Here is a 55,335-nt window from a genome sequence, read left to right on the forward strand (position 1 = left end):
CGCGACCGGCGCCGACTGCGCCGAGGCCGTGCCTGCGACAGCGGCGAGGATGGCGGCGAAGCAGATCGCGGCGTGCTTCATGGCCGGCTCCTATGGCAGCGCAAGGCGCTGGGTCTGGCCGTCCACGCGGAACACGGCGGCGCGCGCCTCGATCGCCAGCAGATGCCACGCGCCTACGGCATCGCCTTCGCGCAGCAGCCACACGTCCAGCACCGACGAGGCCTTGGGCGCCGCCACCGACAGGAAGCGCTCGCCGCCGCGCAGTTCCACGCCCACGACGTTGAACGGCGGTTCGGGCACCTTGGGATTGGCCGGCTCGGCGGTGCGCCGGGGTGCCGCGGCAGGCGCGGCGGTTCGCTTCATGCGCGCTTCGAGGTCGCCCATGCGCGCCTGCAGCGCCTGCAAGTCGCCGGTATGGGCGTCTGCGGCCTGGGCCTGCTCGACCTGCGTCAGGCGCTCGTCCAGCGCCTTGCGCGCGGCCTCGAAGTCGGGCTGGGTGACAGGCTTGGGCTGGTTCTTCGAGGCCGCCGCCTGCTGTTCGAGTTCGGCGACGCGCGTGTTGAGCGCCTGCACGTGCGCATCCTGGGCGCTGGCCTGGCTCTGCTCGCTCAGGCGCGACAGGCCCACGCTGTTGACCACCGCGAGGATGCTCACGAGCAGCAGCCACGCGGCCGCTGCGATGTTCAACCAGCGCGCGCGGCCGGCGTTCTCGTCGGGAAGCTGCGGGATGGTCATGGCTGGGCCTCCTGGGGCACGTGGGGTTCGGCGGCGGGCGCGCTCGATGCGGCAGCCGCAGGAATGGGGCTGGCGCTCGGCGCACGCGCAGTCGTCAGGCGCGCGAAGCACACCGCGCGCGCCGCGTCATCGACTGACAGATCCCAGGCCGGACCGGCCAGCGCCAGCAAGGCATCGCGCAGCGGCAGTGGCCCGAGCCGCAGGTGCGCCGCCGGCAGCGGCAGCGTGAACAGCGAAGCGGCGTCCGGCGCATCGCAAAGGCGGTAGCCGGTGCGCAGCAGCACGTGCCGCAGGGCATCGCCGACGCTCGCGTCCAAGGTCGGCGGAATCGAAATCTCGATCACCTGCCGCAGCAGGTCGCGCTGCGCCGGTTCCGGCACCATCTCAACCAGCGTGTAGCGCCCATAACGGGCCACCGGGATCAGGCTCGGCTCGGGCTCCGGGGCGATGGTCCTGACCAACACCGCAGGCTCGGGAATCGAGTCAGGGGCAGTCGGGGTGCTCGCCGTGCCCGTGGCGGCGCAGCCGGTGATGAGCACGCAGCCAACCAGCAAGGCAGGCGCAGTCAGGCGATGAACGACGCAGGTGAGTGGTTGCATGGGGCAGTTCCCTGGAACACGGAGCCCTCACCATCGCCGCCGCAGGGCGTTGGGGCAGCAAACAAAGGGAACTGGCATGCGCCCGACTTCATGGCCTGCCGTCGATGCGCAGAACAAAAAAGAAGCCGGCGCCCCGAAGGGCAGCCGGCGTGGGTGGGTGGGATCAGGCCGCGACGAGTTGCCGGGCCAGTGCCACCTCGACGGAATCACCGTCCTGGTTCAGCACATCCAGTCCCGACTCGGGCACGTCTCCCGACGTGCTCTGCGAGACCATGATCTTTCGCGCCATCAGCCCCAGGCAGGTCATCTGCGAGGAAGCCGCATAGCCGAGGTAGATCACGCGAACCGGCAGCTTCTGGCCGATGCGCCATGAGCGCCGGGCCGCCTGCTGCAGGCTGTAGACGTTGTAGCCCGACTGCATGAACACGATCGTCGGAAACTCCAACAGGTCGAGACCCGTCTTGACCAGCTCCGGGTTCGTGACGAGCACGTCGATGCCACGGTCCAACTGCTCGGCGATCCAGTCTTCGCGACGGCTGGCGTCTACGCTCGCGCGCAACACCGCCACCTTGAAGCCCTCCTGCTCCAGCAGCACCTTCAAACGCGACGTGGTGTCGCGCGTTCCGGTGTAGACCGAGTAGACCAGCGTCTTGCGACCCGCAGCCTTCTCCTGCTTGCAGATCTCGATCAGCTCGCGCTCCTTGGGCATCACCTCCAGCTCGTTGAACTGAGCCGGAACGAAGGCCAAGGTCTGGCGCGTGCGAGGGTGCACCACCGTCTCCGACCGGAAGCAGCAATCCGGCCAGGCCAGCAGCACGTTGAGGACCACGCCGAGCAGCGTCGTGTCGCGCTTGGCCAGCGCCTGTTTCAGCGCCGAGGTCAGACGAAACGACAGATCGCGATAGGCCGCGGCTTGCGCCGTGTCCATCGCCACCTCGCGGAACTCCTCGTCGTAGGACGGCAGCACATTGCCGCCGATGTCCTTGAGCTTGAGAAATACCGTGAACGGCAGGACGCAACGTAGCACGCCCTTCGGGCCGAAGCCCGGCGCCTTGACCGTGCGCACCGATACCTTGGTGCCCTTGGCCGTCTTGTGCGCCGTGCCCGTGCTCTCGGAATAGATGTCCTTGAGAATCCCGTGATCGCGCATGAACGCCATCGCGGCCGAGGTCATGCTGCCGCTCTTGGTCGGGCGGTAGCCGTCTTCGATCATTCGCCCCGGCAGGGCTCGGAACAGCAGGTGGAACAGGTCGTCGCCGTAGCCACCCATCAGCGTGCCGGTAAGCAGCAAGGTCTTGCGCGCCTTCGCAGCGAGCACGCCCATGGCCTGGCCCTGGGCGCTACCGCCGTTCTTGTACTCGTGCGCCTCGTCGGCGATGAGCAGGTCGAACGTGCCTTGCGGCAAATACCTCTTGATGAACTCGGACGGCTGGTAGCCACCCTCACCGAAGCCGAACTCCATGTTCGCCATCGCCCGCTCCATGCGGTGCGCTTGGGCGTCCGAGAAGACCAGCTCGCCGTTGGCATCCATGAGGTTGATGAACTCGTGGATGTTGTCGCCCAGCATCGAGGCCAGGAAGCCGTCGCCGAACTTCTTCATCAGCTTCTGCGCGGTGACTTCCCCGATGGTCGGGATGCGCTGCAAGGCTTTGAAGACGGCCGTGGACTGGTCGCTGGCGGACAGGCTGCGCGGTCGCATCAGCGTCCACAGCGGTGCGGCGCAATGGCTGCACCGGCGGCGGTAGTCCTCAGCTTCGAGTTCGACCGGGTTGATTGGCTCGCCGTCGAGGTTGGTGATGACCTGGCCGCAATCCGGGCATGCGCCGACTTCGCCGTGCTTCGTGTGCCGCACGTTGAAGACGGGCTTCCAGTGGAAACCCATGCGCATCCGCACGCGCCCGAGCACGTAGAACTCCTGGCCGCGCACCGGCACGCCCAACTGCTCGCGCAGCTTGATGAGCTTGACCAGCGTGTCTGGGCCGTTGAGCACCCAGACCTTCGCGCCGGCCACGGTTTCCTGGATTTCCCGGCGCCACTTGTAGACCAGGTGAGGCGGTGAGAGGACCAGCGTGCGGCGGTAGCCTTCGGCGTGCAGCACGGCCGCCGTGGCAATGCCAACGGTGGTCTTGCCGCAGCCCATTTCGCCATTGACGATCGCGGCGCGTTCGCCGCGGTCGGCCAGCAGCTCGGTGACGGCATGCACCACCTCGGCCTGCGCGCCGAACAGCTTGCGCTTGAGACTGGCCAGCACGAGCTGGCGATGCGGCCGGGCCTGGCTGGTGTAGACGGGAGGGTTGGCGCGGTTGAGCGAGTCCAGCAGTTCGTCGCCGAATTCGGCAACGAAATCCTGAAGGCTCATCGCCAGGGGAGAAGCAGCCGCTTCGAGCAGGTCGCCCTGGACGGGAGTGCCATCGGCGGCGGGAACAATGTTGGTATCGAGGGACATGGTGATGCTCCATAGGAATGAGGCATGCACCTCCCCTGCGGGGCGATGGCATGCCCCGGGTTGGGAAGAGAAGAGCGGCGCGCGGCCGCGGTGGATGAAGATCAGTATTCGCTGGGCAACAGCAGCGTGGTCACGCTGCGATCCCACTCGGTGATGATCCAGAGCTTCAGGTCAGGCGCGACCTGGTAGGACGAGAAAAGCCGATCCTCGCCGGAGCGCAACGCGGCGTCGTTCTGACGCCGGTCGCTGTCGTCGAGGTCGCCCCAATCGCCGCTGAGATGGCGGGACAGATACGGTGCCGGGTTGAGCCGGCCTTGCTGGACCAGCGCATCGATGCCGCGGGTCATGACCAGGTGTCCGGGGGCAAAGCGTGCTTGCGACGCCAGGTTGAGAACTGCGAGTGCCATGGTGTTTCTCCTTCGGATGAAAGAGGGGCCACGGCACCCGGCGGGGTGACATGGCCCCGTTGGGTGGATGAGTTGGTGGATGAAGCGACGGCGAATCGTCAGGGAACAGCGATCAGCGGATGGTCAGCACCTCGCCACACGTCGACGAGCCCGGCGTCATGTCCCAGGCGCGGATGACCGGCACGAACTTGTCGGTCAGGATGCGCGTCTCGGCCACGGTGCCGTCGTCGCGCTCGGTGTACTCCGTCTGCAAGGTCTTCTCCTTGTGGGTGTCGCCCTTGACGACGAGCACGCGGCCCGTCTTGGACTTCACCACGCCGGAAATCGCACCCGCGGCGAGCGCTAAGGCGAGATGCCAATGCGATAACCCTCGCGCCGGGGGCCGCAGCGACTGCTGCGCGGCGCCAAGGTGCGTGTCGAGCGTCGGCCAGAGTCCTTGCAGCCGGCCGACTTCATCGGCGAACTGCTCGGGCTCCATCGTCACGCGGTAGAAGTGCTCCGGCTCGGCCGTGGCAGGCACCGTGTACGGCAGGAACGGCCATTCGACCGGCAGCTCTTCCGCTTCGGCGTCGCCGAGACCTATCTGCAGCAGCAGTGCGCGCGTGGCCTTGACCGAATCCGACACCTGGTCGCGCTGGCGAACCTTGCGACCGAAGATCACGACCTGCCTGAACTGCGTGTCCACCGCGCGGTAGATGCGCAGCTCGGCGAAGTGCCGGGTCAGCCATCCGACCAGTTCGGCGTCGAGCACGTAGTGCGGCACGATGTAGATCAGCACGCCGCCGTACTGCAGCAGCGGCAGCGCCTTCTGGTAGAACAGCTTTTCCAGCCGCGCGCGGCCCTGGCCCTGGTAGCCGACGTTGCCGTTGGTGTCCTTGGACAGGTCGCCATACGGCGGGTTGAGCCACAGCAGGCCAAAGCTCTGCCGGCTGATCAGCGTGTCCATCAGGTCGCCGTGGATGCAGCGATCGACCAGTTGCCGGGCGTGGCGTGCGCGCTCCGCCTCGTACTCGACGGCGAAGGCCTGGACCCGTTCGCGCCCGAGGGCGTGCGCGGCTTCGGCGATCGCCACGCCTTCGCCGGCGCAGGGATCGAGGATGCACAGCGGACCGGCCGAGGGAGCAGCGGGCGCCAGCGCGGCGAGTGCTCTTTCGAGCGTGGGTTCATCCGTGGGGAAGTACCCGTTCTTGACGAAGTTGCGGGCGAGCCGCGGGAACATGAGGGCCATGGGAATCTCCTGGCATTGAAGATGAAAGGATGCGGACATGCGCGCGTGCATGTCCGGTGAAGGAACCTCAAGCCACCGCTTCGAGCGGTCGTGCCGAGGGGATGCGGCTGGCCGGCGTGCCGGCGACGAGCGCGCCGCTGCGGATCAGGCCGCCCAGCACCTGGGTCAGCGCCGGCACGTCGATGGCGAGCCGATGGCCTTCCAGAGGCCCGAGGGCGAACGGCAGGCGCGTCAGCATCGACTTCGCCTGCAGCAGTTCCAGCACGCTGTCGCGCCAGGGATCGAGAAGCGGCAGCGGGCAGGTGTCCCGCACCAGCGTCCACAGCCGGTCGAGCCGGTACTTGGAATCGCGAGGCAAGAGCGCCAGTGCGCTGGCGTTGGCCTTGTCGGGTTTGACGCAGCGCCGATCGAACAGCCAGATGTTGGTCAGCGAGCCGAACAGCGTGCGCCGGTAGGCGCGTGCGCTGCGCTTCTCCAGGTTCTCGACGTTGCCGACGAAGACCGGGATGCTCGCGCCTTGCTCGGTGATGATGTGGAACTGATCCAGTCCCTGCTCGTCCCGGCCCAGGGTGAGACGGGCCAGGAATTCCTGGACGGCGGTGTCGCGCGCCCAGAGGGAGATGAAGACCAGGTTGCCGTTCTCGTCACCGACGACGCCATCGGCCATCAGGTCGGGGCATTCGTCGATGCGATAGAGCGTCTTGGGGGAAGAATGTGCAGGCATGGTGATGTCCTCGAAGTGAGCGGAGACAGCACCACCCGCGAGGGCAGTCACTGCCCCAGGGGGATGGAAGAAGACGCGGTGAACGTCGTTGTGAAGAATCAGACCGTGCGTCGCAACGCACCGTAGCCTTGAAGGTCTGGGCTACCTGGGCATGTTGTCGGCTACGCCGACGGACACGAGTCATAGCCTGCGCCAAGCTGCGTACACCGCGTGAGCGAAAAACCGACCCGGCGCCCAACCCTGTTTGCGCTGGCGCATCGCCCGCGGCGCCGGAAGGACGGCCGCAAAAGAAAAGGCTCAGTTCGCGTTGAATGGTGACAGGCTCGCCCAGTGAGCCTGTTGAGTTCGAGACTGCGTCGGTGGTGACAGAAGAGTCACCGGGAGACGCAAATGAAGGCGGACGAATTGAAGCGGCTGCGCGATGCGCTGGGGCGGCTGACAGCCAACCAGCGCAAGCTGGTGCTCCATGAGCTTGCACACGCCCAGGCCATCGACGAAGTTGCCGACTGCATCGAGAAGCGGTTGGCCGCGCGACCGATGTGCCCGGCTTGCAACGGCGAGCACGTGGTGCGCAATGGCTTTGCCAATGGGTTGCAGCGATACAAGTGCCGCGACTGCCGTATCACCTTCAATGCGCTGACCGGCACACCGCTGGCGCGGTTGCGCTACCGCGACAAGTGGCTCGACCAAGCCAAGGTGCTCGACGAAGGACTGAGCGTTCGCAAAGCGGCCACCCGACTCGGCGTGCACAGCACGACCGCCTTTCGTTGGCGCCATCGCTGGCTGGCCTGCCCTCGCGAGGCCAAGGCAGTGCACATGGCCGGTGTTGTCGAGGCTGACGAGACGTACCAACTGCTCTCGTACAAGGGCCAGCCAGCACGGCTGGCCCGACAAACGCAACGGGCACCTCGCCGGCGCGGCGGCAAAGCTGCCAAGCGCGGGGTGTCGTCCGAACAAGTGCCCATACTGGTGATGCGCAACCGCTCCGGCGAAACCAGCGACTTCGTGCTGCCCAACACCGGCAAGGCTGCGCTCAAGGCGGTGCTGCCACAGGCACTGGCCGACGACTCTGTGCTGTGCTCGGACGGCAGCAATCACCTTCACCAGGCCGCCGTGGAACTGGCGATTGAGCACCAAGCCATCAACATGTCTGCCGGCGAGCGCATCCGCGGGCCGTGGCATGTCCAGAACGTCAACGCGTATCACAGTCGCCTGAAGACCTGGCTGCGGCGCTTCAACGGCATTTCCACGCACTACCTGCCGAACTACCTCGGCTGGTTCCGGGCGCTCGACCGCAACGCGCGACTCAGGGTCGATGCGGTTTCCCTGCTCGCACTGGCCATCGGCCCCGGGCCATCCGCACTCAACGCGAACTGAGCCAAAGAAAACCGCCCCGGGGACACCGAGGCGGCAAAGATGACTGCTTGGCTCAGGGAGGAAAAGCCAAGGAGGTATGCAGTCGAATCTCGATTTTCGAGGCAGCGGCGAATTGGCGCATTAGGGTTACACCGAACCAAATGGAACGCGGTGCGCTGGCAGCACAGCACCAGCCAAAAAAAAAGCGGACCATGCCGTGAGGCACGATCCGCTTGTGGGTCAGGCTTTGAGCTGGCGTAGGCCGTCCGCCAGCAGCCACAGCGCCCGGTTGAGCCGGACGTTCTGGTCGATGCCCTGGACGGCTCGCGTGCGCTGCCGGCGCCCGTTGGCAGCACGGCCGCTCAGGCCGCCCTTGACCAGGTTCTCCTGGACTCTGTTGAAGACAGTCCACAGGTCGGCGCGGTTGTCGTCGTAACGACGGGGCCGCAGGATCTGGGTCTCCGTGATGGGCAAGGCCTTGCCCGAATCGTCGTACTTCAAGGTCAGCGCCGACTTGGCGAAGACCTCGGCCTCGCCGTTGTCCAGCGTGATGCCCTGCATGGCGTCGCGCGAGTCCTGCACGCGCTCGAAGCCGTGCAGCACCTCGTAGGCGCCTTCGATCACGTGATCGGTGACGTTGCCCTTGTGGGGCACCCGCACGTCGGCGAAGGTGTCGCCGCACACCAGGCCGTTGTGGCAGACGAATCTGAACAGGCCCGCGAGCATCTGGTAGCTGCTGCTGCCGTCGTGCGAGTTGAGCAGGATGATCTCGTTCGCCTCGGCGCCGTTGATCTGGCTGGCGTGGCGAAGGCGCAGCATGTGCTTGGTGTAGTCGCGGCGGTCCTCGTGCCGCACGCGGGTCTGGCACACCATGAACGGCTGGAAGCCTTCCTTGCGCAGTTCAGTCAGCACAGCCGCCGTGGGGATGTAGCTGTACCGTTCGGAGCGGCTTTCGTGCGGGGTGTCCGCGAAGATGGACGGGGCCACGGTGCGAATCTGATCATCCGACAGCGGATAGTCGGCGCGCAGCACCGGGGAGCGAGAAGCGAAGCGGGAAGCGAGTTGCATGATGATCTCCTTGCGGAATGAAGCAATCGGCATCCAGCGGCCGAGGCCGGATGCGCGGATTGCGTGGGACGAAGAAAAGCCCTGCTGAACAGGGCCTGATGGAAGGGATGAAGAAGCGCGTCGCTGGGAAGCGGCCTATGGGTTCTGAACCGGCTCCCAGCCTCGGCTATGCGGGTTGAAGCAAAGCGCTTCCTGGCCTTTAAGGATCGGCGTGAAGCCTTCGAGGAAGATGTAGCGCAAGTACAGGGCGCGGTAGGTCAGTGCCTGCCACGCCTGTTCTTCGCTCAGGCCGTTGGCGATGAAGTGCTCGCGCAGCTCGTCGTCGTCGGAAACCTCGTTGTTGGCCAACTGTTCTTCGACGAAGCGAAGCAGCTCGGGCCGCATGGACGACAGGATGGTGTCCATGTGCGCCTCACTCAGTGGCTGCATCGCCGGCCACACTGCTCGCCGGATGCTGCTGATGGAAGGCATGCACCCTTGCGCGCCAAGTGGCGCAGCGCTGCGGCGCCATGTCGAGATAGCGCAGCGGGCACGAGTAGTAGTACGGGTGCTCGGCCTCGACCAGGGACTTGTAGCCCCATTCGCGGCCCTCGCTTTCCAGCAGATGGCAGCCAATCAAGGTGGCCGACTCTCCGGGTGCGAGACCCAGGACACCGGCCTGCTTGGCGGTGACGCGCACCACCGTCCACAGCACGTTGCCGACCAGCGTGTGATCGATGACCTCATTGCGCGACCGCTCGGTTTCCTCAGTTGCGGTCAGCTCGCGGATCAATTGATCGCGCGTCAATCGAACGAATGTCCAGCCCATGGAATGACTCCTGTGAGAAAGGGCCGGAGTCCTCCCGCCGGGGAAGGAACCCCGGCGGGTTGGTGGAAAGCCGCAGGCACGCGGCGTGAAGTGGCGATGGGATCAGACCCTGGCGAGATGCCAGTCCTGGGACAGCGGAGCGAACTCGTAGCCCAGGTCGCCGAGACGGTCGCGCTGTTGACGCAGCACGCGCCGATCCACGGTGGCATCGAGCTTGACGACATCGCCCAGCGGCCAGAGCACACCGAACAGTGCCGCGTCGCCGTCTTCGTCCGCCTGGACCGGAGCCTCGGCAGACGCAGCAGCCGGTTCGCTGCCGAACGGCGTGGTATCGACCAGCGGGTCGCGCGAGCTGCGCGCCTTCTTCCGGCCGGCCGCCTTGGGGGCGGTCGTCGGCGTCGGCGTGGCGGTCTGCGCTTCCTCGTCGATCGGATCGACTTCCTGCGGACTCAGCCGGCGGGCGTCGTCACGGCTCAGGGCGTCGATGTTGGACAAGGTCATCCCGCCCAGGAGGGCGCGGATCTCGATGACCATGCGACCGTTGGCGGTGTACGTGGACGGGCGAATCTCCGCGATGGCGAAATCGCCCTCGTACTTGCCTTCGGCGTACTGGTCGAGTTCGGCGTTCTTCACGACGAACTCGCCGATGGAGGTCGCAAGGCGCCCGACGTTGAAGTCGCCGTTGCGGCCGTGGATGGTCTTGATGGCCAATTGGCCGGGAATGGTGATCATGAAGAACTCCTGCGGACGAAGCTGCGATCACGCACACGGCTGTCATGGTGACGGTCGCATGCGCACGCGAGTGGGAGAAGACAAGGCCCTGGGCTCAATTCAGAGTCAGGGCCTTGCGGATCAGAACGACTCGGCAACTTCCAATGCGGGCGCATCGGCAGTGGCTTCATCGGCAGCTTCAGCGGCGGGCCTGGCGGGCTCGGACGCAGCGGCTTGCGGCTCGGCGGACGTCGCGGGGACATCCGTGGCGCGCACGTCGCGTTCGTCGCGGTCGTCGGCGTCGGTCGGCTTGGGCTCGGCCTTGTAGACGAGCTTGCCGTCGACCTTGATCCAACTGACGAACAGCAGGCGGGCCTTGAGGCTCACCCCCTGCTCGCCGGCACGCTTGCCCTTGGAGTAGGTAAAGGTGTCGGTCCACAGGTCGCCCAGGCGGAAGCCGATCATCACCTTCTTCTCGGCATCAACCGCTTGGATGCAGCGGCGCACCAGGTGCTGCGCTTCGGAGCCCGAGACGCGCGTGTCGAAACGCACGTAGGCCACATCATCGCTGGGGCCGTTGAGCGCCGCGATGTCGCAGGCCAGGAACGCATCGCCTTTCTTGGGCTTCACTTCGCGGATGCGATTGAGATACCCGAGTCCGGTGATGTGCAGGTCGAAGAAGGACCTTTCGGTGGAAGTGGTCATGGTGAATCTCCTGAGAACAAAGAGGCGGAGACACACCCGACCCAAGGCGGGGAAGGTGTGGAACCCCCGCGTGGGTTGAAGGAACAGCTTGGGTGGCATCACCATCGGGAGAACCGATGGCCGTTCGCGCTGGGATGCCGGAGCGAACTGGGTGATCAACGCGGTCGGAACCGCATCGCAGTCTTGAAGATCGAGACTGCCTGGGCATGCTGCTGACGGGTGTCAGCGGAACATGGTGATAAGCGTGGCGCCTGGCACGCGCCCGCGCGAGCGGCAATCGGTATCCGAGACGCCCCGCATTGACGGCGTCCTCGGGAAAAAGTGAAGCCCCTTCATGAGGGGCTGGGAAGCAGGACGGTCAGTGGCCGGCCGGCGCAGCGGGCATGGGCTGCATCGACAGGTGCGTGGCCGTGGCCGACACTTCGAGGTCGTCCTCGCTGTGCAGGATGCGGCTGAACACCCGTTCCCGCAGGTCGAAGAACTCGCCGAAGTCGTCGCCGCCGAATTCGGCGCGCGCCAGTTCCCACCAGTCGTCGAACACATCGACATCAGGGTTGCAGCCCACGGCATAGGCGATGGTCTTGCGCCGCCCATCGGGCCGGCTCTCGCCGCGCTCGGCCATGAAATACACGCCCTGGTCCTTGACCAGGACGACGCGGCACTGGTTGGCCGCCGCCTCGGCAAGCACGGGCCGAAGCTCGGTGCCTTTGAATCGAACAGTCATGGAAGTGGTCTCCAATCGAGGTATGGGAGGAAAGGCTTCCCGCCGCGGGGACGGGAAGCCGCTTAGGAACGCAGGGGCTCAGTGCTGGACCAGCTTGCGGCCGGACAGGCGCTGCACGCGGATGAGGCGCCAGCTCCCGTCGTCGATCAGCCGCTCCAGGGCCTGGCCCAGCTCGTCGAACGACACTTCATCGACCCGCTCGACCAGATTGCTGTTGCGGTGCAGCTCCACCGCGTAGAGGTCGAGGCCGCGCTCGTAGAGCACGGTGACGCGCCCCTGGAACTTCGCTGAGGCGACGGTGAAGCCGATGGCCGGCGGCGTGGCGATGATGTTGCGGGGGCTCGGATCGACCACCGTGAAGTCCCGCGCGCCGGCATCCACCAGCAGGTGCGTGATGCGGCGAAAGCCATCGGGCGCGGGCAACTGCTCCAGTTGGTGGATCAGCTCCTGCAGCTCGGGGCACTGCGGCTCGGGGATCGGCAACTTGGCCGGCGCGGAACCCAGGATGAGCCGCTTCACCGTGTACGGCTGGCCGTCGGCGGTGAACTCGGTGCTCTCCTCGGGCGTGTCCGCGCGCATGCCGTCGAAGCGGCGCCGCGCATACGGTTCGACCTGCACCTTGGCGCCTTCGTCGGGCACATCGGTGACGAGCGCCTTGTCGAGCACCGCGAACTCGGCCCGGCCCGTCTTGACGACGATGGCCTCGTCGGTGGTGGCGATAACCTTGCCCTCGAAAGGCTTGGGATCAACGTGGAAGCCCAGCGTCGAAACCTTGGGCTGGCCGTCGAAGATGTTGAACTTGAAGCTGCGGACGTTGGAAGGCACGTGGCCGCGAACCAGCGTCGGCATCTGTGCGCGGATGGCTTGGGTATCCATTAGGAGGCTCCTTGTGGCAATCCAAGGAACTTCCGCCCGCAAGGGAGGCATGTCCCTTGGGGGTGAGGTGGATGGACGCGCATGCGCCCGTGGAAGGAAAAGCAACCAGCGCGGCGAACCGTGCCGCAGCCTCGAAGGTCTCGACTGCCTGGGCATGCTTGCCGGCAACGCCAGCGAACATGCGAGCAGCGTGCGTCGGGTGTGGGCCAGCGTCGTGGGGGAATCGGCACTGCGCCGCCACCGGCTTCGTCCAGAAATGAAACGAGCCCCGCGTGGGGGCTCGAAAGGTGGTGTCAGTCGTCGTAGATCGGCAGGCCGTCCAGCACCTGCGCATCGGCATCGAAGACCAGCATGCGCACGTCGGCGAGCGCGGCCAGGTGCAGCACCTGCACCAGGGATTCCGGCATGCCCTTCTTGCGGTGCTCCTGCATCAGCCGCTTGGCCGTGGTGCCTTCGACCGCGCGCAGGTTCTCGTCGGTCCAGGGCGTGGCGATCAGCTTCAACCCGATGGCCGGGCTGTACGGGATGCGGAAGGCGACGAACAGGAACAGCGTCGGCGTGGCGATGTCCGCCAGCTCGGAGAGGAAGCGATGCGCGTCGGCGTCGAGGTGCGCGCTGCTGATCTCCCAGCACCGGCTGTAGTAGCCCGTTTCATAGCGCAGGCGCCGCACGACTTCCCGCGCCGCTTCTTCGGAGTAGGTGTCGCCCACGTGCAGCGGCTTGCCGTCTTCCTCGGCCATCACGGCATAGACAACGTTGCGGGCGAGCCCGTGGCTGCGGCATTGCGCTTGCAGTTCATCGGGGACCGCTTGGTCCTCGGTGATCAGCACGAAGTCGTCCGAGAAGATGCAGGCCCGCCGTTCGACCTGGCTGTCCGGCAGATTCGACTGCGAGGGATGCAGGGGCAGGTAGGTCAGCGGGCAGTCGTCGTCGTAGGAGATGGCAAGCAGCCGCTGGACGGACAGGCCGTCGTAGCCGCGGACAAAGGGATTGTTGTTCGAGTAGGACATGGGATTTCTCCAGCAGAGGATGGCCGAGGCAATCCCCTGCTGGGGATTGAACCCCAGCGGGTGGATGAAGTGGCAGCCGGTCAGCCGGCAGCGGTAGAGGACGGGTCGCCCAGCACCTTCAACAGGTCGATCAGGCCGCCATTCGCAAGCTGGTACAGGCTGTTGTAGTCGTCGCCTGCTCCAGGCGATCAAGCCGCGCATCCAAGTCAAGGATGCTTTGGTGTACGTTGCGGGCGATGCTCAGCGCGGAAGGTTTTTCGGCCGGCTTGCGTGCATCGAGCACCGAAAGGACTTCAGCGGGCGATGGGTAACGGCAGTTAGGGCCGTACTCGACCGGAAAAACCTCGCGCCCGGTCAATCCGGTGTTCGGAGTTCCGCTGCTGACATGCAGCACATACTCGTCTTGCACATCGTTGCCGGCGTAGTCGAATACCACCATGCGCGGCTTGCGCACGTCGGCCGGCCAACCTTCCAGGATGACCGCATCGATGTCGTCGTCGGTCACGAGCAGACCGATGGAAAAGTCAGGGGACATGATTCACTCCTATGAAGAAAGGAGGGACATGGCCCCGCATAGGGACGCATGTCCCTCGTGGGGTGGGAGAAAAGGAAGAACGTTGGCGGGCCGAAGCAGCTCACCAGCCGTTGTAGTTCAGCGTCAGGTCGGCGATGACCTTGCGCCGTTCCAGGTCGAGGCCGCCCAGGTCGGACAGACCCTCGAAGCCGCAACGCTTGAGCATCGCACCGCCCTCACGGGCGTTGTAGAAGCTCACCATCGCGGACAGGAACATCCGCTGGCCGCTGCTCAGGACGCCGAGGGCGTCGTTGAGCATCATCAGCTTTGGCCGCAGATCCCACTTGGTGGTGGCACGCCGCAGGCCTTCGCGGGTTCCGTCGCCGAACCATTCGGCTCCGGCGATGTGGACGCCGCGCTTCCATGCCTCGAAGAAGGCTTGGGGTGCGGCAGCGAAGTGCTGGTGTTCCAGCTCAATCTGATCAAGTACCTCTTGAGGCAGGGCACGGTTCATGACTTGGCTCCTGGTGGTTGGACATCACGGGTTGAGTCGCTGCTGCCAGCGGCCCGTTTGCAGGGCGTGCTCGGCGGCGTGGTGCGAGCGGAAGTAGCTGACCGACTCGCGCGAGACCGGGCCGTCCACATCGGCGGTGCCGATGTAGTGGCCGGCCGCGCTGCACAGCACCTGCAGGGGCAGGCGCTTGCCGACGTAGGCCAGAGCCTGGTAGCCGATGGATTCGGCGCGGGCCTGTTCAGCACTCAAAGGTGCCGATGCGAACGCAAGGGACATGGGTTTCTCCTGGTAGTTGAAGACCGGGAGCACCACGCCCTTTCGGGAGCGGGACACTTCCCGAAGGGTTGAACATGAAAAGCACCCGCGTCGTGATGACACGCGTCCGCGGTGGTCGGTGCGAAGCGGACTGGATCGGTCAACGTGGCGAACCGCGTTGCAGCCTTGAAGACCTGGGCTGCCAGGGCATGCTGCTGACGACCGTCAGCGACACATGCAGGAAGGATGGAAGCCCCGAAGCGCACCGTCGCCGATCAAACGGAACTGCGCGTCGTCCGATTTGGCCCGAGCACTGCCGGCAGGAGCGGTGCACGATCCGTCCGCCCACGACAAAGGCGCCGAAGCCCCGAGGGACTTCGGCTGGAGAGGAATCAATCCACCTGTGGGCTGCAAGCAGGCCAGGCCGTCGTCAAAGCCATTCGCTGCGTCAGCAATCTCACCCGGCCCGTTTCGTGGCTGGGGCCGGCATCCTCTGGCGTGTATCCACACACAAAGGGAACCCGTTGTTCCGCCGGCGGGCACCGGCACCGAATACCGTCGACCGCGAGCGGTCTCCTGACACCTCGCAGCATTGCAAGCCAAGGCGTCAGGAGACCGCTCACGGATGGCGGAAGCACCTCGATCAACGGAACCGCGACGAGCGCGATTCGATGGAGCAATGACCTTCTCGCCCTGCAAGCCGTGATCGGTCCGTGCAGGACGCGCACACCGTTGCAGAAGGGAACGCGCGCTGGGGAGTCCCGCGGGGCGCGGGAGGTTTGCCCCGCCGTCGGCAGCAGCCGGCGTGGCAGAGGGAGACGTGGGCGTCAGCTCGCCTTGGGACGCCGATGCCGCGGGCTGGACGCGCCGCGCTTGCCTGCCGCGGCGTCTTCGATCGGCTGCGTGCCCTTGCAGTCCGGATAGCGGCTGCAAGACCAAAACGCGCCGCTCTTGCCGCTGCGCTGGCGCATCGGGGCGCCGCATTGCGGGCAGCTCGGTGCAGGCGGCAGCTTGAGATCGAGTGTGGCGCTGCGGTACTGCTGCACGAGCTGGGCGACCCAGCTCGATTGCTTGGCGATGAAGGTGTCCAGCGTCATCTGACCGGCCTCGATCATGTCCAGCGCCTGCTCCCACACCGCCGTCGTGCCCGGATCGGCGATGGCCGCCGGCACCGCGTCGATCAGCGTGAATGCCGCATCCGACGCGCGGATGGCACGGCCCTTCTTCAAGAGATAACCGCGGGCCAGCAACCCGCTGATGATGTTGGCACGTGTGGCCTCGGTGCCGATGCCCGTGGTGTCCTTGAGCTTCTGCTTCAGGCGCGGGTCGGTCACTAGCTTGGCGACGCCTTTCATGGCTTTGACCAGTTCGCCTTGCGTGTAGGGCTTGGGCGGCAGCGTCTTCAACGCCTTCAGTTCGACCTGGCCGACCTGGCAGGAGGCCCCGGCGCGCAACGCCGGCAGCACCTGGCCGCGCTGCGCGTCCTCGCCGTCCGTGTCGTCGGGCTCCGGCGCCGCCAGCACCTGGCGCCATCCGGCCACCGCGATCTGCTTGCCGACCGCGACCAGCGACTGCCCGCCGCACGTAAGCTGCGCCACCGTCCGGTCGAACTCGTGATGCGGCAGGAACTGCGCGAGGTAGTGCGCGCGGACCAATCGGTAGACGGCCAGCTCCTTGTCGCTCATCGCCGAGAGGTTGGCCGGTTCCAGCGTCGGAATGATGCCGTGGTGCGCCGTGATCTTGCCGTCGTTCCAGGCCCGCGAACGCTGTTGGCGATCCAGGCGGTCGATCAGCGGTCGCAGGCTGGGATCGGTCTTGACCAGGCTGTCGAGGACGGCCGGCACATCTGCCAGCATGCTCTCGGGCAGGTAGCCTGAATCCGAGCGCGGATACGTGGTCGCCTTGTGCGTCTCGTACAGCGCCTGGGCAATGTCCAGCGTTTCCTGCACGTCGAGGCCCAACTGCTTGGAGCACACCTCCTGCAAGGTGCCGAGGTCGAACGGCAGCGGCGGGCCTTCGCGCACGCGCTCGGTCTCCACCGACAGCACCTGGGCGGCGCCGGCCGCGCGCAGTTGTGCGGTTGCCTGCTGCGCCACCGGCTGCTGCAGGCAGCGGCCGGCGTCGTCGGCGCTGCCCTGCGGCGGCATCCAGCTTGCGACGAAGGACTGGCCCGCATGCGAAAGCGCGACCTCGATGGCCCAGAACGGCACCGAGACGAAGCGTGCGATCTCGCGATCACGGTCCACGACCAGCTTGAGCGTGGGCGTCTGCACACGCCCGACCGACAGCACGCCGTTGTAGCCGGCCTGGCGCCCGAGCAACGTGAACAGGCGGCTTAGGTTCATCCCGATCAGCCAGTCGGCACGCGATCGGGCGAGCGCGGAGAAGTACAGCGGCAGCGTCTCGACGGACGGCTTGAGCGCCGCCAGGGCCTTGCGGATCGACGCATCGTTGAGCGCGGACAGCCACAACCGCTGGATTGGGCCGCGGTAGCCGCACAGCTCGATGATTTCGCGGGCGATCATCTCGCCTTCGCGGTCGGCGTCAGTCGCGATCACCAGCTCGCCCGCCTTGGCGACGAGCTGCTGCACGACCTTGAACTGCGCCGCGGTCGCCGCCTTGGGTTCGACACGCCAGCGCTCGGGAAGAATGGGCAGTTGCTCGATGGCCCAGCGCTTGTACTGCTCGCCATAGCCTTCGGGCGCAACCGCTTCGACCAGATGACCGATGCACCAGGTCACGACGACACCCGCACCGCTGTAGCAGCCGTTGCCGCGTTGGCCCGCGCCCAGTACACGGGCGATGTCCTTGCCCTGGGACGGCTTCTCGCACAGGAACACGCGCATGAAGCCTCCTTGGAAGTGTGCGGTTCATCGGATGGCCCCCAGCTTGGCCGGGCCAGCGGATGACGGCAGCAAGGAAGCCGATCGGCATAGACACCGCTTTGTGAACGGCGGGCGATGCGTTGCCGCAGCAGGTACGACCTGACCGCAAAGGCTGGCGCAGCGGGAGCGTCGTTTCGGGAGGGCGGCTGGAACTCGGTGGAACACCCTGGCGCTATCCCCTGGGGATAGCTGGTGCATGGCGGGCGTCTGACGGTTGCTACAGCCGCCCCCTGCGGGGGAATCAGCCCTTGGCCTTGGTTTCCTTCGGCGCCTTCGTCCCCTTGGTTTCCTTCGGCGGCGGTACTGCCGCCTCGGGTTCCAGCGTCCTGGCGCTGAGGGTCACAGCCTGGAGGCGGTACGGCAGAATGCCAATGCGCCGGGCCTCGATCTTGAAGGTGGTGCGCTCGTTGTCGTCGGCGTCTTCCCACTCGTCCTTCACGGTGCGGCCTTCCACCAGCACCCGCATGCCCTTCTGGTACAGCGTCTGCCAGTGGTCGGCGTCGCGGTGCCACAGCTCCACGGGTGCCCAGAACCCGCCGCGGTCCTCGTACTCGCCGTCCTTCTTCGGGATCGGGTTGTCGAAGTAGACGTTCAGGCGCAGTAGCCGGCGCGGCTCGTCGTTGCCGTTGGGGAATTCGCGATAGTCCGGCGCGGAACCGATGTTGCCCTCGCCGACGAAGTGCGTGCTCATGGTGACTCCTTGGGGGTGGTGGATGGAACGGACGCGGCATGCCCGTGGACACGCCGCAGGTAAGCCGCTTCGGCCTGCGCGGCCTTGCTGGCGCACTCCTGGGCCTGGCGGCCCAGCGTGTGAAGGAGGCTGATCTGCATGTTCAGCGCGATGCGCTGCAACTCCATCGCGTACAGGTCATCGATCAGCGAGGCCGGCGTTGCCGGGCGGTCGAGCAGCGACTCCCACAGCGCCACGCCCATCGAGGAACGATCGTGGTTGCGCCAGCGCAGGAAGGTCGTGCCTGCGCCAGTGGTCTGCTGGGCCAGTTGCACATCGAGCAGCGAGAAGGGATAGGCCCGCGCCTGTTGCAGCACACGCCGCTGCGCCAAGCCGATCACGTCATCGCGCAGCGCCGTGCACTGGCTGGCCCAGGCCTCCAGACTCCCCTTACCCTTAAAAGGCTGTAAAAGGCCTTTTAGGTAGCCCGCGTGTTCCAGGCGCTGGAAGTCCGCCTGTTCCAGCGGCAGGAAGCGCGCCGGTTGGCCGGTCGAAGGCGATGCCGTCATGCCTTGGCGCCTTCGCCGTCCAGATCGTCGTCCGCCACGTCGGCTGCGCCAGCGACGGGCGCGGCCTCAGCGGTTGCACCAGGCTTGCCCGCCCGCCGCGCGATCGGTGGCGCAAAGCGCGAGCGGCGCGTGCCTTCGAGCACGTCCTGCGGCAGCTCGCCGAACTTCTCCAGCGCTGCCCGCGCCACCGCGTTCTTCGAGGCGAAGTCGTCGCGAGTCGCGCCGGCGTAGCGGTACTGCTGTGCCAGGGAGAACAGGCTGCGCAGCGCGTGCGCGCCGTCGTTGAGCCAGCGTTCCAACGTGCCGCGGTCGATTAGCGCAGTGTGGTGGGCGAGGATCAGCTTGCGTGCCAGGTCGTCGTAGTCGGCCAGCAGGTACACCGCCATGAAGCCGAGCTGCGCATTGACGAACAGCGGCAGCTTCACGGGCTGCACGTTCATGTTTTCGCCCAGCGACAGTGCGGGTGGCACGTCGGCCAGCGCCTGGTCCACCTGCTCGCGCAGCGCCTGCAAGCTCGCCTTGGTCTGCGTCAGCTTGTCCTCGATGCGCAGCATCCACCAGTCCGAGTAAGGATCGTCCTGTTCGGCCCCGCGCTTCATCTTGTTCATCACGCTGATGTAGCCGTTGAGGCCGATGATCCCGGGCCGGCCCTCAGCGGGCGCTCGGCCATGCCAGATGCGTGAAGCGTGGTGGGTGTGCAGCGTCAGTGACATCGCGCTGCGCAGCGATCCGAGATTCAATTGCAGGGGCTGCTGGGATTCGTTGGACATGGTGACGACTCGCGGTAAGGGAACGAGTCGCCAGCATCGGCATCGCCCGGAAGGGCGTCAGTCAACAAACCGCAACCGCGCCGCTCCTGGTTTTCCAGTCGCTGGAAGGTGATCTGTGTCTGCTATCCCCTGGGGATAGATGCCTGGCAGGAGAGGACCGAGCCTGCAGGCAGACCTGGACAATGGCCATTGGTTGCCCCTGGTTTGGGGCTGCCGCACGCAAGAAGGGGGTCAAACGATGAAGGATGAGACCGCCGTTCAACTGCTGGTGAACGAGGAACGCGGGCACGGCGACAAGCTCGTGAAACTGCTGAAGCAGGCGGAGCGCCTGGAATGCTTGGTGGCCTTTGCGAAGGCATCGGCCCTGAACGGGCTGCTGAAGTCACTGCGCAAGGCGCTTGAGCGCGGACTGGAAGCCCGATTTGCAATCGGCCTCGACTTCTATCTGACCGAGCCCGTCGTGCTCCGAAAGCTGCTGGAGCTGACCAAAGAACACGCGCTCAAGCTGTACCTCAGTGATTCCAGCGAGACATTCCATCCGAAGATCTACGCCTTTCAGCACAGCAAGGGATGCTCGGTGATCGTCGGATCGGCCAATTTCACACAAGGAGGCCTCTACGCCAACTATGAGGCATCAGCCTTGGTCGAGGGCACGAGCGACACGCTGATGGCCTCGGTCACTCAGCATTTCGACGCTCTGATCGATGACGAAATCATCGTCCCGGCGACCAGGGACCGCATTGACGCCTATGAACGGGAGTACGTCATCCACGACATCTTCCGAAAGGTGGCCAAGAAGCGTGCGCAGAAGGCAAGCAGCGCGATTGGCCCGAACTTCACGACGTTGGCCGGCATTCTGGAGTTGATGAAAAGCGACGATTCAGAACATGGCTTCACGGAACAGAAAGCCCTACGAAAGGGCAACCTTCGCCAGGCAAGGCGGATGTTGGAGGAATGGGCCGTCGCGCGTGGGAATACGAGTCAAGGGTTCCTGGCCCGATTTGAAACGTTGATCGGCCTGCTGCATTCGGGTGGCTTGCATCGCGGCAAGAACCGAATCGCGGAGCATCCAGGTCAGTTCGTCGCAGCGGTAAGAGACATCGTGGGCCAAGGCACTCTCCCACCTGGAGACGCCTTCGCAGTTCTTCATGCGCACTTCGAGCACATCCCGCGAGCAGGCATCAACCTACTGACCGAGGTGCTGCACGCACTTGACAACAAGCGGTTCGCGGTGATGAACCAAAACGCGGTGTCGGGGCTGGCATTGGCCGGGATCAGGGCATATCCCCTACATCCAAACAAGCAAAACGTCGGTCCCGACGACTACGCAAGGTATTGCCAGCATGCCGAGGAGGTGCGACAGGCGCTGGGCCTGGCCGACTTCACGGAATTGGATGCACTGTTCAACTACGCCTATTGGGGTGAATCCTCGGGAGAGGTGGAAGCAGATTGACGGGACGGACTTGCGGAAGAGGGGCTGTCCCAACTATCCCCTGGGGATAGCCCAGACGGTCAAGGGCGGCGGAGGTTGGATCGAATCTGTGCCAGGTAGGCGCGCGCCACCTCGGGATCGGCGGGACGGGACTCGGCAGCAGGTGTGGCGTGTGCCGGCGCAGGTGTTCGAGCGACTTGTGGCGCTGCGCCGTTGTCACCTGCCCAGGCCTTGAACTCCCCGCGGATCGCCTTCTGGATGATGCCGAACAGATAGCCGGCCGGGTTGCGCACCGCGCTGTTGCGGCAACGCGCATCCCATTCGTCCAGCACCGCCTGCCGAAGGGGCTCGTCCACCTGCTGCAAAGCCACGAGCGCGCCGCTCTGCTGCTCGTCCTTCAATCGCAGCAGACGCTCGGGCAGGCGCAAGTGCTGCAGCGCTTTCGCGCGCGGTACTGTACGTACTTGATTTATACGATCCATACGTACAGTACGGTCCTCCTTCGGATTCCGAAGTGAGCCGTCTGGCGCGGGCTTCGGCCCTGCTTCGGAATCCGAAGACGGGCCATCGAGATTCCGAAGTAGGCCGCCCTGGCCTTCTTCGGAATCGTGATCCACAGGCTCTTGTGGACAACTCGCATCGGCCCATTCGTTGCGTGCCATGCGCTGTGCCAGCACCTGCAAGCGCGTGGGCAGCGTGCGGCCATTGAGCATCGGGTCTTCGGCGATCTCGCGCAGGGTGTTCGCGCCGACGATCTGCACCGCCTTCGCGGCATGGGTCAGCGCTTGGCTGACCAGGCCGAGGTAGTCGGGGTCGAGCTGCATCGCCTCGAAGGGCGTCAGCGGTTCGTCGTGCAGCACGTAGAGATTTCCCAGGATGCGCCCGGTCTTCGGGTCGCGGCGTCGTCGCACCAGGCTCAGCGAGCGCGTCAGCCGCAGCAGCGTCAGGGCGCGAGCCACGGTCTCGTGCGAGGCCTGCGCCGCACAAGGCATCGACGCGAGATAGGGCCGGAGCTGGTCGTAGGTCGGGAACGCCGTCACACCGTCGCTCTGGAGCTGCAGGCGGAACACCTGCCAGGCATTGCGCTCCAGTGGCGTCAGGCGCCGGTCGAGGAACAGCGCGCGCGGCACGCTCTCATGCCGGTTGCCGCTGTAGAGAAAGCCGTCGCTGACCGGCGCGGCCGGCGACGTAGGGGCGTTGCCGCGTGCAGCCGGCGGTGCGGGTGGCACCAGTTCCCGCAGCGCATCGTCGAACAGCGCCGACAGCGCCACAGGGCCATCGCGCCGGGGTGCGCCGCCGGTCGCCATGGCCTATACCAGCCCCTGGTCGATCCAGTTGCGTATCGCCGACCAGATCACCGACATCGGCAGGCTCAGGGTCTCGGCCAGGTCCATGGTCAGCGCCAGCATCGCCATCTCGTCGTCCAGCGCGATGCCGCGCTCCGTGACGCCAGCCTTCCACTGCTTCCATAGCGCCGTGTCCTGCGCCTCGTCCAGCACCGGATGGCGCCCCTTGCGCTTGGGCAGGCCGAGGATGTCGCGGCGCAGGGCCACCTCCTGATGCGTCAGGCCGTAGAAGCGGCTGACCATCTCCGTGCTGGCTCCCAGGCGCAGCATGCGGTCGACCGTCGCGATCTCGCGCTCCACATCATGCACCTGGCTCAGCAATCGCTTGAGCACTTCGCGATTGACCGACACCGAGCACCACGAGACAGTGGCGTTGACCAGCATGCTCACGAGTTCGGGATGCTTCAGCGCATCGAGTTCTTCCTCGCCGAAGCCCATCGCTTTGCAGCGTCGTAGTTGCCCGTTGCGCAGGTCGTGCAGCGCCTGCGCGATTACGGCCTGGTTGAGCGGGTGCGGTGCCGACATGGCCGATCTCCGCTCAGGCGCCGTGGCCGGAAGCGCTGGCGCCCGCGCCGGCTTCCAGATCCAGAAGCCGACGCGCCAGGCGCAGCAGCCGGAACAGTTTGACCAGCCCGGCATCGCTCAGGCGAGGGTAGGCGCCGCCGCCATACAGCAAGGGCGCCAGATCATCGGCGAGCCGGGCGCGATCGAGTCCGGCTGCGGCACGTGCGGCGCACAGCGCCTGCAGCAGCGTCAGCACCGCCCGCGCAAACGGCGGCATCGCGCGCGCAGCTGGCGGCGTCACGCAGGCGAAGCCGATGCCGGCGTCGCTAGGCTCGACCTGTTCGGCCACGCTGGCTTCCTCGGCGATCTCGCGCGCGAACTGCGCGATGTGCACGCGCAGCCGATCCGGTACGTCCAGGCCCGGCTCGATGTACCAGACGTCCGAGATGGGGTAGAGCCCGCCCGCCTGGACGGGAATCGCGCGCAACGCGTCAGCCTCGAAGTCGGGCAGCTTGTCGCCCATCTGGTCGGCGACCATGCGCTGGATGGATTGCAGGCGTTCGGTGGTCGGCGCCGGCGACACGATGTGGCCCTGCAGGCGCTCGTCGTGCTGCTCGTTCTGCTGCGTGCCTTCGGCGCCAACGGCCAGTGCTGCCTTGCCAGTACCTGCCGGCACGGACGCACGAGGCTCCGACGACTGCACTGAAGGACCAGCCGGCGACGAAGCCGATGAAGGTTGCCGCAGCTCGGGGGCAGGTGCGGTCGGCGCCGCAGGTCGTGCTGCCGCTGGCGGCGCCGGATCGCTGGTCAGCGCACGTTGCCGGCTCTCCGTGTCGTCGATCTCCAGGGCCAGCGTGTCGTAGTCCGCTTCCAGCAGCTCGGCCATCTGGCCTACCAGCTCGTCCTGCACGCGCTGGGGTGAGAAGTCGTCCGGCTGCGTGTCGAACTGCGCGAGCACGTCCTGGAACAGCGCGGCGAAGTCCATCGACAGGCTGCGGCCCAGCGCACGCCGCTCCCAGGTGCGCTCGCAGGCCTTGCGCAGCACCGCGAGCCGCTCGACCTGGTGCCGCCCCAGCCCGCCGTACAACAGGTTCGGGATCGCCGGCAGCAGGTAGTGCACCGCGTCCTGCATGCGGCTGATGTGCGACTGCGGCAGCGGGAAGCCATCGGCCGTGAGCCGCCGCGCCAGCTCGCTCTGCGACAGTGGCTGGCCGCTGTCCCGCCCCATCTCCTGCTCGTAGAACTCGCGTGCCTTCTCCACGCCCAAGGCCCGCTCGATGAAACTCAAGCCCCCGCGCAGCTCGTTCTCGGCCAGGTGGCCGGTGAGCATCACCACCTCGCCGCGCTGCGGCCAAGGGCGGAACAGGCAGGAGATGCGGAAGAAGCGTTCGTCCTTCGTCTCGCTCCACAGCTCGCGCAGGATAGCCAGGCGCGTGTTGCCGCCGTTGCGGATGATGTAGTGCGGCTCGCCGGGCCGGCGCGTGATGGCAGGCGGCGCGTCCAGCCCGCGCTCGCGGATCGACGCCTTGATGTCCTCGTAGGCTGGGTTGCGCGTCACGCGCGGGTCATGGTCATAGGAGCGTAACTGGTCCAGCGTTACGACCATCGGCGTGTCGGCGATGGGGTCGGTCAGGGCCGCGGCAGAAGGGCCGCTGCGCTCGAAGCCCGAGGCCAGCAGCTTGGCGGCCATGTCGTCCGGCGTCATGTCAGCCATGGCCGTTCTCCTGCGGCGATGCCTCGGCAGCCTGCGCCTGGCGGTCGGCGCGGCGAAGCTGCGCACGGGCATTGCGCTCGGCGCGGTGGTCGCTCGCCATCGAGCTGGTGTAGATCGGCGCGCAGCCCGGCTTCGTGAACAACAGGTGCCCGCCACGGGTGCGCACCACCTTCCATCCTTCGCTCAGGGCAAACTCGATCAGCACTCGCAGCCGCTTGTGGCCGCGGGCCAGTTCATGCTCGCTGGCCACGGCCGACGCCTCCTGTGCTGCCTCGGCCGGTGACGAGCGCGAAGCGCTCATGCCACGCCGGAAACAGCTCGCCGGCCAGCGCGCGCATGGTGTCCAGCGCCGCGGGGGCGGAGCGGCCCGCCGGCTGGCGGTACTCCACCCGATGCACCGGCAGGCCCTGCGTGGCAGCGCGCGGATAGGCCTCGATAGCCGGCACGTCGGTGTCGAGCACACGCACGCCGGACTGTCCCTGGAACACCTGCCGCAGCGCCTGCTGGATCAGCCGCGCGTTGGATGACACCGAATGCACGCGGTTGATGAGCAGATGCAGCGGCGGTGGCTCAATGCCGAGGTGCCGGTACGGCGCGATGTCCTCGATGAGCTGCAAGGTGCCGCGGCGCAGCTCGCGTGCCGCGAGGATTTCCGGCGTCACCGGCGACAGTGCCAGATCCGAGGCCAGTACCGCCATTTCGAGCAACACGCTGCGCGCGCCCTGGGTGTCGATCAGCAGCAGGTCGTAGCGCGGCGCGAGCGTGGGCACCAGGTGACGCAGTCGCAGTCTGCCGTCCGGCGCATGCAGCAGCAGCGTGTTCAATTCGCCGCGGTCGTCGTTCGACAGCACCAGGTCCAGCCCGGCGATGGCGGTGTGCGACACCAGTTGCTCGGCGCGCTGCTCGTTGTAGGCCAGCATCTCGTAGATGCCGGCCGGCGCACGTTCGGTCAGCGTGAAGTAGCTCGACAGCGTGGGCTGCACGTCCAGGTCCAGCAGCAGCACGCGCAGCCCGGAGTCGGCCGCGAAGCCGCCCAGGTTGGCCGCCGTCGTGGTCTTGCCCACGCCGCCCTTGGTCGAAATGATCGAAACCACCTGCATGGGCTTCTCCCGGTTGATTGGCATGTGCCGGAAGAAGCGTCAGGCGCGCTCGTTGAGGCGTTCGGCGATCCACTGCTCGATCTCCACCGAGTCCCAGCCCACGGCGCGCACGCCCAGGCGCAGCGCCTTGGGGAACTTGCCTTCCTTCATGAGGCTGTAGATGTGGGCGCGCTTGAAGCCGGTCTTGGCCTCGACTTCGGCGCGGCGCAGGATGCGGTGCTCGGCCGGCGCCGCCGTTGCTGTGGTCTGCGAAGACATGAGAGACACTCCTTGACGCTCACTGGCGCTGTTCGGAAAGTGCCTCGCATTGAATAGACGGCCGCCGTCGGAATCACTGCAATTGCAGAAGGCGCGACTGCAATTGCAGAGCGGGCCCGAGGACGCAGGTCAGCGCGACGCTTCGAGGTGGCGGCGCGCCTGCGCGAGCTTGCTCCACAAGGTGCGTTCGCTCAGGCCCGGCCGGCCCTCGTGGTGTGCAAGCAGTGCGCTCACCACGGCATCCAGGCTGTGGAACGACGAATAGGCCGCGCCCGAGGGCGACTTGCCCAGCAGCAGCGTCAGCAGCCCGCCGATGATGTTGAGATAGGTCGTTTCGCTGCGCAGTCCCGGCCCGCGCGAGGTGCCGTTGGCATCGCCGCGCGCCGCCTGCTCCTTCGCCAGGGCTTCATGCGCGGCGCGCAGCGCCTCGTGCACCTGCAAGAGTTCGGCGAGTTGCACCTTCGCCGCTTCGCGGTCGGCCAGCAGGATGTTGAGCGTGTCCACGCTCACCAACGGATGCACCGCGCGTTCAATCTCGTCAAACAAAAACCCCGGCCGCTCGCCGGGGTAGTAGTGGGTCATCCACGCTTTGAGGTCCACATGGCGCACGGTCAGTTGCGGATCATCCAGCGCCGGCCGTTGACCGTCCATTACGATACCGTCCCTGCCGCCGGCCAGCTCGCCATGCGTCAGCGCGTCGAAGATGCGGTCGGCATATAGGCGCAGCAGTGGCCAGCGCGGAAACTCGCCGGGCTCCGGCATCGCGCGCTGCCTCAGCGTTTGCAGAATGCGTTGCTCGAATCGCAGCAGCCCGCACCAGCGGATCGCCGCTTCCATCGGGCGGTAGTAGGTCTTAGCACCAAAGGCAAGGCTACTCGATTTCGTCATCGCGCTCTTCCCATCGTCGGATCGACAACTGGCAAGCGCGCACGGCCCACGTGGGCGCGGCGATTGCCCTGAACCCGATCGAGCGCGGGCCGGCCGGCACATGGTGAGCGTTGGGTTCGGCGCTGAAGCCGAGCGTCGCACAAGGGGCAAACACTTCTTGCGATGCCCGATACGCCCCACCATAATGCGCCTGCGAAAAATCTTGTTACCGGCGCAACGATTTGAAATGTCGCGCGTCCATCGACGGTGCCGCGCTCAACCGGAAAACCAGGGCAAATCTTTCGTAGGAAATGGGGGAAGGTAAAGCGTCAATGCGTCTGCCGGATGAGCTGGTTTGCATCCATGCAAAGCTCATGCGTTCTGCGTCAGCGCGCTGACCTCGCCAGTTCACAGGCATCAGCCTCTGGTGCCATGCGGATCGCCCTAGTCCTTAGCCGTCTACCGCAGTGACGCATGAGTGTCGGATAACGATGCAGGTCGGGTCTCGCGTCAGACCGAAATTGCATCATCCGATCTAAAGCCCCTATGTCATACCGGACGTTGATCGCCAGCATCTTGTGTGCCAGCAACCCGTTCCGCGCGGTCGATGAATTGACGCAAGGGTTCCGGTATGACGCCATGCGGCCGCAGCAGATGCGTCGTCAACGAGGCGTCCCGTTCTGCAAGCGGTCGTGCCACCACATCGGCTTGCGTGCAGCCTTCGAGATGCGCCGCGCTGGAAAAGCCCACGCCATAGCCCGCGGCCACCAGGGCCAGCATCAGCGAATGGGTGCTGACGCACTCGGTGATCGTCGGCCGCACGCCTGCGGAGCGGAACAGATGTTCCCGCTGCTCGTGGCAACCGTCGCACACCTGCGGGTCGCACAGCACCAGCGAATACTTCACCACTTCCTGCAGCGGAACTTCCTTGTATGCCAGCAGTGGGTGCCGCGCCGGCAAGGCCACCAGGAACGGGTCGCGCCACAGCGGCACCGCCACGATCTCGCCTTCCACGTGTCCGACCGACGCAAGGCCGGCGTCGAAGAAGCTCGCAGCGAGCCCGTCCAGGAGTTGCGCCAACGGCACTTCGGACAGCCGGATGCAGACCTCCGGCGCCTCCTGGCGGCACAGCGCAAGCAGCGCCGCCAGACGCGTGCGCCCGATGTCGCCCGCCAGCCCGATGCGCAGCGTGCCGTGATAGCCCGCCGCGACGGCCCGCGCGCGGGCCTGCGCCTGCTCGCAGGCCAGCATCACACGCCGGGCATCTTCCAGGAATACCTGCCCGGCTGTGGTCAGACGCACGCCGCGTCCGTTGCGGTGGAGCAAGGTCACGCCAAGGTCGGCTTCCAGGCGACCGATCCGGCGCGATAGTGGCGACTGCTCGATGTGCAGGCGCTTCGCGGCCCGGCCGAAGTGCAGTTCACCGGCCACCGCGATGAACGCCTCGATATGACGCATGTTCATATTTGTTTTCTCCCATCTATCAGGCCATACACGTCCAACACGCGCAGCGCGCTGGGAGGGTGGCGCCGGTTGCCAGGCGTGCGCCCCAGTGCCAGTGCGACGGACGCGCGCGCTGGCCAGCAGCACTGAACCCGAATGCTGGCGGCCGAATCAACCTGCGGGCACTGAGGAGACAAGAGGCTAGTGCTACACCACACCAATCCCGACAGGCCGCATACGATTTCTGACAGTCGCACGCCATGCTGCTTCGGCCAAATGCTCTGTCATGTCGTTAGCCAGGACTGAACCTGTACGACACCAGCGACTCCCTGTCGCTGTCTGCTACCAGCAGCTTGCCCGCCGGAGGGAACGCTCGCTGTACGCAGTGCTCCCGCGGACACACGCGACAACCGGGCCCAATGAGTACAGCCTGTGCTGAGCGGCCGAAGTCCAGTCCGTCCGCATAGACAAGCTCACGCGCATGCGCGAGATCGCAGCCCAGGCCAATGGCAAAGAGCTTGCGCTGAGCCCGAAAGCCACCGCTGCCGTGCCGCTCGATGGTGCGGGCGATGCCGAAGAAGCGGCTGCCATCGGGCATCTCGGCGATCTGGGTCAGGATGCGGCCGGGCTGGGCGAAGGCCTCATGTACGTTCCACAGCGGGCAGGCGCCACCGTGGCGGGCGAAATGGAAGCTCGTGGCACTCTGGCGCTTGGAGATATTGCCCGCCTGGTCGACTCGCACGAAGTAGAACGGTACGCCGCGAGCCCCATTGCGCTGCAGCGTGGACAGTCGGTGGCAGATGGTCTCGAAGCTGACGTGGAAGCGCTGCTGCAGCAACTCCACGTCATAGCGGCAGCCGCGCGCGGCGTCGAGGAAGGCCCCGTAGGGCAGCAGCACCGCACCAGCGAAGTAGTGGGCCAGGCCCTGGCGGGCCAGCGCGCGCGTTGCATCATCGGAGAAGCCAGCTTCGCGAACTTCGGCGGCGAAGGCGTCGGCCGCAGCCAGCAGCGCGTACTGCGTGGCCATCTGGAAGGCTTGTTGTGCATCAGTCAGATGCGACGGCAGGCTTAGGCGTCGGCGGCGGGCATCGTAGTGACGCAGCAGGCCAGCGTCGCCTGGGTCAGTTAGCGGCTCGACGGTCACGCCGCAGCGTTGCAGCAGGGCCTCGCGTAGCGACGCGGCACGCTCGGCTGGCTGTAGCACCAGATCCTGCGCGAGCGCTTCGGCCAAGCGATCCAACCCGTCAATGTAGTTGTTGCGCCGGTTGAAGAAGTCGCGCACTTCTTCGTGCGGCAGCGGCGCCGTCCACGCGGGAGGCTGGCCGGTACCGAGATCCTGTCCCTGCTCGCCGTAGAAGCGGTCGATGAGTTGGGCGTGCTCATCCTGCAGGCGCTGATGGCGCTGGTACAGCGCCACATAAGCCTCGGCCAGTTCGGGCGCCTGCTCAACGAGGCGGGCAAGCTGAGCGGCATGAGGAGGGTCGTGGCCGAGCGTGCGGTCGTTCAGCGCGGCATCCAGCTCGGTGAGCAGCCGCTTGTCCTGCTCCTCAGAGAACTGCGCGACGTCGCCGCCGAAGACCTCGGCCAGCTTGAGCAGCACGCCGGCCGTGACGGGTCGTTGGTTGGTCTCGATCTGGGAGATGTAGCTCAGCGACAGCTCCAGCCGGGCCGCGAGTTGGCTCTGGTTCCAGCCCAGTTGTTCGCGCAGCCGGCGCAGGCGCGGGCCGACGAAGAGCTTTCGGCCGGGTGCATCCGACTTTGCAAAGTTCGCAGCTTTCACGGATTGATTGCGAAGTGATTTGCAGTTTTTCCTTTTCACATCAACCACTTGTTGATCGATGTGAAGCGTGTGGATAGATTCTGTGTGAAATCAATTGACCTGTCTAGGAGACTTCATGAGCCGCGATAACCTGCCCCATGTTCCGTTGCTAATCAACGGCGAATTCGTGCAATCCAAGAGCACCGAATGGCGCGAGGTGGTCAACCCGGCCACCCAGGAACGCCTGGCGCGCGTGCCCATGGCCACGGCCGATGAGGTCGCAGCGGCCATCGCGTCGGCCCAGGCCGCTTTCAAGACCTGGCGTAAGACGCCCATCGGCCAGCGCGCGCGCATCTTCCTGAAGCTGCAGCAACTCATCCGCGACAACATCAAATCCCTCGCCGCAACGCTGACCGCCGAGCAGGGCAAGACGCTGGCTGATGCCGAGGGCGACGTGTTCCGCGGCCTCGAAGTGGTGGAGCACGCCGCCAACATCGGCAGCTTGTAGATGGGCGAGCGCGCCCACAACGTGGCCGGCGGGGTAGACACCTACACGCTGCTGCAGCCCCTGGGTGTGTGCGCCGGCATCACACCATTCAACTTTCCAGCCATGATCCCGCTGTGGATGTTTCCGATGGCCATCGCCACCGGCAACACCTTCGTGCTCAAGCCCTCGGAGCAGGACCCGCTGGTGACGATGCGCCTTGTGGAACTGGCGCTGGAAGCCGGCGTCCCGCCCGGCGTACTGAACGTGGTGCACGGTGGCGAGCACGTCGTCAACGCGCTGTGCGACCACCCGGACGTGAAAGCGATCTCCTTCGTCGGCTCCACCCGTGTGGGCACGCACGTCTACGAGCGCGCCAGCCTGGCCGGCAAGCGTGTGCAGTGCATGATGGGCGCGAAAAACCACGCCATCGTGCTGCCGGACGCACACAAGGAGCAGACGCTCAACGCGCTTGCCGGTGCTGCTTTCGGCGCTGCCGGCCAGCGCTGCATGGCGGTTTCGGTGGCCGTGCTGGTGGGCGAAGCCCGCAAGTGGGTGCCTGACCTGGTGGCGCGCGCCAAGAAGCTCAGCGTGGGTGCCGGCGACTCGGCATCAACGGACGTCGGCCCGCTGATCTCCTGTGCAGCGCGCGAGCGCGTCGAGGCGTTGATCGCCCGAGGTGTCGAGGACGGCGCCCAGCTGGAGTTAGACGGCCGCATACCGTCGCTGCCCGGCGCACTGAAGGAAGGCAACTTCGTCGGCCCGACCATCTTCAGCGGCGTGAGGCCGGGCATGTCGGTCTACGAGCAGGAAATCTTCGGCCCGGTGCTGTGCATCGTAGAGGCCGAGACGATGGATGAGGCCATCGCGATCACCAACGCCAACCCGAACGGCAACGGCACGGCCATCTTCACGCAGTCGGGCGCGGCGGCTCGCAAGTTCGAGGAGGAGATCGAGGTGGGCCAGGTGGGCATCAACGTGCCTATCCCAGTGCCTGTGCCGCTCTTCTCGTTTACCGGCTCACGCGGCTCCAAGCTGGGCGACCTGGGCCCCTACGGCAAACAAGTGGTCCTTTTCTACACGCAGACCAAGACGGTCACCGCGCGCTGGTTCGAGGACGACGTCAGCACGGGCGTCAACACGACCATTGCGTTGAAGTAAGCCCGAGCCGGCACCGCGATGGAATTCGAGCTGAACGAAGAACAACGCGCCTTTGGGGAGGCTGCGCGCACGTTTGCCCGCAGCGAGCTGGCGCCGTTCGCGGCCCAGTGGGACCGCGAGCAGGCATTCCCGCGTCAGGCCATCGCGGCAGCGGGCGAGCTGGGCTTCTGCGGGCTGTACGCGCCCGAGCGCATCGGTGGCCTCGCGCTGCCGCGGCTGGATGCCACCGTCGTCTTCGAGGAACTGGCCGCGGTCGATCCATCGACGACAGCCTTCATCACCATCCACAACATGGCCACGTGGATGCTGGGTAGCTGGGGCAGCGATGCCGTTTGCGAGCGCTGGGGACACGATCTGGCCAGCGGCCGCAAACTCGCCTCCTACTGCCTGACCGAACCCGGTGCCGGCTCCGATGCTGGCGCGCTGAAGACGAAGGCGGAATGGGACGGCGAGCACTGGGTCATCAACGGGGGCAAGGCCTTCATCTCTGGCGCCGGTGTCACCGACGTGCTGGTGCTGATGGCGCGCACCGGCGGCGCCGGACCGGCCGGCATCTCGGCCTTCGCAGTGCCAGCCGATGCGCTAGGCGTCAGCTACGGCAAGAAGGAGCACAAGATGGGTTGGAACAGCCAGCCCACACGCGCCATCGCGTTCGACAACGTTCGCGTCGGCCCCGAATGCCTGCTGGGCGAGGAAGGCCAGGGCTTCCGCATTGCGATGAAGGGGCTGGACGGCGGACGCATCAACATTGCGACCTGCTCCGTTGGCGGCGCGCAGGGCGCGCTTGACGCCGCGCGGCGTTACCTGCACGAGCGCCAGCAGTTCGGCCAGCCGCTGGCCAGTCTGCAGGCGTTGCAGTTCCGCTTGGCGGACATGGCTACCGAGCTGGTTGCCGCGCGCCAGATGGTGCGCCTGGCGGCATTCAAGTTGGATGCGTGCCACGTTGAGGCCTGCACCTACTGCGCGATGGCCAAGCGCTTCGCCACCGACATTGGTTTCGCCGTCTGCAACGAAGCCCTGCAACTGCACGGTGGCTATGGCTACCTGAATGAGTTTCCGCTGGAACGGCTGGCACGCGACACCCGCGTGCACCAGATTCTCGAAGGCACCAACGAAATCATGCGCGTCATCGTCTCCCGCCGTGTGCTGCAGGAAGACGCGGGCGACGCGATCCGCTAACCCACTCCCACCAACCATGACCACCCAAGACTACCCCGGCCTGCTGCTCGAAAAGCGCGGCCATACGGCTCTCATCACGCTGCACAACCCGCCTGCCCATACCTGGACGGCCGAGAGCCTGACCGGGCTCGCGCGTCTCGTGCGCGACCTCGACGCCGACCGCGACATCTATGCGTTGGTTGTCACTGGCGACGGCGAAAAGTTCTTCAGCGCCGGTGCTGACCTGAAGCTCTTCGCCGATGGCGACAAGGGACGCGCCGCGACGATGGCCCAGCGCTTCGGAGAAGCCTTCGAGACGCTGGCCGCCTTCCGGGGCGTCAGCATCGCCGCCATCAACGGCTATGCGATGGGTGGTGGGCTGGAATGCGCGTTGGCCTGCGACTTGCGCGTCGTCGAATCGCATGCGCAGCTCGCGCTGCCCGAAGCCAGCGTGGGTCTACTGCCTTGCGCGGGCGGCACGCAGTGGTTGTCCTGGACCATCGGCGAGAGCTGGGCCAAGCGCATGGTGCTGCTCGGTGAACGCGTAGACGCCGCCACGGCGCTGCGAATTGGCCTGGCCGATGAACTGGCCGAGAAGGGTCAGGGCCTGGCTACCGCACTCGCGCTGGCCGACAAGGTTGCCAAGCAGAGCCCCAGCGCCGTGCGCGCCTGCAAGCGCCTAATCCAGGGAGCACGCTACGCTGGCCCGCATGGCCAGTTGCCATCTGAGCGTGAGGCGTTCGTCGCTCTCTTCGATACCGAGGATCAGCGTGAAGGCGTGGGCGCCTTCCTCTCCAAGCGCGCACCACAGTGGAAGAACGGCTAATGAGCGACGCGCCTGTCTTGTTTTCCGAGATCGCGACCGCTGGCAGCCACTGCTTCGGTCGCGCGACACTGAATGCGCCGGCTAGCCTCAATGCACTGTCGCTGCCGATGGTGGATCTCCTGGATGCACAGTTGCGCGCCTGGGCGGTCGACCCTCAAATTGCCGGCGTCTGGCTCGACGCGGCGGGTGACAAGGCCTTCTGCGCCGGTGGCGACGTGGTGGGCCTCTATGGCGCCATCAAGGCCACGCCGCGAGGCGAGGTGCCGGCCGAGCCCGCGGCCTTCTTCGAGCGCGAGTACCGGCTGGACTATCTCATCCACACCTATCCCAAGCCCATTGTGTGCTGGGGCCACGGCATCGTGATGGGCGGTGGTATTGGGCTGATGGCTGGCGCCTCTCACCGAGTTGCGACGTTGAAGACGCGGCTGGCGATGCCTGAGATCACCATCGGCCTCTACCCGGATGTGGGCGGCAGTTGGTTCCTCGCGCGCCTGCCCGGTGGCCTGGGCGAGTTCTTGGCGCTGACCGGTGTTTCGCTGAACGCCGCCGACGCGCTGGAGGTCCAATTGGCCGACTTCGTGCTGCGGCACGAAGACCAGGGTGCCGTGCTGAAAGCCATCGCAGCCGCCCTTTGGCAAGGCGATGCCGAAACCGATCGTGCCGCGCTGAGCCGGCTCTTGCAGGCCAAAGCGCTTCGGCCGACCGAACTTCCGGCGTCGCCGGTCCGCGAGCACCGTGATCGTATTCGCGAGCTGGTTGGTCAGCACCAGCGCTTGCAGGATCTGGCGCCACGCCTTACCGCCTTGACGGCGGATGCCGATCCTTGGTTGGCCCAGGCCGGCACCGCCTTCACCAAAGGCTCCCCAAGCTCGGCCGAGCTGGCGCTGGCGTTGCAGCGACGGCTGCGCCACGGCTCCCTGGCCGAGGTTTTTCGTCTCGAATGGCAAGCCTCGGTGGGTTGCTGCATGCACGCGGACTTCGCCGAGGGCGTGCGCGCATTGCTGGTCGACAAGGACAAGCAGCCACGCTGGCAGCCAGCCACCCTTGACGCATTGGATGAAGTGGGCTGGCGTGCACACGTCGCTGCCCATCTGCAGCCGCGCGGCACTAACCCGCTCGCGGACTTGTTCTGAACGACACCACATACGGAGACAAGACCATGACGACACCTCACATCGCCTTTTTGGGCCTGGGCAACATGGGCGGCCCGATGGCCGTGAACCTCGCCAAGGCCGGCTACGCGATCCATGCCTTCGACCTCAGCTCTGAGGCCTGCGCGAAGGCCGCAGGGCAGCCGGGCGTCACCATCGCCGCATCGGCCGCCGCGGCCGTGGACGCAGCCGAGATCGTCATCTCTATGCTGCCGGCCAGCAGACATGTGGAGTCGCTGTACTTGGGCGACGATGGCCTGCTCACCATACTGTCCCACGGCACGCTGGTTATTGACTGCAGCACCATTGCACCAGCGTCGGCGTTCAAGGTGTCGCAGGCCGCTGCCGCGCGCGGCGTGGCGATGCTGGACGCCCCAGTCTCCGGTGGTACGGCCGGAGCCGCCGCTGGCACGCTGACCTTCATCGTCGGCGGAGAAGCCCAGGTTCTGGAGCGCGCGCGGCCAGTTCTCCTGGCCATGGGCAAGAACATCTTCCATATGGGCAGCAACAGCGCCGGCCAAGTCGCCAAGCTGTGCAACAACATGGCGCTGGGCGTCATCATGGCCGTCACTGGCGAGGCGCTCGCGCTGGGTGTCGCGCATGGACTGGACGCCAAAGTGCTGTCGCAGATGATGGCCGTCAGCACCGGCCGCAGTTGGGCCACCGAGGTCTGCAACCCCTGGCCCGGCGTGCTGGAGAACGCGCCAGCGTCGCGCGGCTACACGGGCGGCTTCGGCAACGACCTGATGCTGAAAGACCTGGGCTTGGCGGTCGAGGCGGCGATGGGCGTCGGTGCGACGATCCCGCTGGGCGAGCTGGCACGCAACCTCTACGCACTGAACAAACAGGCTGGCCGCGGCAGCCTGGACTTCTCCAGCGTGGTCAAACTTGTCAGCGAGAAGGTCTAATCTGCTTCGCCACGGCAGGGGCCGTCACAATGAATAGATGACTTCCAGCACCTCGCTTTCACGCGCCTGGATGCGTCTGCCCTCCGGTGCACACCTCGATCTGATCAATCCGAGTCCTGACACATGGACCGACATGGACTTGGCGGTGCGCCTGTCGCGCACGGCGCGCTGGGGCGGCGAATCCGCCTGGCCGCTGCCCCTGTCAGTCGCGCAGCATTCGCTGCTGGTGTTGGAACTGCGGCGCATGGCCGCATCAGGCCCGCTGAGCCCCGAGGAAGAACTGTTGGAAGTGCTGCACGACGCGGAAGAGGGGTTTCTGGGGTTCGACTGCATATCGCCGCTCAAGGCAGTTCTGGGTGAGCCCTTCCGCGCGGTTGCCAACCGCCTTATGCAGGTCGTTGCACAGCGCTACGAACTGCCGCCCTGGACACCCGAACGCTACCGGCTGCACAAGCAGGCCGATCTGGCGGCGGCGGCCAGCGAAGCGGTGCATTGCGTGGGCTGGACTCACGGGGAGGTTCGCGACATCCTGCGAATCGAAGCGCCCATCATCGACGCTGATCCGCTGGCCGCCCGGTATGGCGGTGTGCCATGGGCGCCGTGGCGTCTCGACGTGGCGGCGCAACGGTTCCATGATGTGCTGCAAGACGCGTGTGCCCGTCGCAGCACCCCGCAAGCCTCCGATCCTCAGTGACGCGACGATGCTGGCTGCAACAGCCGCACACCATCAAGCAGCCGGCAGGCTTGGCATCGACAAGCGTCAGGCAGGCGCGGCAGCGCGGGCTCCAGCATCTCGCACACCACCGCCAGCAATCGGAGGTGCATAGTCCACGCACCGTTGCGCCCATGGGGCAGGCGCATGCGCTTGGCAAGCGCCATGACCCGGTGCGATGCGTCGAGGCGGTGTAGGGCGCTGGCGCCGGGGTCGGTGGCTGCGAGCCACCTGCACAGCAGGAGAGTGGATTCTGCTTGCCGCATCTCCACTGCCATCGTGATCGCGTGCGCCAACTCATCCGGCCGAAGCGCTTCTGGCCGCTGCGCGAGCCGCTCCATCCACGGACGCGCTGCCCGCTTGCTGCCCAGTTGCGCGCAGACGATCAGGATACCTAGTTGCAACTGGGCTGCGTTCGCATACCTCTTGCGCAGAGCATCCCGGTAGATCCGCTCGATCTGGTTCGGCTGGCCTGATCCGAGCGCATGTGCCACCTCGGCGCGAAAGGCCGCGCTCCAGTCCACCGCGGCTACGCGCCCCGCATACTTGGCTGCATCATGTTGGCTGGCGCGACCGGCAAGCATCGACTCATTTATAGACAGGGAAGCGCCTCGTCAGCGCAGCAACTTGTTCCCGCACGCGCTGGATTCTGTCAGCATTATGCGGTGCATCCAGTACGTCGGCCACGAGGTTGCCTACCAAGCGTGCCTCATCCTCGCAGAAACCGCGTGTCGTCATGGCGGGCGTGCCCAAGCGGATGCCCGAGGTCACGAACGGCTTCTCTGGGTCGCTCGGGATCGCATTCTTGTTGCCCGTGATGCGCGCCTCGCCGAATGCCTTCTCTGCCTCCATGCCGGCAATCTTCTTGGCACGCAAGTCCAGCATGACGTGGCTTTCCGTGCGGCCGGAGATGATGCGCAAACCGCGCGCGATCAGCGTCTTGGCTAGACATCATGGTCGCTCGCCGGCTGCGGCGAAGGCTCGTCTCCAGTATCGTGGGTTGCGCACCGAGGTGTGCCGAGCCACATGCGGCAGGGCGGGCCAGCCGCAGCGTTAAGGAGACGAGCCATGGACGAGCGTATCAAGTTCTTCGTCGGTCTGGACGCCCACAAGGACACGATTGCGGTGGCGGCTTGCGAAGCCGGACGTGAACCGGCTCGCTTTGCCGGCACGCTGGGGCCGGATGTGCGGGCACTGCTGAAGGTACTGGGCAAGGCAGGAGATCCTGCTGCGGTGAGTGTGGTGTACGAAGCCGGCCCGACGGGCTACGGGCTGTACCGCGAGCTGAGCCGGCGCGGCTACCACTGCGAGATCATCGCGCCCACCCTGATCCCACGGCGAGCCGGCGAGCGCATCAAGACCGACCGGCGCGACTGCCTGCGGCTGGCGGAGTTGTCGCGCTCAGGCGAACTCAAGCCGATCTGGGTGCCCGACGAAGCGCATGAGGCCATGCGCAACCTGTGGCGTGCCCGCGAGGATGCAGTGGGCATGCGGCTGAAGGCGCGTCAGCAGCTCAAGGCCTTCTTGCTACGTCATGGCCGGCGCTATCCGGGCAAGACCTCGTGGACCAAGAGCCACGAGCGCTGGATCAGCGATCAACGCTTCGACCACCAAGGTGACCGCATTGCCCTGGGGGAGTATCAGTTGGCGCAGCAGTCGGCTGAACAACGCGTGCAGCGGTTGACCACTGCGCTGACCGAGGCGGCTGCAGGCTGGCGGCTGGAGCCGGTCGTGGCGGCGCTGCGTGCCCTGCGTGGCATCGACACGGTCAGCGCCATCGGCCTGGTGGCCGAGATCGGGGATTTCCGCCGCTTCGGCACGGCACGCCAGTTCATGGGAGACCTCGGGCTCGTGCCATCAGAGCACTCCAGCGGCAACAGCATTCGTCGCGGCTCGATCACCAAGACCGGCAACGCTCACGCCAGGCGGCTGCTGACCGAGGCGGCTTGGAACTACCGGTTCCCAGCGCGCCTGAGCCAAGCGCTGCGCGAACGCAGCAATGCCCTGCCCGAGGCGGTGTGTCGACACGCCTGGAAGGCTCAACTGCGTCTATGCGGACGGTTCGCACGTCTGTCTTCGCGGGGCGTGCAGACCAACAAGGTCTGTGTCGCGGTGGCACGCGAGCTGGCCGGCTTCGTTTGGGCCATCGCCCAACAGGCATCGTTGCCCACAACCCCGCCGCATTGAGCGGCGTCCCTGTAGCAAGCGGCCTGCGGTGATGCGGCACGCATCACGACGGGAAGAACCCTCGCCGGCACTATCCACAGAAAGGCCTTCGGGCAACCTGCGCTGCTAGACGGAGGTAGCTTCCATGACGGATCGATGCTGGGCGGTAACCAACCCGCGGATATCAGACTGATCCATCGTCGCTGCAACCGACTCGTGCCGCATCACCCCAAGCCGCTTGTCCAAAGGATCAAACAGCCAGCATTGACGAAAGCGACCATATCAGTACCTTGGCGTTCTTGATAACCTGTTCCTGGTAGATATTGAACTCGGGCGCTAATGCCTCCTTGAAGGCTACGGCCTTGCCAGCGATGACGTGCATCGGCGGTCCGCCCTGGATACCGGGGAAGATGGGCTCCGCGTGAGGTTTAGACGGACTGACGCAGCGTCTTCGCAGCCGCGACCATGTTGGTCAACGCCGGAATCACCTCGGCCCACTGGCGAGTCTTCAGGCCGCAGTCCGGGTTGACCCACAGCCGCTCAGCGGGAATGCGCTCCGCAGCTTTCTTCATGAGCTGGACGATATGCTCCTGCGTTGGAATATTGGGCGAGTGGATGTCATAGACGCCTGGACCGATCTCGTTGGGGTACTTGAAGCTGTCGAAAGCATCCAGCAACTCCATGTCCGAGCGCGAGGTCTCAATCGTGATGACGTCGGCGTCCATGTCGGCGATGGACGCGATGATGTCGTTGAACTCCGAGTAGCACATGTGGGTGTGGATCTGGGTCTCGTCACCCACGCCGTTGGCAGTGATGCGGAAGGATTCGACGGCCCAGTCCAGGTACTCCTGCCATTGCGACTTGCGCAGCGGCAGGCCCTCGCGCAGCGCGGCCTCGTCGATCTGGATCACGCGAACACCGGCCTGCTCAAGGTCCAGTACCTCCTGGCGGATGGCCAGCGCGAGTTGCTTGCACGACGCCGAGCGAGGCTGGTCGTCGCGCACGAAGGACCAGTTCAGTATCGTCACCGGGCCGGTCAGCATGCCCTTCATGGGCTTCTTGGTGAGCGACTGGGCATAGGTGATCCACTCCACCGTCATCGCCTTCGGGCGGCTGATGTCGCCGAACAGGATCGGCGGCTTGACGCAGCGCGAGCCGTAGGACTGCACCCAACCGAACTGGCTGAAGGCGTAGCCGTCGAGTTGCTCCCCGAAGTATTCGACCATGTCGTTACGCTCGGCCTCGCCGTGCACCAGCACGTCCAGTTCCAGCTTTTCCTGCTCGCGCACGCTGCGCTCGATCTCGGCCCGCATCGCGGCCTGGTAGCCCAGGTAGTCCAGGCAGCCGGCCTTAAATTCGCTGCGCGCGTGGCGGATTTCGGCGGTCTGCGGGAAGGAGCCGATAGTGGTTGTCGGGTACGCCGGCAGCTTGAGGAATCCCGCCTGCTTGGCCGCACGATTGGCGTAGGCGCTTTTGCGCTGGCCCATGTCGACGTTGACGCGGGCTACCGCGGCCTCCACCGCCGGGTTGTTCACGCGCGGCGAGGCGCGGCGGGCAGCCAGCGCAGCCTGGTTGGCTGCCAGCGCGTCCTGGACCGCAGCTCGGCCTTCGCGCAGGGCCTTGCCGAGCACGCGCAGTTCTTCGAGCTTCTGCAGCGCGAAGGCCAGCCAGGACTTGACCTCGGCGTCCAGCTTCTGCTCGCTCGCGAGGTCCACTGGCACATGCAGCAGCGAGCACGACGGCGCGATCCACAAGCGCTCACCCAGCCGCTCGACCAGCGGCTCGATCCAGTCGAGCACGGCCGCCAAGTCGGTCTTCCAGATATTGCGACCATTGATGACGCCCAGCGACAGCACCTTGTGAGCCGGCAGAAGGTTGATCAGGGTCTGCACGCCCTCACGGTCGTTGATGGCATCAATGTGCAGTCCAGCTACCGGCAGGCCGGCCGCGAGGTAGGCGTTTTCCTGTAGCTGACCGAAATAGGTCGCCAGGAGCAGCTTGACCTTGGCGTCCTTGAGCTGGTGGTAAGCCGTGTTGAGGGCGTGCTGCCAGTCGGCATCGAGTTCCGTCACAAGGATGGGTTCGTCGACCTGCACCCATTCGACGCCCTGCGCCGCCAGCGTGTCCAGCAGCTCGGCGTACACGGGGAGCAGGCGCTCCAGCAGGGCCAGCTTGTTCGAGTCGTCCTTAGCCTTGCCGATCGCCAGATAGGTCACTGGTCCAATGATCACCGGCTTTGCCTTCAACCCCTGCGCCCTGGTTTCGGCTAACTGCTCCAGCAGGCGCGAAGCGTCGAGCATGAACGCTGTGGCGGCGGTGAACTCGGGGACGATGTAGTGGTAGTTGGTGTCAAACCACTTGGTCATCTCGCCAGCGGCCACGCTGCCGCAGCATGCCGCATGGTCGTCGATACCCTTAGCCGAGCGGCCGCGCGCCACGCGGAAGTAGTTGTCCAGCGGATCGCCGTGGAAGCCCTGCACCCGCTCGGGCAGGTTGCCCAGTGTGAAGCTCATATCCAGCACCTGGTCGTAAAAGGCGAAATCGCCCACAGGCACCAGGTCCAGGCCGGTCTGGTTCTCCCAGTTGCGCTGGCGTAGCTGCGCACCCAGGGCCTTGAGTTCGTCGAGCGAGGACTCGCCATTCCAGTAAGACTCCAGCGCGAACTTCAGTTCGCGCTTGGCGCCGATGCGGGGGAAACCGAGGTTATGGATCGTCGTCATGGTCTGCTCTCAAAACAGGAAACGTGGAATGACGCAAATCCTAGGGAAGCCAGGCAATGAAGTAAAATGGTCTTATCTCACATATCCATGAATTCTGCTCAATTGTTCTGGAGCACATCCATCGGGCCATCGGGCCATCGGGCCATCGGGCACGAGGTCGAGAAACAAGGTGTTGAGTTCCAGGCAATCCTGAGCCAGGGGCCTTGCCCGGTCACTCCGGATGGAATCAAAAGTTTGGGCGTGACGAGACCGGGCCTGCGTCACATCCCAGTGAACCGCTCCTTTGCCAGCCTCGTGCCTTCTGCCAGCGCTTTCAGCTTGCGCCACGCCACGTCCCGCCCCATAGGCGCCAGGCCGCAATTCGTGCATGGGAACAGCCGCTCCTTCGGCACGAACTCCAGCGCCCGGCCGATGGTGTCAGCAACTTCCTCGGGTGTCTCGACCACGTCGCTGGCCACATCGATCACGCCTACCAGCACGTCCTTGCCTGCCAGCAGCTTCATCAGGTCGGGCGGCACATGGGAGTGGATGCATTCCAGGCTCACCTGGTCGATGCGGCTGCGGGCAAGCGCGGGGAACACCGCCTCATATTGGCGCCATTCGTCGCCCAGGGTGCTCTTCCAGTCGGTATTGGCCTTGATGCCGTAGCCATAGCAGATGTGCACCGCCGTCGTACAGGTCAAGCCCTCCGCCGCGCGCTCGACCGCCTGCACGCCCCAGTCGGCGGCATCTTGCATGTAGACATTGAAGGCGGGCTCGTCGAACTGGATGATGTCCACTCCGTCGGCCTGCAGCGCGAGCGCCTCCTGGTTGAGCAGTTCTGCAAACGCGAAGGCCATCTTGACCTTGTCGCCGTAGAAGCGGTCCGCCACGGTGTCGACGATGGTCATCGGGCCGGGCAAGGTGAACTTCAGCTTCTTCTTCGTGTGCGCGCGCGCCAGTTGCGCTTCGAAGGCATGCACGCGACCCTTCAGGCGCAGGGCCGACACCACCTGCGGGACCATCGCGTCGTAGCGGTTGTCGCGGATGCCCATCTTCACCTTGTGCTCGAAGTCGATGCCCTCGATCTGCTCCAGGAAGCCGTGCACGAAGTGCTGTCGCGACTGCTCGCCGTCGCACACGATGTCCAGGCCTGCGTCTTCCTGGGCCTTGATCCACAGCAGGGTCGCATCGGCCTTGGCTTGCACAAGCGCATCGCCTTCGGCCCGCCACTGGGGCCAGAGCTTGTTGGTTTCGGCCAGCCAGGCGGGTTTTGGCAGGCTGCCGACGATGGAGGTTTCAAACATCTGAGGATTTCTTTCTAACAAGGATGAGGGTGGCGGGCGTACTTTGGGGACCGTTTTGCCCGATTTGCGAAGCAATGCGGTGGTGTCAGAGCGCGCAACTGGCAGCCCATTGTTCAAGAACGTTCTTGTACGGCTTGATGAAGTGCTCTTCCGCGAACTTCCCCTGCTTGACTGCCAGCTGGCTGCGTTCTTCCCGGTCGTAGACGATCTGCGTCAGCGAGTAGTCCTGGTTCTTCAGGCTCGGCTGGTAGAAGATGCCCGCCGCGGAGTTGGCGTTGTAGATCTCGGGGCGGTAGATCTTCTGAAAGGTCTCCATCGTGCTGATGGTGCCGATCAGCTCCAGATTCGTGTAGTCGTTCAGCAGGTCGCCGTGGAAGTAGAACGCCAACGGCGCGACGCCATTGGGCGGCATGAAGAAGCGGACCTGCATCCCCATCTTCGCGAAGTACTGGTCGGTGGAGGACAGTTCGTTCTGCTGGTACTCGGCGCCCAGGATGGGGTGCTGGTTGCCGGTCCGTCGGTAGGTCTTGCTGGTCGAGGCACTGATGCAGATGACGGGCGGCTTGTGGAAGCGCTCCTTGTAGGTGCGCGAGTTGGCGAATTGCTTGAACAGCTTGCCATGCAGGTCGCCAAAATCGTCCGGGGTACTGAATTCCGCGCGATCGGCGTTGTACCCCGGAAGCAGGACGCTGAAGTCGTAGTCGCGCACGTAGGAGGAGAAATTGTTTCCCACGATGCCGTCGATGCGTCGGTTCGTCTTCTTGTCGATGATGTAGGTCTTCAGGATCTCGATCAATGGAAATGCACCATGGCTGCTCTCGGCGTCCATGTTCATCTCGACGGACACGATCTCAAGCTCGACCGAGTAGCGGTCTCCCGTCGGATTGTCCCAATGCGCCAGGTCGTTAAAGCGATGGTCGATCATCCTCAGCGTGTTGCGCAGGTTCTGTTGCCGACTCGTCCCCCGGGCCAGGTTGGCAAAGTTGGTGGTGATGCGTGTGCTGTCCGAAGGGTGGTAGTTCTCATCGAAACAAATGCTTTTGAGGCTGAAAGTAAATTCTTCGTTCATGACGATCTGCTGCGCGGATGGTGGAGATGAAGGTCGATGCGTGCCTCAGGCCGCAAGCACTTCCTCGATCGGAGATGGCTTGGCATGGCGCGCCAGTTCGACCAGCGGCAATGCCCGTTGGACCGCCAGTCCGGCCCGGGCGATCAAGGCCTCGTCCCGCAGGCGGTAGTCGAAGAAATCCTTGTCGGTCGCGTAGACGCCCAGCGGCAATGTGCGTGCTTGGAAAAAGCTGAACAGCGGCCGCAGCTGGTGGTCGATCACCAGGGCATGACGCTCGCTGCCGCCTGTGGCCGCCAACAGGACGGGCTTGTCCACCAAGGCGTCCTGGTCGATGAAGTCGAAGAAGTGCTTGAACAAGCCCGTGTAGGAGCCGCGGAAGACCGGTGTCGCCACCACCAGAACATCGGCGCGCTCGACCGCCGCCAGTTCCCGCTCCACTGTATCGGGCAGTTGGGAGCGCCAGACGGCACCGGCGAGCTGCGGTGCGAGCTGACCCAGTTCGACCAGGCGCTGTTCGCACGGGACTTCTTCGGCGATCAGGTCCAGCAGGTGCTCTGCCAAGGCTGCCGACCTGGAGGGGCGTTGCAGCCCGCCGGACACCGCGACCAAGCGGAGTGGACGTGTCATCTTTGCTTTCATGAGGATGGGTTCGCGCCGCGCCGGGAAATTCGCCCGGCCTTGCCATGGCCGCTCCCAGAGTGCAAACGAACAATGGGAACGGATGGTATTGATGTGAGTCAATGAAGTAAAATGGTCTTATTTCAACAATCCATGAGCACGAGTCATTTGAATGCTTGAGCGCATCCACCTCAGCATCGTCCAGCAGGTCGAAAAGCAAGGGTCGTTGACGGCTGCCTCGGGCGTGTTGAACCTCACCCAGTCGGCCCTGAGTCACAGCATGAAGAAGCTGGAGCAACAATTGGGCACCGACATCTGGCTGCGCGAAGGCCGAAGCCTGCGCCTGACACAAGCCGGGCAGTACCTGCTGGCGGTGGCGAACCGTGTGCTGCCGCAACTGGACCTGGCCGAAGAGCGCCTAGGCCAGTTCGCGCAGGGCGAGCGCGGTGCGCTGCGCATCGGCATGGAATGCCACCCTTGCTACCAGTGGTTGCTCAAGGTGGTGTCGCCCTACTTGGCCGCATGGCCCGACGTGGATGTGGACGTCAAGCAGAAGTTCCAGTTCGGCGGGATCGGCGCGCTGTTCGGCTACGAGATCGACCTGCTGGTCACGCCTGATCCGCTCTACAAGCCGGGCCTGAAGTTCGAGCCGGTGTTCGACTACGAACAGGTATTGGTCGTGGCCAAGGGCCATGCCCTGGCTTCGGCGGCTTACGTGAAGCCCCAGCAGCTGACCCAAGAGGTGCTCATCAGCTATCCCGTGGACATCGAGCGCCTGGACATCTACAACCAGTTCCTGCTGCCGGCCGGTGTCACGCCCAAGCGCCACAAGGCCATCGAAACCACCGACATCATGCTGCAGATGGTGGCCAGCGGCCGCGGGGTGGCCGCCCTGCCGCGCTGGCTGGTCGAGGAGTACGCGGCCAAGATGGACGTGGTGCCCGTGCGGCTGGGTGCGCGCGGCATTGCCAAGCAGATCTTCCTGGGCGCGCGCGAGGCGGACACGGCCATCGACTACGTGCGGGCCTTCATCGAACTGGCCCGCCAGCCAGCCACCGCCACCGCGCGAGGAGCCAAAAGATGAACACCACCATCGAACGCAAACCGCTTGCGCTGCCCGGCGGCCATGACAAGGTGCTGCTGCATTCCTGCTGCGCGCCGTGCTCGGGCGAGGTCATGGAGGCCATGCTGGCCTCTGGCATCGACTACACCATCTTCTTCTACAACCCCAACATCCATCCGCTCAAGGAATACGAGCTGCGCAAGAACGAGAACATCCGCTTCGCCGAGCAGTTCGGCGTGCCCTTCATCGATGCCGACTACGATCGGGACAACTGGTTCGAGCGGGCCCGGGGGATGGAGCACGAGCCCGAGCGCGGCGTGCGCTGCACCATGTGCTTCGACATGCGCTTCGAGCGCACGGCGCTGTATGCGCATGAGCATGGCTTTCCGGTGATCACCAGTTCTCTGAGTATATCGCGTTGGAAGAACATGCAGCAGATCAACGACTGCGGCGTGCGTGCGGCGGCCAAGTACCCAGGTGTGATGTACTGGGAATACAACTGGCGCAAGGGTGGCGGCTCGGCGCGCATGATCGAGATCAGCAAGCGCGAGAACTTCTACCAGCAGGAATACTGCGGCTGTGTTTACTCGCTGCGGGACACCAACCGTCATCGCATCGCCTCGGGCCGACCACGCATCGAACTCGGCGTGCAGTTCTACGGCGAAGGAGCGACCACGGGCGAAAAGCCCAAAGACCCTGAAGCAGGTTGACGCTGGGCTGGATCACTCGCTATGTCTCCTATGAAGCGCCGCACCGTATCGAGGTACGGCCCAGTCTTGTGCCTCATGGCGCTACCAGGTCATCCGACACATCTGCCGTAATGGCGTCACGCACCAGCCGCTGCACGCGCTGCCGCACTTCCACCGGGATGTTGGAAGCCTCTGCGGGGTCGTCCACCGCGACGCTCCGCGCCGCGACCAGCCGCGCGGCCAGATGCAGGTTCTTCGGGCTGACGGCCTCGATGGCTGAGCGTCCGCCCAGCGCGTCATAGGACTGCAGGAGCGAGTGGTAGATGGACCAAGTGTCGAGACCCCGCGGCACCTGCTTGAGCACGGACTGCACGAGCCTGCGCTTGAGCGGATCGAGCTGCCAGTCCGGCACCCGCTGCCCCCGATGGCCCATGTGGATGGACAGCAGGTTGCCGGCCTGGATCTCATAGGTGATCCAGCGGCGCGACTTGCCCGCGAGCTTGGCGTAGTTCGCCACCGAAAGGTTGTGCGGCGCCTCGAAGGTCTCCAGCACCTGCAGGCGTTCGCGCTGCGCGTCCGACAGCCGCGGCCGGGCGTATTCGGGCATGCGCACGGCCGACAACCGCTGCACCGATGCCGGCGCTGTGGGCATATTGGGCGTCGGCGCGGTCACGATCAACTGCGGCGCGGTGAGGTCGACAACCGGCGGCTGCACGGCCGCCTGGCCGGCGATGGTCGGCAGACCTTGCAGCGTGATGGTCAGGTGGCGGCTGGCGATCTCGACCTGGTTCTGCTCGAACAGGTCCAGGCGATCCGCCCAATCCTGCATCATCACGCGGCGCTGCTCGACGTACTCGGCGTGGTTGTAGGTCGCGCTGATCTTGTCCGGGTCGGCGTGCGAGAGCTGGGCATCCACCCACTTCTTCGGGTAGCCGAGTTCGTTGAGCGCGGTCGAAATCGTCGCGCGGATGCCGTGCCCCGTGAGCTGGTCCTCGTAGCCCATGCGCTTGAGCGCGCCGTTGAACGTGTTCTCGCTGACGGTGTGCTTCAAGCACCAGTCGCCCGGGATGAGGTAGGCCTGGGCCGGCTTGCACTGGTCCAGCAGGTGGCGAACGATTTCCTGGGCCTGCACCGACAGTGGCACGATGTAGGGCGGGATGTCCACCAGGCGCTTGCGCTTCTTCTTCGTGAGTAGCGCGCGCTGCTTGAGCCTGGCCACCGGGATGATCCACAGGCCTTGCTCAAGGTCGAACTGGTCGGGCGTGGCGAAACGCAGCTCGCCGGTGCGCACGCCGGTGAGCATCAGCAGCCGAATGCCCAACTGCGTGTTCAGGCGCCCGCGGTACTTGCGCAGCGTCTGCAACATGATCGGCAGCTCTGGCATGCGTAGGAACGGGTTGTGTTCGACCGGCGGCAGCGGCAGCGCGACGACCTCCAAGTCCTTGGAGGGGTTGTCGTGCATGTTCGGGATCGCCACCGTGGCATAGGTGAACAGTTGGGTGAACCACGTCCTGAGCTTCTCGGCCACCGACAGCGAGCCGCGCTTTTCCACCTTGCCGATGATGTCCAGCAGGTGCGCGCGCGTGATGTCGTAGATCGTCAGGTGGTGCAGCACCGGGAACACGTCTTTCTTGAAGACGCGGGCGATCTGCTCCAGGCTGGTCTGCCGTCCTTCCTCCAACGACAGCTTGCGATGTGCCAGCCACTGGTCATAGACCGCTTTGAACGTGTGTTCGCCCGCCAACACGATGGCGTGGCGCTTGCGCTTGCGTTCGGTGTGCGGGTTGACGCCCTTGGCGAGCAGCGTGCGGGCTCCATCACGAAGCTCGCGCGCCTCCTTCAGGGAGAGGGCCGGGTAGCTGCCGAAGGACATGCGATCGCGCTTGCCGCCCCACGTGAAGCGGAAGTGCCAAGCCTTGGCGCCGTTGGCGGAAACGAAGAGGGAGAGGCCGTCGGCATCGGCCAGCGTGTACGGTTTGCCGGTCGTCTTGGCCTGACGAACCATGAGGTCTGAGAGCATGAGCCCAACTCCTGAGAATCGAGTTGGCTGCATGGTCCTGTTCGTCCCCGCGCTCCTCCAGCAAGAATGCGAAAGTGGGAAGCTCCGCGTTCCGATGTACCACTTGATGTACCGCTTTGTACCGGCAGTCAGTGGTTTTCGCTGGCAGTCACTGGATTCAACGATGGCGAAAAAGCTGAACCGTGACAATCACTTGCGACACTCCATGGTCTTTTCTGGAAGTCCGTGGAAAGTCGAAGTGGAGCGGGTGATGGGAATCGAACCCACGCTAGCAGCTTGGGAAGCTGCAGTTCTACCATTGAACTACACCCGCTCGGGTGCTGCGGCGGTGCAGAGCATGCACGCGCAGGGGCTTGCCCGGCAAGCCGCCGCGCCGGGCCGAGCGCGGTCGGGGCGCGATCGCGCTGCGCGCATTGCGACACGCCGCCGTCGCGAAATTGGCGTCCGCCACGCACAATATCGGTGCACGACCCCGCTGAACCGATGAGTGACCGATGAAAAGCCTGATCCGCGTGCTGATGACCCTGCTGCTGCCGGCCTTGCTGCTGGCCCCGCCACCGGCCTCCGCGACCGACGCGCTGGCCGACGACGATGTCGACGCCGATGCCCGGCGTCCGGTTCCCGCCATCCGGCAAGTCGTGTCGATCGATACCGAGAGCAACTTCGGCACGCAGGTGCTGAAGCTGCGTTTCCAGCAGCCGACGCTGGCCGGCAGCGCCATCTTCCTTTGGAGCCAGGCGTCGATCGACGGACAGACGCAGAACCTGCCGACGTTCACCGATGACCGCGGCAATCGCTACATCGCCACCGGCAACAATCAGTCCGACACCGACGGCCGGGTCAACGCCGCGCAAGGCACGGCCTACGCGCCGAACATTGCCGCCGGCACGCAGGAAATCACCGCGACCTGGACGCCGTTTGGCGACTACCGCTCGGTCATCGCAGTCGAGATCACCGGCGTGTCGGAAGCGCCATTCCTCGGCGGCGCGTCGAGCATCGTGTTCACGTCGGGACCGGGGGTCGACGACATCAGCTCCGGCCGCCTCCGCGTCAACCGCCGCAACGCGCTGCTCGCCGCGGTCTCCTGCAACGTCTCGCAGCGCAACCCGCAGCAGACCGTCCCGTTCGTGCCGAATGCCGGCACTGGCATGACGTCGACCTACACGTTCGGCAACTATGGCGAGCGCTTCGACTATTGCCGGTTCGCGTCGAGTCTCACCGGACGCGTCGGCTTCAAGGAAGCGCTGTTCAGTTCCAATGCCGCCGACCAGTACTTCACGTTCATGGCGGTCTTTCGCTGACCGCTCCGCAGCGTCGCGCGCGCTGACGCCTCCGCCGGATGCCCGCCGAGCGGCACCCGTAGCGAAGGGCGGGGCCGCGAGTGCCATCGGGTAAACTCAGCGCCCCGCGACTCCACCCCCGGCTGCCATGCAGATACTCGTCAACGGCGACGCGTTCGAAGCGCCCGAAGCCTGCTTCGTCGCCGACCTGCTGCGCGCCATGGGGCTGGAAGGCCAGCGCTGCGCCGTGGAGCTGAACGGCGACATCGTGCCGCGCGGCAGTTGGTCCGAGCGCCGGATCGCCCCGGGCGACCGCCTCGAAATCGTCCGCGCGATCGGTGGTGGGTGAGACCGTTCCGAGCATGCTCGGAACGGTCGAACGCCGCGCCATGGATGGCGCGGCCGGCCCCCGCCGAACGAGGACGCGATCTCGCCATGGATGGCAGGGAACACATTCCAACGAGACCGGAACGGTCGAACGCCGCGCCATGGATGGCGCGGCCGGCCCCCGCCGAACGAGGACGCGATCTCGCCATGGATGGCAGGGAACACATTCCAACGAGACCGGAACGGTCGAACGCCGCGCCATGGATGGCGCGGCCGGGCTCGGCCGAACGAGGACGCGATCTCGCCATGGATGGCAGGGAACACATTCCAACGAGACCGGAACGGTCGAACGCCGCGCCATGGATGGCGCGGCAGAGTCGAGCCACGACGTTCGGGAGCATGACGCTACGTCGGTCCCCGAACCCGCCACGAATTCGCATTGATCGAGCATCCCGATGACCCCAGTCGAACCGCTGTCCCCGCCCGCCGCACCCGCCGATGACGGCCTGATCATCGCCGGCAAGCGCTATCGCTCGCGGCTGCTGGTCGGCAGCGGCAAGTACAAGAGCCTCGAGGAAACGCGCCTGGCAACCGAGGCCAGCGGTGCCGAGATCATCACCGTCGCCATCCGCCGCGTGAACATTGGCCAGAACCCGAACGAGCCGAGCCTGCTCGATGTCGTGCCGCCAAGCCGCTACACCATCCTGCCGAACACCGCCGGCTGCTACACCGCCGAAGATGCCGTGCGCACCTGCCGCCTCGCGCGCGAATTGCTCGATGGCCACAAGCTGGTCAAGCTCGAAGTGCTGGCCGATCCCAAGACCCTGTTCCCGGACGTGATCGGCACGCTCGCCGCCGCCGAAACGCTGGTCAAGGACGGTTTCGACGTGATGGTCTACTGCTCCGATGACCCGGTGCTGGCCAAGCGCCTCGAAGAAATCGGCTGCGTCGCCGTGATGCCGCTGGCCGCGCCGATCGGCTCCGGCCTCGGCATCCAGAACCGGTACAACATCCTCACCATCGTCGAGAACGCCAGGGTGCCGATCATCGTCGACGCCGGCGTCGGCACCGCCAGCGACGCCGCCATCGCGATGGAACTCGGCTGCGATGGTGTGTTGATGAACACCGCCATCGCCGAAGCCCGCGACCCGGTGCTGATGGCGAGTGCCATGAAGCACGCGATCATCGCCGGGCGCCAGGCCAAGCTCGCGGGTCGCATGCCGATGCGGCGCTACGCCTCGGCGTCGTCCCCGATCGTCGGCGTCATCGGCTGAGGCTGAACATGTCGGACACGCCCGAACTCCCGGTGCCGGATGGCGACCGCCGCGCCCGCGCCATCCGCAGCTTCGTGCGCCGCGAAGGGCGCATCACCGACGCGCAGGCCGATGCACTGGCGCGGCTGTGGCCGAAGTACGGCCTTGGTCCGATGCCGGATGGCGAGCATGTGCACCCGTTGCCGGAACTCGACTTCGCCGTCGCCTTTGGCCGTGCCGCACCGCTATCGCTGGAAGTCGGCTTCGGCAACGGCGAACGTCTGGCGCAGGCGGCGGAGCGCCATCCGGAGGTCAATCACATCGGTGCCGAAGTCCATCGCCCCGGCGTTGGCCGCGTGCTGCAGGAAGTCGAAAAGCGCGGCCTCGCCAATGTCCGCGTCATGTGCTCGGACGCCGCCGAATTCCTGCGGACGACGGCACCGAAAGGTGCGTTCTGCGAAGTCGTCGTCCAGTTCCCGGACCCTTGGCACAAGACCCGCCACCACAAGCGCCGCATTATCCAGCCCGCGTTCGTCGCCACCGTGGCGGACGCCCTGATGATCGGCGGCCGCTTCAGGCTGGCAACGGATTGGGCGCCTTACGCCGAATACATGCTCGAAGCCATCGCCACCGAGCCGCGTCTGAAAAACCTCAGCCCGGACGGCCGCTTCGTCCCGCGCCCGGAAGACCGCCCGTTGACCCGCTTCGAGAACCGCGGTCTGAGGTTGGGCCATGAAGTGGCGGATCTGGAGTTTGTGCGGGTTTGAGAAGCCCTTGACCCGAGTAATGGACACTCTTGGGGCGAGCGGCGACCCGGCGTTGACGCAGCGATTCGGACAGCCACTCGCTGGGCTGGGCGTTGAGGATTTTCGGCAGCACAGCTTCTTCGGAAGCGGCAGGTCGAGATCCGTTCCCCAACGGCCTGCGAATGAATGCCCATCGCGCCCGCTTCCCGCTACGCTGTCCGTCCACTTTCAACAAGCCCAGTAACGGACCATGGAAACACGCACGCTCGGCCGTACCGATCTGAAGGTTTCGGCCATCTGTCTCGGCACGATGACCTGGGGTGAGCAGAACAGCGAAGCGCAGGCGCACGAGCAGATGGATTTCGCGCTGGCGCAGGGCGTGAACTTCTTCGATGTGGCGGAGATGTATCCGGTGCCGCCGAAGCCGGAGACGCAGGGGCGCACCGAGCAGTACATCGGCACCTGGTTCAAGGCGCGCGGCAAGCGCCATGCGGTGGTGCTGGCGACGAAGATCACCGGCCCGGGCGAGATGAGCTGGATTCGCGGCGGTCCGCGGCTGGATCGCGCCAGCGTGCTGGCGGCCTGCGATGCCTCGCTGGCGCGGCTGCAGACCGACTACATCGACCTGTATCAGGTGCATTGGCCGGCACGCGGCACGAACTACTTCGGCCAACTGGGCTTCAAGCCGACCGAGGACAGCCGCTCGGTGCCGATCGAGGAGACATATTCGGCGCTGGCGGAGCTGGTGAAGGCCGGCAAGATTCGCCACATCGGCCTGTCGAACGAGACGCCGTGGGGTGTTTCCGAATACCTGCGCCTGAGCCGAGAGCTCGGCCTGCCGCGACCTGTGTCGATCCAGAATCCGTACAGCCTGCTGAACCGCAGTTTCGAGGTCGGCCTCGCCGAGTTCGCGCATCGCGAGCAGATCGGCCTGCTGGCGTATTCGCCGCTGGCGTTCGGCGTGCTGGCCGGCAAGTACCTGAATGGCGCGAAGCCGGCCGATGGCCGCCTGACCCTGTTCAGCCGCTTCCAGCGCTACAACGGCGAGCATGCCGATGCCGCGACCCAGGCCTACGCGAAGGTGGCGAGCGAGCACGGGCTGAGCCTGAGCCAGATGGCGCTGGCGTTCGTCACGTCACGGCATTTCGTGACGTCGAACATCATCGGCGCGACGACGATGGCGCAGCTGGAATCGAACATCGCGTCGCACGGCATCAAGCTGAGCCGGGACGTGCTGACCGCATTGGAAGCGGTGCACAAGCGCTACACGATTCCATGCCCGTGACGAAGCGGCCACCCGCAGGGCCGGCTTCAGCCGGAAGCCGCTGGGGCTGACCGCATCAAGGACGGTACGCCCGTGAAGGCGGCACCGGCTACGGCGCAGGTGGTGGCGCGTCCGCCATCGGCGCGGACGCGCCATCGCCGCGCGACAACCGCTGGCTGCCATCGAGCGTTAGCCACACCGCGTCGAGCGCCTGCTCGCGGCTCGGCCGCGACACCAGCGGCACGGTCCAGAACTCGGTTTGCCAGCGGGCGGGCGTGATGTCGGCCAGCGCGTAGCCGTTGAGGCGGTTGTTGAAGTGCTTCAAGTGCGGATTGGTCAGCCGCAGCAGGTTCTCGGCACCGGACTGCAGCCGTTCGAGCAGGCCGCTGATCGAATCGCCGACCGGCGCGTCGCCGCGCGACGTGGTCGAGGTCACGACGAATTCGACCGCGCGCGAGCCGTCGCCGGTCAGCGCGTCGTAGTTCGGGCTGTTCGGGTCCGGCGTGATGTCGAAGGCGTAGGTTTCGTGGGCATCGCCGGTCATCACCACGACGTTGCCGCGCGAGGCCTCGATCATCGCCAGCACCCGGTCGCGCGCCGGTTCGTAGCCATCCCACTTGTCGTTCGACACGAACAGGCTGAGGTTCGTCGCGCGCGGCGCGCCGAGCAGTTTCAGCGGCGAGAAATAAACCTGATTGCCGATGCCGCGCCAGCGCGCCGTGCTCGTCGCCAGTTGCTCGCCGAGCCAGCGTTCCTGCTCGGCACCCAGCATCTGCCGTGCCGGATCGGCATAGGCGCCGGTCTGGCGGAAGCCGGCGCCGGTGCCGCCGAGCGAGTCGGCCGGCTGATCGCGGCCGACCTGCCGGGCATCGATCATCAGCAGGTCCAGCAGATCGCCGTAGCGGAAGCGGCGATAGATGCGCGACAGGTCGCGCGCATCCGGCGTGCGGATCGGCAGCCATTCGTGCGCGGCCTGAAACGCCGCAGCGCGGCGGGCGCGGTAGTCGCCCTCGGTGGCCGGATCATGGGCTTCGGCGCCATCGCGCCAGGCGTTGTTGGCGACTTCGTGATCGTCCCAGACCCAGATCATCGGATGCTGGCGATGCAGTTCCTGCAGATCGCCATCGCGGCGCAAGGTGGCGTAGCGCGTGCGGTAGTCGCCGAGGCTCACCGTTTCGCGCGGCGGGTTCTGCGGCCGCACGCCGTCCTGCCGGCCGTTCTCGTAGAGGTAGTCGCCGAGGTGGACGACGGCCTGCAGATCGCGTCGCTCGGCCACGCGGCGATAGACGTTGTAGTAGCCGCGGCTGTAGTCGCTGCAGGTGACGAAGGCGAAGCGCAGCCGATCGACCGTGCCGACCGGCGCCGTGCGGGTGCGGCCGACCGGCGAGGCGACCTCGCCGCTGGCGAAGCGATACCAGTACGTGGTGCCCGGCGCGAGACCGGCGACATCGACCTTCACCGTGTAGTCGCGCGCCGCATCGGCCGTCGCGCGGCCGCGGGCCACGACCTCGCGCAGCGCCGGATCGCTCGTGATCAGCCAGTCGACCGGCAGGCGGGTCTCGCCGGCATCGCGCGGCGTGGCACGCGTCCACAGGATCACGGCGTCGGCAGTGGGATCGCCGCTGGCGACACCGTGATCGAAGCGGGCGAGAGCCGCGCCACCGACGGTGCCATCGCCGGGGTCGTCAGCACAGCCGCCGAGGCTGGCGGGCACCAGCGCGGCGGCGGTTTTCAGCAGATCACGGCGACTGAGCGGCGGCATTGTTCAAGCTCCGGGCACGGCGGGTTGTCGCCATGCTCGGGACCGGTGATGACAGCCCGGTGACGATGGCCGCCATCGCGCGGGCCTCAGTAGGTCGCCGCATCCGGCGCATCGAAGCCGGCGGCCGCGAGGATGGCGCGGGCCTCGGGCGATGCGAGAAACGCGAGATAGGCCTTGGCCGCGGGGTTGGCGTTGCCGCTGCGGGTGACGATGGCGGTGTGGCGCGCCGGTTCGTAGGTGCCGCCGGGCAGCAGGATGTAGATGCCGACGCCGTCGAAGCCTGGCGCCTTCATCAGCGCGAACGGCACGAGGCCGATATCCGCGGCCTTGTCCTGCACGGCTTTCGCAGCGGCCACGTCGTCGGGATAGGCCTTGAGCTTCGGCTTCGCACCTTCGCTGACGCCGAGGCCATCGAGCGCACTCAGCGCGATCTGGCCGTAGGGAGAGGTGGCGGCATCCGCCATCGCGATCTGGTTGACGTACTGCGCGGCGAACACCGAACGCCCGCGCCCCGGATTGATGCCCGGCGTGTTGGTCCACAGCGCGAGCCGGCCAAGGCCGAGGCGGGTCAGCGTCGCGCCATCGGCAAGGCCGGCCGATGCCAGACGCTTCGGCAGCGCTTCGTCGTCGGCCAGCAGCAGGTCGATCGCGTCGCCTTTTTCGATCGCCGCGCCG

The 55,335-nt window shown here is 65.8% G+C and carries 53 protein-coding genes, 1 tRNA gene and 4 pseudogenes (2 of these 58 running past the window's edge); 16 read left to right on the plus strand and 42 right to left on the minus strand.

Annotation, left to right across the window (positions count from 1 at the left end):
* From QZ951_RS03600 to QZ951_RS03630, 7 genes are all read right to left on the minus strand, one after another.
* Positions 1–81: the 5' portion of a TIGR03759 family integrating conjugative element protein gene (locus QZ951_RS03600; RefSeq protein ID WP_096450700.1), read on the minus strand. It extends 642 nt beyond the left edge of the window; 81 of the gene's 723 nt are visible here — the first part of the coding sequence; it begins with the start codon at positions 79–81; the stop codon falls past the left edge of the window.
* Positions 82–90: 9 nt separating this feature from the next.
* Positions 91–735, minus strand: a complete 645-nt coding sequence (locus QZ951_RS03605) for a hypothetical protein (protein ID WP_292998649.1) — start codon at positions 733–735, stop codon at positions 91–93.
* Positions 732–1,334: a PilL N-terminal domain-containing protein gene (locus tag QZ951_RS03610; RefSeq protein ID WP_292998651.1), complete on the minus strand. Its 603-nt coding sequence runs from the start codon at positions 1,332–1,334 to the stop codon at positions 732–734. The genes QZ951_RS03605 and QZ951_RS03610 overlap by 4 nt, the downstream gene beginning before the upstream one ends.
* 163 nt (positions 1,335–1,497) lie before the next feature.
* Complete coding sequence (locus tag QZ951_RS03615; RefSeq protein ID WP_292998653.1) at positions 1,498–3,780, minus strand: helicase-related protein; 2,283 nt, start codon at positions 3,778–3,780, stop codon at positions 1,498–1,500.
* 101 nt (positions 3,781–3,881) lie between these two features.
* Positions 3,882–4,187 carry a hypothetical protein gene (locus QZ951_RS03620; RefSeq protein WP_292998655.1) on the minus strand — a complete coding sequence of 102 codons (306 nt, stop codon included), beginning with the start codon at positions 4,185–4,187 and terminating at the stop codon, positions 3,882–3,884.
* A 112-nt stretch (positions 4,188–4,299) separates the two neighbouring features.
* Positions 4,300–5,415 carry a DUF6094 domain-containing protein gene (locus tag QZ951_RS03625; RefSeq protein WP_292998657.1) on the minus strand — a complete coding sequence of 372 codons (1,116 nt, stop codon included), beginning with the start codon at positions 5,413–5,415 and terminating at the stop codon, positions 4,300–4,302.
* A gap of 67 nt (positions 5,416–5,482) precedes the next feature.
* Entirely contained in the window at positions 5,483–6,139 is a 657-nt protein-coding gene (locus tag QZ951_RS03630; RefSeq protein ID WP_292999053.1) for a hypothetical protein, read from the minus strand.
* Between the two features lie 390 nt (positions 6,140–6,529).
* On the opposite strand from QZ951_RS03630, the gene QZ951_RS03635 reads away from it, so the two are divergent.
* Complete coding sequence (locus tag QZ951_RS03635) at positions 6,530–7,516, plus strand: IS1595 family transposase (protein ID WP_292998659.1); 987 nt, start codon at positions 6,530–6,532, stop codon at positions 7,514–7,516.
* A gap of 219 nt (positions 7,517–7,735) precedes the next feature.
* Here QZ951_RS03635 and QZ951_RS03640 read toward each other — a convergent pair whose 3' ends face one another.
* The 15 genes and pseudogenes from QZ951_RS03640 to QZ951_RS03710 form a co-directional block, all read right to left on the minus strand.
* Positions 7,736–8,563: a DUF932 domain-containing protein gene (locus QZ951_RS03640; RefSeq protein ID WP_292998661.1), complete on the minus strand. Its 828-nt coding sequence runs from the start codon at positions 8,561–8,563 to the stop codon at positions 7,736–7,738.
* A 135-nt stretch (positions 8,564–8,698) separates the two neighbouring features.
* The gene (locus QZ951_RS03645) at positions 8,699–8,968 is read right to left on the minus strand and encodes a hypothetical protein (protein ID WP_292998663.1); all 270 of its coding nucleotides are present in this window, start codon (positions 8,966–8,968) and stop codon (positions 8,699–8,701) included.
* Between the two features lie 7 nt (positions 8,969–8,975).
* Complete coding sequence (locus tag QZ951_RS03650) at positions 8,976–9,371, minus strand: hypothetical protein (protein WP_292998665.1); 396 nt, start codon at positions 9,369–9,371, stop codon at positions 8,976–8,978.
* A 102-nt stretch (positions 9,372–9,473) separates the two neighbouring features.
* The gene (locus QZ951_RS03655) at positions 9,474–10,103 is read right to left on the minus strand and encodes a DUF3275 family protein (RefSeq protein ID WP_292998667.1); all 630 of its coding nucleotides are present in this window, start codon (positions 10,101–10,103) and stop codon (positions 9,474–9,476) included.
* Positions 10,104–10,223: 120 nt separating this feature from the next.
* Complete coding sequence (locus QZ951_RS03660) at positions 10,224–10,787, minus strand: STY4534 family ICE replication protein (protein WP_292998669.1); 564 nt, start codon at positions 10,785–10,787, stop codon at positions 10,224–10,226.
* 358 nt (positions 10,788–11,145) lie between these two features.
* Positions 11,146–11,511: a DUF3085 domain-containing protein gene (locus QZ951_RS03665; protein WP_292999055.1), complete on the minus strand. Its 366-nt coding sequence runs from the start codon at positions 11,509–11,511 to the stop codon at positions 11,146–11,148.
* A 78-nt stretch (positions 11,512–11,589) separates the two neighbouring features.
* On the minus strand, positions 11,590–12,387 hold the full coding sequence (locus tag QZ951_RS03670; RefSeq protein ID WP_292998671.1) for a GTPase: 798 nt from the start codon (positions 12,385–12,387) through the stop codon (positions 11,590–11,592).
* A gap of 293 nt (positions 12,388–12,680) precedes the next feature.
* Positions 12,681–13,397, minus strand: a complete 717-nt coding sequence (locus QZ951_RS03675) for an ABC transporter substrate-binding protein (RefSeq protein ID WP_292998673.1) — start codon at positions 13,395–13,397, stop codon at positions 12,681–12,683.
* Positions 13,398–13,477: 80 nt separating this feature from the next.
* Positions 13,478–13,932: pseudogene (locus tag QZ951_RS03680) on the minus strand (hypothetical protein).
* 100 nt (positions 13,933–14,032) lie between these two features.
* Positions 14,033–14,425 carry a hypothetical protein gene (locus tag QZ951_RS03685; protein ID WP_292998678.1) on the minus strand — a complete coding sequence of 131 codons (393 nt, stop codon included), beginning with the start codon at positions 14,423–14,425 and terminating at the stop codon, positions 14,033–14,035.
* Positions 14,426–14,449: 24 nt separating this feature from the next.
* A complete protein-coding gene (locus QZ951_RS03690) occupies positions 14,450–14,701 on the minus strand; it encodes a hypothetical protein (protein ID WP_292998680.1) in 252 nt (83 codons plus the stop codon).
* A gap of 806 nt (positions 14,702–15,507) precedes the next feature.
* Positions 15,508–17,526 carry a DNA topoisomerase III gene (locus tag QZ951_RS03695; RefSeq protein ID WP_292998682.1) on the minus strand — a complete coding sequence of 673 codons (2,019 nt, stop codon included), beginning with the start codon at positions 17,524–17,526 and terminating at the stop codon, positions 15,508–15,510.
* Between the two features lie 280 nt (positions 17,527–17,806).
* A complete protein-coding gene (locus QZ951_RS03700) occupies positions 17,807–18,256 on the minus strand; it encodes a single-stranded DNA-binding protein (protein ID WP_292998684.1) in 450 nt (149 codons plus the stop codon).
* A complete protein-coding gene (locus QZ951_RS03705) occupies positions 18,253–18,804 on the minus strand; it encodes a DUF3158 family protein (RefSeq protein ID WP_292998686.1) in 552 nt (183 codons plus the stop codon). The genes QZ951_RS03700 and QZ951_RS03705 overlap by 4 nt, the downstream gene beginning before the upstream one ends.
* On the minus strand, positions 18,801–19,574 hold the full coding sequence (locus QZ951_RS03710; protein ID WP_292998688.1) for a PFL_4669 family integrating conjugative element protein: 774 nt from the start codon (positions 19,572–19,574) through the stop codon (positions 18,801–18,803). Before QZ951_RS03710 ends, QZ951_RS03705 begins: the two co-directional genes overlap by 4 nt.
* Positions 19,575–19,812: 238 nt before the next feature.
* On the opposite strand from QZ951_RS03710, the gene QZ951_RS03715 reads away from it, so the two are divergent.
* On the plus strand, positions 19,813–21,027 hold the full coding sequence (locus tag QZ951_RS03715) for a phospholipase D family protein (RefSeq protein WP_292998690.1): 1,215 nt from the start codon (positions 19,813–19,815) through the stop codon (positions 21,025–21,027).
* 59 nt (positions 21,028–21,086) lie between these two features.
* Here the strand turns inward: QZ951_RS03715 and QZ951_RS03720 are convergent, their stop codons facing one another.
* The 9 genes from QZ951_RS03720 to QZ951_RS03760 form a co-directional block, all read right to left on the minus strand.
* Entirely contained in the window at positions 21,087–22,313 is a 1,227-nt protein-coding gene (locus tag QZ951_RS03720; RefSeq protein WP_292998692.1) for an STY4528 family pathogenicity island replication protein, read from the minus strand.
* A gap of 3 nt (positions 22,314–22,316) precedes the next feature.
* Positions 22,317–22,877 carry a DUF2857 domain-containing protein gene (locus QZ951_RS03725; RefSeq protein ID WP_292998695.1) on the minus strand — a complete coding sequence of 187 codons (561 nt, stop codon included), beginning with the start codon at positions 22,875–22,877 and terminating at the stop codon, positions 22,317–22,319.
* Positions 22,878–22,890: 13 nt separating this feature from the next.
* Positions 22,891–24,570: a ParB family protein gene (locus QZ951_RS03730; RefSeq protein ID WP_292998697.1), complete on the minus strand. Its 1,680-nt coding sequence runs from the start codon at positions 24,568–24,570 to the stop codon at positions 22,891–22,893.
* Positions 24,563–24,820 carry a hypothetical protein gene (locus QZ951_RS03735; protein ID WP_106503206.1) on the minus strand — a complete coding sequence of 86 codons (258 nt, stop codon included), beginning with the start codon at positions 24,818–24,820 and terminating at the stop codon, positions 24,563–24,565. The genes QZ951_RS03730 and QZ951_RS03735 overlap by 8 nt, the downstream gene beginning before the upstream one ends.
* Positions 24,804–25,670: a ParA family protein gene (locus QZ951_RS03740; RefSeq protein WP_292998701.1), complete on the minus strand. Its 867-nt coding sequence runs from the start codon at positions 25,668–25,670 to the stop codon at positions 24,804–24,806. The genes QZ951_RS03735 and QZ951_RS03740 overlap by 17 nt, the downstream gene beginning before the upstream one ends.
* A gap of 39 nt (positions 25,671–25,709) precedes the next feature.
* A complete protein-coding gene (locus QZ951_RS03745; RefSeq protein ID WP_292998703.1) occupies positions 25,710–25,928 on the minus strand; it encodes an AlpA family transcriptional regulator in 219 nt (72 codons plus the stop codon).
* 129 nt (positions 25,929–26,057) lie between these two features.
* Positions 26,058–26,816 carry an ATP-binding protein gene (locus tag QZ951_RS03750; protein ID WP_292998705.1) on the minus strand — a complete coding sequence of 253 codons (759 nt, stop codon included), beginning with the start codon at positions 26,814–26,816 and terminating at the stop codon, positions 26,058–26,060.
* Between the two features lie 528 nt (positions 26,817–27,344).
* On the minus strand, positions 27,345–28,259 hold the full coding sequence (locus QZ951_RS03755; protein WP_292998707.1) for a LysR family transcriptional regulator: 915 nt from the start codon (positions 28,257–28,259) through the stop codon (positions 27,345–27,347).
* A 271-nt stretch (positions 28,260–28,530) separates the two neighbouring features.
* Positions 28,531–30,066, minus strand: a complete 1,536-nt coding sequence (locus QZ951_RS03760) for a short-chain fatty acyl-CoA regulator family protein (protein WP_292998709.1) — start codon at positions 30,064–30,066, stop codon at positions 28,531–28,533.
* Between the two features lie 67 nt (positions 30,067–30,133).
* Between QZ951_RS03760 and QZ951_RS03765 the strand changes: the two are divergent.
* The 6 genes and pseudogenes from QZ951_RS03765 (at position 30,134) to QZ951_RS03790 (ending at position 36,379) form a co-directional block, all read left to right on the plus strand.
* A pseudogene (locus QZ951_RS03765) lies at positions 30,134–31,642 on the plus strand (CoA-acylating methylmalonate-semialdehyde dehydrogenase).
* An 18-nt stretch (positions 31,643–31,660) separates the two neighbouring features.
* Positions 31,661–32,821, plus strand: a complete 1,161-nt coding sequence (locus QZ951_RS03770; RefSeq protein ID WP_292998711.1) for an acyl-CoA dehydrogenase family protein — start codon at positions 31,661–31,663, stop codon at positions 32,819–32,821.
* Positions 32,822–32,837: 16 nt separating this feature from the next.
* Positions 32,838–33,626, plus strand: coding sequence for an enoyl-CoA hydratase (locus tag QZ951_RS03775; RefSeq protein ID WP_292998713.1), 789 nt, complete (start codon positions 32,838–32,840; stop codon positions 33,624–33,626).
* Positions 33,626–34,759 carry an enoyl-CoA hydratase/isomerase family protein gene (locus QZ951_RS03780; RefSeq protein WP_292998715.1) on the plus strand — a complete coding sequence of 378 codons (1,134 nt, stop codon included), beginning with the start codon at positions 33,626–33,628 and terminating at the stop codon, positions 34,757–34,759. Before QZ951_RS03775 ends, QZ951_RS03780 begins: the two co-directional genes overlap by 1 nt.
* Positions 34,760–34,785: 26 nt before the next feature.
* Entirely contained in the window at positions 34,786–35,685 is a 900-nt protein-coding gene (gene mmsB, locus QZ951_RS03785; protein ID WP_292998717.1) for a 3-hydroxyisobutyrate dehydrogenase, read from the plus strand.
* A gap of 37 nt (positions 35,686–35,722) precedes the next feature.
* Positions 35,723–36,379: a hypothetical protein gene (locus tag QZ951_RS03790; RefSeq protein ID WP_292998719.1), complete on the plus strand. Its 657-nt coding sequence runs from the start codon at positions 35,723–35,725 to the stop codon at positions 36,377–36,379.
* Here the strand turns inward: QZ951_RS03790 and QZ951_RS03795 are convergent.
* Together QZ951_RS03795 and glyA (QZ951_RS03800) are read right to left on the minus strand one after the other, a co-directional pair.
* Positions 36,373–36,981, minus strand: coding sequence for a hypothetical protein (locus QZ951_RS03795; RefSeq protein ID WP_292998721.1), 609 nt, complete (start codon positions 36,979–36,981; stop codon positions 36,373–36,375). The two genes, QZ951_RS03790 and QZ951_RS03795, sit on opposite strands and share 7 nt — an antisense overlap.
* 4 nt (positions 36,982–36,985) lie before the next feature.
* Positions 36,986–37,345 (minus strand): annotated as a pseudogene (glyA, locus tag QZ951_RS03800) (serine hydroxymethyltransferase); the annotation flags it as partial.
* A 120-nt stretch (positions 37,346–37,465) separates the two neighbouring features.
* Here glyA (QZ951_RS03800) and QZ951_RS03805 point away from each other — a divergent pair.
* A complete protein-coding gene (locus QZ951_RS03805; protein WP_292998723.1) occupies positions 37,466–38,584 on the plus strand; it encodes an IS110 family transposase in 1,119 nt (372 codons plus the stop codon).
* Positions 38,585–38,843: 259 nt separating this feature from the next.
* On the opposite strand, the pseudogene glyA (QZ951_RS03810) reads toward QZ951_RS03805, so the two are convergent.
* From glyA (QZ951_RS03810) to msuE, 5 genes and pseudogenes are all read right to left on the minus strand, one after another.
* Positions 38,844–38,975 (minus strand): annotated as a pseudogene (gene glyA / locus QZ951_RS03810) (serine hydroxymethyltransferase); the annotation flags it as partial.
* 16 nt (positions 38,976–38,991) lie between these two features.
* Positions 38,992–41,283, minus strand: a complete 2,292-nt coding sequence (gene metE, locus QZ951_RS03815) for a 5-methyltetrahydropteroyltriglutamate--homocysteine S-methyltransferase (RefSeq protein WP_292998725.1) — start codon at positions 41,281–41,283, stop codon at positions 38,992–38,994.
* A 260-nt stretch (positions 41,284–41,543) separates the two neighbouring features.
* Positions 41,544–42,569 (minus strand): methionine synthase, encoded by a 1,026-nt coding sequence (locus QZ951_RS03820; RefSeq protein ID WP_292998727.1) that lies wholly within the window; start codon positions 42,567–42,569, stop codon positions 41,544–41,546.
* Between the two features lie 85 nt (positions 42,570–42,654).
* Positions 42,655–43,638 carry a DUF1852 domain-containing protein gene (locus tag QZ951_RS03825; RefSeq protein ID WP_292998729.1) on the minus strand — a complete coding sequence of 328 codons (984 nt, stop codon included), beginning with the start codon at positions 43,636–43,638 and terminating at the stop codon, positions 42,655–42,657.
* Positions 43,639–43,683: 45 nt separating this feature from the next.
* A complete protein-coding gene (gene msuE, locus QZ951_RS03830; RefSeq protein WP_366943792.1) occupies positions 43,684–44,265 on the minus strand; it encodes an FMN reductase in 582 nt (193 codons plus the stop codon).
* Positions 44,266–44,428: 163 nt separating this feature from the next.
* On the opposite strand from msuE, the gene QZ951_RS03835 reads away from it, so the two are divergent.
* On the plus strand, positions 44,429–45,340 hold the full coding sequence (locus QZ951_RS03835) for a LysR family transcriptional regulator (RefSeq protein WP_292998732.1): 912 nt from the start codon (positions 44,429–44,431) through the stop codon (positions 45,338–45,340).
* Positions 45,337–46,029 (plus strand): epoxyqueuosine reductase QueH, encoded by a 693-nt coding sequence (locus QZ951_RS03840; protein ID WP_292998733.1) that lies wholly within the window; start codon positions 45,337–45,339, stop codon positions 46,027–46,029. Before QZ951_RS03835 ends, QZ951_RS03840 begins: the two co-directional genes overlap by 4 nt.
* Positions 46,030–46,102: 73 nt before the next feature.
* Here QZ951_RS03840 and QZ951_RS03845 read toward each other — a convergent pair whose 3' ends face one another.
* Complete coding sequence (locus QZ951_RS03845) at positions 46,103–48,028, minus strand: integrase arm-type DNA-binding domain-containing protein (RefSeq protein WP_292998734.1); 1,926 nt, start codon at positions 48,026–48,028, stop codon at positions 46,103–46,105.
* 239 nt (positions 48,029–48,267) lie between these two features.
* Positions 48,268–48,341, minus strand: a tRNA-Gly gene (locus tag QZ951_RS03850).
* Between the two features lie 181 nt (positions 48,342–48,522).
* Here QZ951_RS03850 and QZ951_RS03855 point away from each other — a divergent pair.
* From QZ951_RS03855 to QZ951_RS03875, 5 genes are all read left to right on the plus strand, one after another.
* Positions 48,523–49,329, plus strand: coding sequence for a hypothetical protein (locus QZ951_RS03855; RefSeq protein WP_292998736.1), 807 nt, complete (start codon positions 48,523–48,525; stop codon positions 49,327–49,329).
* Between the two features lie 127 nt (positions 49,330–49,456).
* Complete coding sequence (thiS, locus tag QZ951_RS03860; RefSeq protein WP_292998738.1) at positions 49,457–49,657, plus strand: sulfur carrier protein ThiS; 201 nt, start codon at positions 49,457–49,459, stop codon at positions 49,655–49,657.
* A 433-nt stretch (positions 49,658–50,090) separates the two neighbouring features.
* On the plus strand, positions 50,091–50,909 hold the full coding sequence (locus QZ951_RS03865) for a thiazole synthase (protein WP_292998740.1): 819 nt from the start codon (positions 50,091–50,093) through the stop codon (positions 50,907–50,909).
* An 8-nt stretch (positions 50,910–50,917) separates the two neighbouring features.
* Positions 50,918–51,655, plus strand: coding sequence for a tRNA (guanosine(46)-N7)-methyltransferase TrmB (trmB, locus tag QZ951_RS03870; RefSeq protein ID WP_292998742.1), 738 nt, complete (start codon positions 50,918–50,920; stop codon positions 51,653–51,655).
* A gap of 229 nt (positions 51,656–51,884) precedes the next feature.
* The gene (locus QZ951_RS03875; RefSeq protein WP_292998744.1) at positions 51,885–52,919 is read left to right on the plus strand and encodes an NADP(H)-dependent aldo-keto reductase; all 1,035 of its coding nucleotides are present in this window, start codon (positions 51,885–51,887) and stop codon (positions 52,917–52,919) included.
* Positions 52,920–53,007: 88 nt separating this feature from the next.
* On the opposite strand, the gene QZ951_RS03880 is transcribed toward QZ951_RS03875, so the two are convergent.
* Positions 53,008–54,660, minus strand: coding sequence for an alkaline phosphatase D family protein (locus tag QZ951_RS03880; RefSeq protein ID WP_292998746.1), 1,653 nt, complete (start codon positions 54,658–54,660; stop codon positions 53,008–53,010).
* Between the two features lie 86 nt (positions 54,661–54,746).
* Positions 54,747–55,335, minus strand: partial view of a molybdate ABC transporter substrate-binding protein gene (modA, locus tag QZ951_RS03885; protein ID WP_292998748.1) — the 3' portion only. Its footprint extends 209 nt past the window's final position; only the last 589 of its 798 coding nucleotides appear in the window; its start codon lies beyond the right edge, outside the window; it ends in the stop codon at positions 54,747–54,749.

The organism is Nevskia sp. (assembly GCF_021732705.1).
GTDB lineage: Bacteria > Pseudomonadota > Gammaproteobacteria > Nevskiales > Nevskiaceae > Nevskia.

Excerpts from the sequence above, each read along its gene's own strand:
- QZ951_RS03710 (WP_292998688.1), bottom strand. The coding sequence starts at position 19,574 with ATGTCCAACGAATCCCAGCAGCCCCTGCAATTGAATCTCGGATCGCTG.
- QZ951_RS03755 (WP_292998707.1), bottom strand. The coding sequence starts at position 28,259 with ATGAACATGCGTCATATCGAGGCGTTCATCGCGGTGGCCGGTGAACTG.
- QZ951_RS03695 (WP_292998682.1), bottom strand. The coding sequence starts at position 17,526 with ATGCGCGTGTTCCTGTGCGAGAAGCCGTCCCAGGGCAAGGACATCGCC.
- QZ951_RS03615 (WP_292998653.1), bottom strand. The coding sequence starts at position 3,780 with ATGTCCCTCGATACCAACATTGTTCCCGCCGCCGATGGCACTCCCGTC.
- QZ951_RS03665 (WP_292999055.1), bottom strand. The coding sequence starts at position 11,511 with ATGACTGTTCGATTCAAAGGCACCGAGCTTCGGCCCGTGCTTGCCGAG.
- QZ951_RS03720 (WP_292998692.1), bottom strand. The coding sequence starts at position 22,313 with ATGGCGACCGGCGGCGCACCCCGGCGCGATGGCCCTGTGGCGCTGTCG.
- QZ951_RS03840 (WP_292998733.1), top strand. The coding sequence starts at position 45,337 with ATGAACACCACCATCGAACGCAAACCGCTTGCGCTGCCCGGCGGCCAT.
- QZ951_RS03730 (WP_292998697.1), bottom strand. The coding sequence starts at position 24,570 with ATGGCTGACATGACGCCGGACGACATGGCCGCCAAGCTGCTGGCCTCG.
- msuE (WP_366943792.1), bottom strand. The coding sequence starts at position 44,265 with ATGACACGTCCACTCCGCTTGGTCGCGGTGTCCGGCGGGCTGCAACGC.
- QZ951_RS03655 (WP_292998667.1), bottom strand. The coding sequence starts at position 10,103 with ATGATCACCATTCCCGGCCAATTGGCCATCAAGACCATCCACGGCCGC.
- QZ951_RS03825 (WP_292998729.1), bottom strand. The coding sequence starts at position 43,638 with ATGAACGAAGAATTTACTTTCAGCCTCAAAAGCATTTGTTTCGATGAG.
- QZ951_RS03625 (WP_292998657.1), bottom strand. The coding sequence starts at position 5,415 with ATGGCCCTCATGTTCCCGCGGCTCGCCCGCAACTTCGTCAAGAACGGG.
- QZ951_RS03700 (WP_292998684.1), bottom strand. The coding sequence starts at position 18,256 with ATGAGCACGCACTTCGTCGGCGAGGGCAACATCGGTTCCGCGCCGGAC.
- QZ951_RS03675 (WP_292998673.1), bottom strand. The coding sequence starts at position 13,397 with ATGTCCTACTCGAACAACAATCCCTTTGTCCGCGGCTACGACGGCCTG.
- trmB (WP_292998742.1), top strand. The coding sequence starts at position 50,918 with ATGTCGGACACGCCCGAACTCCCGGTGCCGGATGGCGACCGCCGCGCC.
- QZ951_RS03750 (WP_292998705.1), bottom strand. The coding sequence starts at position 26,816 with ATGACGAAATCGAGTAGCCTTGCCTTTGGTGCTAAGACCTACTACCGC.
- QZ951_RS03650 (WP_292998665.1), bottom strand. The coding sequence starts at position 9,371 with ATGGGCTGGACATTCGTTCGATTGACGCGCGATCAATTGATCCGCGAG.
- QZ951_RS03620 (WP_292998655.1), bottom strand. The coding sequence starts at position 4,187 with ATGGCACTCGCAGTTCTCAACCTGGCGTCGCAAGCACGCTTTGCCCCC.
- mmsB (WP_292998717.1), top strand. The coding sequence starts at position 34,786 with ATGACGACACCTCACATCGCCTTTTTGGGCCTGGGCAACATGGGCGGC.
- QZ951_RS03775 (WP_292998713.1), top strand. The coding sequence starts at position 32,838 with ATGACCACCCAAGACTACCCCGGCCTGCTGCTCGAAAAGCGCGGCCAT.
- QZ951_RS03635 (WP_292998659.1), top strand. The coding sequence starts at position 6,530 with ATGAAGGCGGACGAATTGAAGCGGCTGCGCGATGCGCTGGGGCGGCTG.
- QZ951_RS03685 (WP_292998678.1), bottom strand. The coding sequence starts at position 14,425 with ATGAACCGTGCCCTGCCTCAAGAGGTACTTGATCAGATTGAGCTGGAA.
- QZ951_RS03705 (WP_292998686.1), bottom strand. The coding sequence starts at position 18,804 with ATGACGGCATCGCCTTCGACCGGCCAACCGGCGCGCTTCCTGCCGCTG.
- QZ951_RS03605 (WP_292998649.1), bottom strand. The coding sequence starts at position 735 with ATGACCATCCCGCAGCTTCCCGACGAGAACGCCGGCCGCGCGCGCTGG.
- QZ951_RS03835 (WP_292998732.1), top strand. The coding sequence starts at position 44,429 with ATGCTTGAGCGCATCCACCTCAGCATCGTCCAGCAGGTCGAAAAGCAA.
- QZ951_RS03780 (WP_292998715.1), top strand. The coding sequence starts at position 33,626 with ATGAGCGACGCGCCTGTCTTGTTTTCCGAGATCGCGACCGCTGGCAGC.
- QZ951_RS03725 (WP_292998695.1), bottom strand. The coding sequence starts at position 22,877 with ATGTCGGCACCGCACCCGCTCAACCAGGCCGTAATCGCGCAGGCGCTG.
- QZ951_RS03770 (WP_292998711.1), top strand. The coding sequence starts at position 31,661 with ATGGAATTCGAGCTGAACGAAGAACAACGCGCCTTTGGGGAGGCTGCG.
- QZ951_RS03820 (WP_292998727.1), bottom strand. The coding sequence starts at position 42,569 with ATGTTTGAAACCTCCATCGTCGGCAGCCTGCCAAAACCCGCCTGGCTG.
- QZ951_RS03645 (WP_292998663.1), bottom strand. The coding sequence starts at position 8,968 with ATGGACACCATCCTGTCGTCCATGCGGCCCGAGCTGCTTCGCTTCGTC.
- QZ951_RS03740 (WP_292998701.1), bottom strand. The coding sequence starts at position 25,670 with ATGCAGGTGGTTTCGATCATTTCGACCAAGGGCGGCGTGGGCAAGACC.
- QZ951_RS03690 (WP_292998680.1), bottom strand. The coding sequence starts at position 14,701 with ATGTCCCTTGCGTTCGCATCGGCACCTTTGAGTGCTGAACAGGCCCGC.
- QZ951_RS03865 (WP_292998740.1), top strand. The coding sequence starts at position 50,091 with ATGACCCCAGTCGAACCGCTGTCCCCGCCCGCCGCACCCGCCGATGAC.
- QZ951_RS03670 (WP_292998671.1), bottom strand. The coding sequence starts at position 12,387 with ATGGATACCCAAGCCATCCGCGCACAGATGCCGACGCTGGTTCGCGGC.
- QZ951_RS03845 (WP_292998734.1), bottom strand. The coding sequence starts at position 48,028 with ATGCTCTCAGACCTCATGGTTCGTCAGGCCAAGACGACCGGCAAACCG.
- QZ951_RS03880 (WP_292998746.1), bottom strand. The coding sequence starts at position 54,660 with ATGCCGCCGCTCAGTCGCCGTGATCTGCTGAAAACCGCCGCCGCGCTG.
- QZ951_RS03630 (WP_292999053.1), bottom strand. The coding sequence starts at position 6,139 with ATGCCTGCACATTCTTCCCCCAAGACGCTCTATCGCATCGACGAATGC.
- QZ951_RS03790 (WP_292998719.1), top strand. The coding sequence starts at position 35,723 with ATGACTTCCAGCACCTCGCTTTCACGCGCCTGGATGCGTCTGCCCTCC.
- QZ951_RS03715 (WP_292998690.1), top strand. The coding sequence starts at position 19,813 with ATGAAGGATGAGACCGCCGTTCAACTGCTGGTGAACGAGGAACGCGGG.
- QZ951_RS03610 (WP_292998651.1), bottom strand. The coding sequence starts at position 1,334 with ATGCAACCACTCACCTGCGTCGTTCATCGCCTGACTGCGCCTGCCTTG.
- QZ951_RS03795 (WP_292998721.1), bottom strand. The coding sequence starts at position 36,981 with ATGCTTGCCGGTCGCGCCAGCCAACATGATGCAGCCAAGTATGCGGGG.
- QZ951_RS03805 (WP_292998723.1), top strand. The coding sequence starts at position 37,466 with ATGGACGAGCGTATCAAGTTCTTCGTCGGTCTGGACGCCCACAAGGAC.
- thiS (WP_292998738.1), top strand. The coding sequence starts at position 49,457 with ATGCAGATACTCGTCAACGGCGACGCGTTCGAAGCGCCCGAAGCCTGC.
- metE (WP_292998725.1), bottom strand. The coding sequence starts at position 41,283 with ATGACGACGATCCATAACCTCGGTTTCCCCCGCATCGGCGCCAAGCGC.
- QZ951_RS03855 (WP_292998736.1), top strand. The coding sequence starts at position 48,523 with ATGAAAAGCCTGATCCGCGTGCTGATGACCCTGCTGCTGCCGGCCTTG.
- QZ951_RS03745 (WP_292998703.1), bottom strand. The coding sequence starts at position 25,928 with ATGTCTTCGCAGACCACAGCAACGGCGGCGCCGGCCGAGCACCGCATC.
- QZ951_RS03875 (WP_292998744.1), top strand. The coding sequence starts at position 51,885 with ATGGAAACACGCACGCTCGGCCGTACCGATCTGAAGGTTTCGGCCATC.
- QZ951_RS03640 (WP_292998661.1), bottom strand. The coding sequence starts at position 8,563 with ATGCAACTCGCTTCCCGCTTCGCTTCTCGCTCCCCGGTGCTGCGCGCC.
- QZ951_RS03660 (WP_292998669.1), bottom strand. The coding sequence starts at position 10,787 with ATGACCACTTCCACCGAAAGGTCCTTCTTCGACCTGCACATCACCGGA.